Genomic DNA, 45,521 nt, shown 5'->3' with positions numbered 1-45,521 from the left:
ACCGCTTCGGCCTTGAACTCCTCGGGAAACCGGCGATGATACTTCGAGGTCGACACTCTTCACTCCTTGCAACCCGAACCCTACCGGCCCGGGAGATCAAGGTGTCAACGTCAAAGGGTTAAGCCCCCTGAGGGGCCCGGCCCCTGTTGGGGTTCGGGTGGCGCTGCGTGGTGTGTGCGGCGCTTCCCCCAGCAGTCGCCTGCTGGGGCAGCCTAAGAACGGCGGGTCCCCGTAGTCGTCGGTCGCTGACCCTGCAGCTGTCGCTGTCGCTGTCGATGCCGGTGGTGCGGGTGCCTGGACTGCTTCCTCGGCCCCCGGGGGTTGGCTGATGCTGAACTTGGCTCGGCATTGCGCTTTCGAGTCTCGCATGGCTTTGACCGCCCGGTCGCGGTCGATCATCTCGGCGATCCCGTCGAGGTCGGGCTTCAAGGTCTCGGACCATTCGGTGCGGTAGAGCCCGGTGGGGAACACATCCCAGTCCGAGCCTGCATGCTCGGCGTCCATGTCGGCATCGGTGCGCCAGTCGGCGCACCCGCACCCGCCCGAGGCACCGGCCGAGCCACCGGCGGTGCCGCCCTGGCCGTGGAGGCCGTGGAGGCCTTCGTGCCCTTCGTGGCCGTCGTGGTGGGTGATGAGCGCTTGGCCGGGCCCGGTCTTCTCCACCGACCAGCCCGGGGTGTGGATGCGGCCGTGGTGGAACCGGCACAGCAGGATCAGGTTCTCCGCGACGGTCGGGCCGCCGTCGGCCCAGTGGGTGATGTGGTGCGCCTCGGTCCAGGCGATGGGCCGGTCACAACCGTGCCAAACGCACCCGCCTGGCTGCTCAAGCTCCAGCTTCCGCCGCAGGGCCGCGTTCGGGAGGCGCAGCGCCCGACCGAGCTCGACCGCTTCACCCTTGGCGTAGTTGAACACCGAGGGGATGATGACGCCTTCACAGGCCAGGAGCCGGGCCCGCGCAAGGCTGATCGGTTGGCCTTCCAGGAGGGGGAGGCGCCCGGTGTCCTTGCCCTGCAACGTCTCGATGTCGACGGTGAGGTCGAGGGTGGCGGTGTGCCCGTGCCGGGTCGCCGCCTGCGGGGAGGACCCGTACCCGGCCAGGAGCTGATGGAGAGCCTCGGCATGCCGGTTCGCCTGCGGCGGCAACAGACCCTCATCGTCGGGGTCGGCCCCTCGGTCGTCTTGGCGGGGTGGCGGGCAGGCGGTCTGCAGGTACTTGTCGAGCATCCGCCCGGTCGCATTCGAGAGGTGCCCTTCCAGCGCCCACATGCCGTTGCCGCACTCGATCAACTCCAGGCGCTGCATCGACTGCTCGCCGAGCCCATCAAGAAGCTCGGTCTCTCCGGCGATCGCGGCCCACAGCCCCTCAAGGTGACGACGCAGGTCCTTGAAGGAAGCATGAGCGCAGTACTCGACCACCATCGCCTCCGGCGTCGCGCAGAGGGTCTCGGGGTCGAAGGGGGAGACGACCGGGGCGGTGAAAGGAGTGCGGGCGAACACGCGCATCGCCGGGGTCTGGTCAAGCTGGCGGACAGCGTAAGCGACCTGGTCAATCCGAGCCCTCCCCGACACCGCCGCCGAAGCAAGAAGACGGAACTTCCCCGACAGCCGCGCGATGGCGGCGATGGCGCTGGCGGTGTTGAAGGTGAAGTCGAACTGGGACAGGAGCAGGTCGCGGAGGGCGGAGAACCCGAACTCGGAGCGGTGCAGGTTCGCCTCCTTCATCGCGATCACCGCAGACAGGACCCGGGCGTGAAAGGCGTTGATCCCAGCGGCGGCCTCATTGAGAGTCGAGCGGATCGCCGCAGCCTGGGAGCGGCGGTCAGAGGAAGCGGAGAGGAGCGAGGCGGCGGGAAGGACCGGAGCGACCGGGATGGTGGGGCTGTGACTGGTGCTGGTGCAGTGGCTCATGGTTCCTTCGCCTCCCTTCCCTGTTCTCGAATGTCCTGCCTGTTTTCGGTTCCTTGTTCGTAGTTCAATGATGACAGAATGCCGTGCCGGTGTCATCACCCAACCGGGTGAACATTCCATGAGGGACACTCACGCCTCACACTCGCTCCTCTTGGGGCGCAAAGCAAACCAGGGGCCAAATGGGCCTCCGCCGCCCCGGCCACGGCGCTGCCTGGCAGCCGCACCGCACACCCCACCACCATGCGACCCTTTTGTCGCCGCCCGCTTGAACCTCAACCGAGACGGCGCTTAATGCCGGACAGCACGGCCAGGTTGTGCAGTCCGCTTCGTCGCCATCGCTGGCTCTATCGTCGAACACTCAATGGACCTGCCGTCGTTCACGTCGGGTAGGAGCCGCTGGAGAGATAGCGGGTCGTGCCGGTTCGCTTCGCTTCGAGAGCGGTCGGCATTCGACGGCGGCCATTGGACGAGAGCAGCGGCAGGGCCTCTTCAACTGGGAGAAAACGGAACTCGGAGAGTTCGTCACTGTCGAGGCGGAGGCGAGCGGGGTCGATGGTGCCACCGTCGAAGATGAAGACGATCAGGGGGAGTGGTCGGCTGGGAATCGGCTGCGTCCAGTCGATCACCAGGAGCCCGCCGAGTTCGACGTCGAGGCCGATCTCCTCCTTGACTTCGCGGCGACAAGCCTGTTCGGGCGTCTCGCCTTCATCGAGCTGGCCGCCGACGAAGAGCCAGTGGTCGCGGTAGTTCGGCTTGACCACCAGGACTCGGCCCTCGGTGTCGGTGAACAGGGCACCGGCCGCGGCGAGGTGCTTCGGGAGTCCCTCGAGCCATTCGCTCGGCGTCACTTGATCCTGGTGCGGCATGGCATCGACCCTAGCGGGACGGTGAGAAGCCCTGCGGCACATATGAGGTGCGACCGGAACGAAGAGCCTCTGCGGCCAGATTGAAGCGCGGGCCGTTGGCGGGGTGGAATCTGGACGCGGCCTCGTCGACGGGGAGGAACGCGAAGGCCTCGAGTTCGTCCTCTTGCAGTCGGATCTGGGCGGGGTCGCCGACCGTGCCGCAGTCGAAGATGTAGATCGCCATAGGGGCCGAGACGAACGGGTGGTTCGTGACGTAGTCGAGCGCCAGCAGGTCGCCGACCGGGAGGTCGATGCCGATCTCCTCTTTGACCTCCCGCGCGCACGCCTCGTGCGGTGCCTCGCCCCGGTCGACCATGCCGCCCACGAACTGCCAGTCTTCGCTGTACGTCGGCTTGACGATGAGCGCCCGGCCTTCGGGATCGGTCACGAAGGCGCACGCCACGGCGTAGGAACTCGCGAAACCGTCGAGGACCGCTTGGGGGAGTTGGGCCATGGGAAGACGCTACCCGGTTCGGCCGACCATTTGGGAACGCGTTTGCCCAGTTTCGGTGCGGTCCGTAGCATCCCGGGCATGACGCTCATCATGATCGACCTGGACAACACGCTCATCGACCGCGACGCGGCCTTCCGCCTCGGCGTGACCGAATTCCTGGCCGCACACGAGCTCCCCGCATCGGACGTCGACTGGATCATGACCGTCGACGCCTCCGGGTACGCCCCGCGTTCCGTTGTCGCGCAGGCGATCATCGAGCGGCACCCGGTCGGCCTCGTCGAAGCGGAGATCGTCGACTTCCTGCGCCGCGGGGCGCGCGAGCACGCCCGCGTCACCCACGACACCGCCGATGCGCTGCGGGAGGTCCGCGAAGCCGGGCACCGGGTCGTGATCGTCACCAACGGCGTCGAGTGGCAGCAGCTGGGGAAGGTCACCGCCTCAGGCCTCGACCGCCTCGTCGACGCGACCGTGGTGAGCGAAGGCGCGGGTTCGCGCAAGCCCGAACCCGGGATCTTCCACGCCGCAGCCGAAGCCGCCGGCGAACCCCTCGAGGGCGCCTGGATGATCGGCGACCGTGACGACGCGGACATCCTCGGAGCCCACCGGCTCGGCCTGCGCAGCGTATGGCTCCATCTCGGACGCGAATGGGCCCAGTCCGAATACGCTCCGACGCACACCGCCGATGCCGTCGTCGAGGCCATCAAATACGCCGCTCAGTGATCCCGCAACGCCGCGAGCAGGTCGATGGCGGCCCTTGACGGATCGTCGCCATACGCCGACGCGAACGCCTCCTCGATCCGCCAGCCCGCCCGCCGCAGCGCACGATGGCGGGCGACATGCGCGCTCGGTCCGTCCGGATGGACCTGGGCGATCACGCCGATCGCCCGCTCGGCATCGCCCACCACCAGGTCCACCGCCCAATGACCGACCGGATACGCCTGGCGCACCGGCACTTCCGCGCCCTCGAGCGCATCGGCGAGTTTCGCCGTCCACTTCCCGACCGCATCACCGTCCCCCGGTGAACGCGGCGGCCGATCCGCGTACCGCAGGAACTCGCCGATCGGGCCGTCCGTCTCACCGACCGCGGTGACGACGTGCAAGTGCTCGCGCGCCCTCGTCACCATCACGTTGAAGAGGTTCGCCCCGGCCGCGAAGCGCCTGCGGCCCGCCGTATCGCCCTCGGCCACACCCAAAGCGATGACCACCGTGTCCGCCTCGCTGCCCTGGAACGCGTGCACCGTCCCGGTCCGCATCCGATGCCGGCGAATGGTCTCCAGATCGAAGCGCCGCAGGATCGCCGCCTCGATCGCATCCGCCTGCGCCCGGAACGGCGAGATCACGGCCAGACCGGTCTTCCCCGCGTCCACGAGTTCGGCGAGCAGATCGAGCGACCGCGCGACCTCAGCCTCCACCACGCCGTCCCTAGAGGACTTCGCATCGACGCGATGGACCACGATGACGTCCGCCTCGTGATTGCGCGGATGCGTGGTGATCGGTTTGACCCGGCCGTGATAGAACTTCGCGGCCGAGAATCCGATCAAATGCGGCACGCTGCGATGATGCTCGGTCAACTCGACCACCGGCCCGGCCCCGCACGCGAGGTCGTAGGCACTCACCTTGCCGATGTCCAACTGCCCCGAGCGATCCGACAGCCCATGCTTCGCCAGCACGTCCTCTGTCCTCGCCGCGCTGGCGAACGAGACGAACCGCAGCTGCCGCGGGTCGCCCGCGACGACCGCCCGGCGGGCCCGGGCGAGCACCGGAGCGGCCCGCAACTGGTTGATGTGGGAGGCCTCGTCGAGGATCGCCAGGTCGAACATGCCGACGCGGGCCGGGAGCACGTCCTCCACATCCGCCACGGTGCCGATCCACAGCGGCATGGCCCGCAGGAGGGCCGCGGCGCTGACGCGCTGCAGCCGCGCGCGGCGCTGCGGGCGGTTGCCGCTGCGCAGAGCGGTGCCCAGCTCGGTCAAAGCCTTGCGTGCGGCGGCGTCCCGCCGGTCGGTCGAGCCGGTCTCGATGCGCAGCGAACGGCCGATCGCTTGGGCCGCTTCGGTCTCTGCGCTTTCCAGGCTCTTCCAAAGCGGCGCGAGGCGCAGCCCTCCGGCGGCGGTGAGGCGGGCGGCGTCGCGTTGGTCGCGAGCGGCGCGGAGGGCGCGGGCGATCGCAGTGGCGCTGCCGTCGGCGCCCGCGAGCCGGCGCAGTCGTTTGGCGGCGCGGCGGGCCCGCAGCCGTTGCAGCCATCCGCCGTCGCGGCGGGAGCGGTCGAGGAGCCGTTCGGCCTCGTCGAGGTCGGCGTCGCGGAGCCCGGGGAAGTCGTCGAGGAGGAACAACGGCAGGTCCTGGACGCGCCCGCGTCGGGATTCGAGGTCGAGCCAGGTCGCGATCTCCGCCTCGATGCGGGCGGCGTACTCGACCGCTTCGGCGGCGGCCTCCTGCTCCCGTTCGACTTCGCGACGTTTGCGGCCCTTGCCGGTTCCGGTGCCGAGCCTGGTCAGGAACCGGTCGCGGCGTTCGGAGTCGCCGAAGTGGACCGGCAGCGGCCCGGGGTGGCGGTCGAGGAGTTCGGCGAGGACGTCGGCGGCGTGCACGGATTGGGTGGCGATCAGCACGGACTGCCCGTTCGCTATGGCGTCCAAGGCGATCGCGGCGAGGGTGTGGCTCTTGCCGCAGCCGGGCGCGCCGGCGATCACGGTGACCGGGGCGGTGCGGGCCTGGCTGACGGCCGCGCTCTGCTCGCGGCTGAGCGGCAGCGGGGAGCGCGGCGGCTGCGGGTCGTCCTCGGGTTCGGCGTCGGCGGGGTCGTACATCGCGGCGAACGCCGTGGCGTCGAGCCCCGGTCGCTCGGCCCAAGCGTGCAGTCCGGAGGCCAGCGGTGTCGGCGCCTGGTCGGGGGCGATGTAGATCACCGCTTCGACGACGACGAGGAGTCGGTCCCGATCGCGTTGCGGCGGAATGTGCCAGACCGCGGCATCGGGGAACCCGGCGGCTTCGGCCGCCAGCGGGAGCCAGGCGAGGTCCTCCAGGACCGCCGCGCTGCGCCCCGGATCGAACACGGCTTCGAGCTGCACGGCGAAGTCGGTCCCGGCCAGCGCCTCGTGGACCGCGATGTCGCCGGCCGCGATCACTTCCTGGATGTCGGAGCCCGCCGCGGCCGCCCGGAGTCGCACCGGCCGGTTGACGAGCGGGATGCGCACGCGCCGCTGCTTGCCGTCAATGTCGGTGCGGCCCACGACGATGCCCCAGCCTTGGCGGAGCAGCCGCTCGTCGCTGTGCAGCTCGTCATATTTCGCCAGCTCGGCCGCGCCCCTGACGGTTCCGAGGTCGGGGCTCCACACGTGCTGCTTGCCGAGGTGGTCGCCCAGCTGGTCCTGCTTGGTCTGCGGCGAGGCGGGCGCGAGGTCGGCGAGGGCGCGGAGGAGCCGGGCGGTGCTCATGTGACCCGAGTCTAACGGTCTGGCACTCGTTCCCACTGGTCACGCACTGGTCGGCGAGGAGCCGGACTGTGGCGGCCAGGGCAACCGGGTCGCCGGCGGCGCAGGGCTCGATGAGCCGCCCGAGGACGGTGAGCGCCCGGGCTCCGCGCCGCTCATGCGTCGGTCGGCTTCTCCTCGCCCGCTTCGGATTCGGCCTCGGCTGATGCGGGTCCTTCGGCGACCGCAGGCGCTTCGGCGGCTTCCGGGGTCGAGGTCTCGTCGGGGACTTCGGGGATCGGTTCTCCGGCGTCCGCCGGAGTTTCGGGTTCCGGCTCGGGTTCTTCCTTGGCGGGCATCGGGAGCGCCTGTGAGAGGCGCAGGCTCGTCTGGAGGAGGTCCCAGCCGAGGGGGAGGGCCGCGGCGTCGGGGAGGTCGAGTTCGAAGCCGAGGTCGTCGGCGAGGCCGCCCTGCTTGGCGAGTTTGACGACGACCGGGTGGGCGGAGCGGTTCGGGGCGTAGCACCACTTGGGGGCGGCGAGGCCGAAGTCGCGGGCGATCATCATGGCGGCCATGGCGGCCGGGCCGTCGATGAGCATCGCCGTGGAGCGGGTGGCGGCAGTGAAGATGGCGCCGGCCATCGCGCCGAGTTCGGCGCCGCCGAGGCGCGAGACGAGCGCTTCGGGGCTGCGCTTGAATCCGCGGTTGAACGCGAGGTGGTCGCGCAGGGCGGCGATGCGGCCCATCCAGGCGGCGTCGTGGACCGTACCGCCCGGGGCGCGCAGCTGCGGCTGGTACGTGGTGATGTCTTCTTTGGCGATGAAGGAGCAGACCGCGACCGAAGCGGTCGCGGCGCCGGCGCCGAGCCCGGCGATGAGGAGGAGGTCCGCGCCGGCGTCGATCGCGCGGTCGGCGGTCTCGCGGCCCAGGCGCAGGGCCTCGTTCAGCTCGGTCTCGTCGAGGAGCGGGCCCTCGACGCCTTCGCTGGCGGGTGTGCGGACGACGGTGACGGGCAGCCCGGCGCGGGCGGCCTCCTCGGCGAGCGGCCCCTCGCCCTTCTCCAGGGCGTCGGCCTGCGCTTCGACGGGCGCGTAGTCGCCGGAGTCCCAGCCGTCGGGGTACTCGCCGGCGAACAGGAGCATCTGCGGCGTAGCGAACGGCACGGGCGCGTCGGTGGCCTGCATGCGCGCGGCCCACCCCACCGCGGGCTGGAGGCGGCCGAGTCCGGCGCCTTCGATGAGGGCGTCTTGCAGCCGCGCGTTGGCGCGGGTGGTCCACACCCCGTTGGGGAACTTCGCTTTCAGGTCGGCGAGGGGCCCGTCGGTCGTCTCAGTCACGGCATAAGGCTAGCGCGGGAGCCGTGGGGCACAATTGCCTAGTGACCACCATCGACTTCGCCAAGGGACACGGCACCGGGAACGACTTCGTGATCGTGCCCGACCTCCAGGACGCGCTGGCGCTGAAAGACGCCCAGGTGGCGCTGCTGTGCGACCGCCGGTTCGGGATCGGCGGCGACGGGCTGCTGCGCGTCGCGCCCTCGGACGACCCGGCGGCCGAGTGGTTCATGGACTACCGCAACGCGGACGGCTCGATCGCCGAGATGTGCGGCAACGGCGTGCGCGTCTTCGTCCGCTACCTGCTCGAGAAGGGCCTCGCGGCGGGCCCGGAGATCCCCGTGGCGACGCGCGCCGGGATCAAGACCGTCCGCGTCGAAGGCGACGAGCTGCGCGTCGACATGGGCGCGGCCGCGTTCGGGCCGACCTCGCAGGCCTCCGTGGAGGGCTTCACCTGGCCCGGCCAGGCCGTGTCGATGGGGAACCCGCACCTGGTCTGCCACCTCGGCGACGAATCGGAGCTCGAGGCGCTGGAGCTCTTCCACCAGCCGCGCTACGACGCGGGCGTGTTCCCGAACGGCGTGAACGTCGAGTTCGTGGTGGGTGCGGCCCCGCACGTGCGGATGCGCGTCCACGAGCGGGGCGTCGGCGAGACGGCCTCCTGCGGCACCGGCGCGTGCGCGGTCGGCGCGGTCGCCCTGAGGCACGCCGGGCTCGACACCGGCGAGTGCAAAGTGGACGTCCCCGGCGGCACGCTCACCGTGACCGTCACCGACGAGACCCTCTACCTGACCGGCCCCGCCGTGATCGTCGCCGAAGGCGTCTTCCGGATCTGACGCCGACGCACCTCGATGGCGCGAACATCCATGTGAGGCGCGTCGGCACCAGGCCGTCCACAACCCCCACCCTCCCAAGTAGGGACCGTGCCCCCCGGCATTGCCGAACCGACGGAAAACCCCGGGAACCAGCGGTCCCCGGGGCGTTCATCCCGTCACTCGCCTGGCGCGGACCTAACGCATGACCCGCTTGACCGCCGCCGCCACCGCCGGGGCCACATTCGGGTCGAACACGCTCGGCACGATGTACGTCGCGTTCACCTTCTCCGCGCCCACGCAGTCGGCGATCGCCGTCGCCGCGGCCAGCGCCGCATCGTCGTTCCAATCCCGAGCCTGCGCATCCAGCAGACCCCGGAACACGCCCGGGAACGCCAGCACGTTGTTGATCTGGTTCGGCTGGTCCGAACGTCCGGTCGCCACGATCGCCGCGTAGCGCGCCGCCTCCGTCGGGCTGATCTCCGGGTCCGGGTTCGCCAGCGCGAACACGATCGGGTCCTTCGCCATCTTCGCCACGTCCGAACCCTTGAGGATGTTCGGCGCGCTCACGCCGATGAACACGTCAGAGCCCTCGACCGCCCCCGACAGGTCCCCCGAGTAGTCGCCCTTGTTGAAATGCGTGCCGAGCCACTGATGCGTCTCGTTCTCAGTGTCCATGCCGCTGTGCAGCGCCCCGTCGCGGTCCACCGGGATGATGTCGCCGATCCCGGCCTTCTCCAGCAACCGCATGATCGCGGTCCCCGCCGCGCCGCAGCCGACGACGGTCGCCCGGACGTCCTTGAACTCCTTGCCCACCACGCGCAGCGCGTTCGTCAGCGCCGCCAGCACCACGATCGCGGTCCCGTGCTGGTCGTCGTGGAACACCGGAATGTCGAGCCGCTCCCGCAACCGCGCCTCGATCTCGAAGCAGCGGGGCGCCGCGATGTCCTCCAGGTTGATCCCGCCGTAGGTGGGCGCCAGCGCCGCCACGATGTTCACGATCTCGTCCGTGTCCTGCGTGTCCAGGCACACCGGCCACGCGTCCACGTCTCCGAACTTCTTGAACAGCGCCGCCTTGCCCTCCATCACCGGCATCGCCGCGGCGGGCCCGATGTTGCCCAAGCCCAGCACCGCCGAGCCGTCGGTCACGACCGCCACCGTGTTGCGCTTGATGGTGAGCCGCCGCGCATCGTCCGGGTTCTCCGCGATCGCCATGCACACCCGGGCCACACCCGGCGTGTACGCCATCGACAGGTCATTGCGGTTACGAAGCGGCACTTTGGGAGTGACCTCGATCTTCCCGCCGAGGTGCACGAGGAAGGTCCGGTCCGAGACCTTCTTCACGTCGAAGTCCGGCATGGCCTCGAGGATGTTCGTGACCTGCTCGGCGTGCGCGGCGTCGGAGGTGTCGCAGGTGAGGTCGACGGTCATGCGCTTGTTGTCCGAGTCGACGACGTCGAGCGCGGTGACGATCGCACCGGCCTGCCCGACGACGGTGGCGAGGCGCCCCGCCGCGCCCGGGTCGGCCGAGAGGGCCAGCCGGACCGTGATGGAGAACCCGGCGCTGGGAAGACGGGCTGCAGTCATGCCGCTCCTTATGTGGTGCACTTCGTTGTGGACGCCCGGCTCGGCGCTGCTCATCTACGGCTCGCAAGCTTCGCCGTGGCCGCTCATCTACGGCTCGCAAGCTTCGCCAAGGCCGCTCATGGTTCGCGAGCTTCGCCAAGGCCGCTCATGGTTCGCGAGCTTCGCCGAGACCGCTCACCTGCGACCCGCAAACTTCGCCAAGATCGCTTGCGAGCCGCAGACGCGCCGCCTCGGCGAGCTTGCGAGCCGTAAATCGGCCGAGCCTGATGCCTTGAATGATGCCACTGCCGCGCGCAAGCCCGCCTCAGCCCCGTATCCGCCATCGGCCCCGCCACTCCCCGCCCGACCCGCCGACGACTACGCTCTGCGCGATATTCGCTCGCCGCCGTCACACGCTCGTGTCAAGCTTGTGGTGATGCACGAAGAGCACATGAACTCCCAAGAAGACTTCCCGTCCACCGCCGCCCCCTCCACGGGCGAACTGGACCTGGAAGCCCGCCAAGCGTTGCGACGCGTCGCCGGGCTCGCCTCGACCGAACTCGAAGACGTCACCGACGCCGAATACCGCCGGCTCCGCCTCGAACGGGTCGTCCTCGTCGGCGTCTGGACCGAAGGCACCATCGACGACGCCGAGAACTCCCTCGCGGAACTCGCCCAACTCGCCGAAACCGCCGGATCCGAAGTCGCCGACGGCCTCATCCAGCGCCGCTCCAAGCCCGACGCCGGCACCTTCATCGGCTCCGGCAAGGTCCGAGAGGTCAAGGACACCGTCGAAGCCCTCGGGGCCGACACGGTGATCGCCGACGGCGAGCTGTCCCCGGGCCAGCTCATCGCCCTCGAAAAGGCCATCAACGTCAAGGTCATCGACCGCACCGCCCTCATCCTCGACATCTTCGCCCAGCACGCGAAGAGCGCCGAAGGCAAGGCCCAGGTCGAACTCGCCCAGCTCCAGTACCTCCTGCCGCGCCTCCGCGGCTGGGGCGACGCCATGAGCCGCCAGGGCGGCTCCAACGGCGGCGTCGGCCTCCGCGGCCCCGGCGAGACCAAACTCGAGACCGACCGCCGCCGCATCCGCGCCAAGGTCGCCAAACTCCGCCGCGAACTCGCCAAACTCACCGTCACCCGCGAGACCAAGCGCGACTCCCGCACCCGCAACCGCGTACCCGGCGTCGCCATCGCCGGCTACACCAACGCCGGCAAGTCGAGCCTGCTCAACGCCCTCACCGGCGCCGGCATCCTCGTCCAAGACGCCCTGTTCGCCACCCTCGACACCTCCACGCGGCGCTCCCGCACCGCCGAAGGCCGCGAGTACACCGTCACCGACACCGTCGGATTCGTGCGGCACCTGCCCCACCAGCTCGTCGAGGCCTTCCGCTCCACCCTCGAGGAAGTCGCCGAAGCCGACCTCATCGTCCACGTCATCGACGGCTCGCACCCCGACCCCCTCGGCCAGGCCGAAGCGGTCCGCGAAGTCCTCGCCGAAGTCGGCGCCGAAGAGGTCCCGGAACTCGTGGTCGTCAACAAGCTCGACCTGGTCGCGCCCGACGACGTCCTCCAACTCCGCTCCGACTGGCCCGACGCCGTCTTCGTCTCCGCCCACACCGGCGAAGGCGTCGACAAGCTCCGCGCCGCCATCGAACAGGCCCTCCCGCAACCGCACACCACGCTCACCGTGTGCGTCCCCTACGTACGCGGCGACCTCGTCTCCCGCATGCGTTCCCGCGGCGAGGTCCTCTCGACCGAGCACCGCGGCGACGGCTCCGTCATCACCGCCCGCGTCGACGACGCGCTGGCCGGTGAATTGCGGCCGTTCGTCCTGGAAACCGACTGAATAGCAGTGGTCCTGAACATGTCCCTCGGGGGGCCTGGCCGGTACACCCCGTGTTCTGGAACACTTGCCTGATGCGAGAGCGCCGTGTGGGCCGTGGGGCCCTGCCTGCGCGGATCGTCGCCGGGGCAGCCGGAGCGGCTGTCCTGGTGGTGGCCGCGCCCCCCGTGTACGCCCAGGACGAGGGCGGCGGGGAAGTGGTGTGCGAGATCCACGACCCGCGTGTCGCCACTGCGACCGGAGTCGTGGAGGCCTCGGACGGCGACGGCTGGTGGGTCCTGCCCGACGGCGAGGGCCAGACCGACGGCATGTTGACGATCCGCCGCGTCGGTTCGGACTGCGCGGTGCGCGACACCGAGGCCGGGAGCCTCGCGATCAACTGGCTGCCGAAGGACCCGGAGGACATCGCGATCGAGCCCGACAAGGGCTTCCTCTGGGTCGCCGACATCGGCGACACCGGCGACCGCGAGAGCGTTTCGCTCACTCAGGTAGCGGTCGACGACGCGAGCAACTTCGACATGACCCGCTACGTCTACCCCGACGGCATGAAGGACGCCGAGGCGTACTTCCTGCTCCCTGACCGCAGCCCGGTCTTCATCCCCTCCACCGAGGGCACCGCGGAGCTGTACACGTCCGACGGCCCCGGCCAGGAGGAGGGCACCCCGCTGGACCTCGCGGGCACCGTCACCCTCCCCGACGGCGCCGGCGCGGTCACCGGCGCGGCGCTCAACGCCGATGCGACGAAGGTCGTGTTGCGCACCAGCGATTCCGCTTACGAATGGGACGTCGCCGACGGCGACCCGGTGGCCTCCATGACGGCCGCCGAACCGCGCGTGACCGCGCTCGACGACGGCGGCAACGACATCGCCTACGACGCCGAGGGCAACTTCCTCACCGTCGCGCAGACCGGCGACGAGGCGTCACCGGCGGCGATCTACCGCTTCACCCCGGCCGCCGCGGCCCCGGAAGAGCCCGCCGCCAGCGAGGACGCCGCGGGCGGCGCGGCGGAGGAAGCGGGCCCGAGCCTCCTCGACCGCGTCCTCGACCTGGGCTTCGGCACGATCGTGAAGATCCTGGCCGCCATCGCCATCCTCGGCATGGCGACGATGGTCTTCGGCATCATCATCATCCGCAGGTACCGCAAGCAGGCCGAGGGCGCCGGCGAGGACGACGGGACCGAGATGGGCTTCGCCCGCGAGGAACCGGTATTCGGCGAGGACCGCGGCGGCGCATATGAGGACGACCCGATCGACCTCGGCCTCGACTCCGGCCAGCCCGATCCCGACCTCGGCCAGATCGCCCGCGGCGGCGTGTACGGCGGCGCCGCGTCCGAGCCTTCGGGCAGCGTCTACGGCGGCGCCGCGTCCGAGCCTTCGGGCAGCGTCTACGGCGGCGCCGCGTCCGAGCCTTCGGGCAGCGTCTACGGCGGCGCCCGGCCGGAGCCCTCCGGCAACGTGTACGGCGCGAGCCCGGCCCGGCCCGAGTCCACCGGTTCGGTCTACGGCGGTGCGCGCCAAGAGCCTTCGGGGAACGTCTACGGCGCCCGCGCCGCCGCCGCGCCCACCGGCGCCCGCCCCGCCGCCGCGCCCACCGGCGCCCGCCCCGCGACCCCGCCCGCCGGTCAGGGCGCCGTCTACGGCGGCGCCCGAGAGGAACCGCAGTACGGCGCGTTCGAACGCGGCGGCCACGGCAGCGTCTACGACAACGCCGGTCCGGGCCAGGACTTCGGGGCCCGTCCCGAGCCCTCAGGGAACGTCTACGGCGCCCGCGCCGCCGCCCCGCCCGCCGGGAAGGGGAACACGTACGGAGCCTCGCAGGGGAGCGTCTACGGGGCCGGAAACGACGAACGGACCCCGGAGCCGGAGGACGGCTTCTGGGGCCCGTCTGAAGGTGGCACGTACGGCCGGGGGCGTTGAAGGGCCCTGAGACGCTGCGGCGCCCGGAGCAGCGCATGTCGCACTGCTCCCGAGCGCAGCGGTGAACACCGCGGCCCGCAGGCCGGGTGCTAGATCTTCCGGAGGACGGCGACGACGCGCCCGAGGATCTCGGCCTCGGTGGCGTCGATCGGGTCGTACAGGGAGTTCGCCGGGAGCAGCCACGGCTTGCCGTTCTTGCGCTTCCAGGTCTTCACCGTGGCCTCGCCGTCGATCATGGCGGCCACGATCTCGCCGTTCAGCGCGTCGGGCTGCTGACGCACCACGACCCAGTCGCCGTCGGTGATGGCCGCTTCGACCATCGAATCGCCCTTGACGCGCAGGAGGAAGTGCACGCCTTCGCCGACGAACTCGGCCGGCAGGGGCATGACGTCGTAGTCGCGCTCCTCGGCCAGGATCGGCTGCCCGGCGGCGATCTCGCCGACCATCGGCACGTACCGCGGCCGAGGGTGCTGCGAGCAGGTCTGGACGCCGCCCGGAGTGGACTGGCGGACCCCGACCGCGCGCGGCCGGCCGGCCAGGCGGTTGAGGTAGCCCTTCCGTTCGAGCTGCTTCATCTGGTACGCGACGGACGAGGCCGAGGCGAGCCCGACTTCGGCGCCGATCTCCCGGACGCTGGGCGGGTAGCCCTTGTTGTTGATGAACTCCTCGATGTACTCGAGGACTTGCTGCTGCCGACGCGTGAGCTTGCGCGTTTTCGGTCGGGCTGTTGTGGTCTCGCTAGCCACAGAAGGCTCCCGTTAGACAAATGGGACGGTATGTCTGATTCCGACAATGTAACTCAGGTGCGGTGTCAAGTCAAACATTCGTGCGACTCCGGCGTGTCGCCGCGCTGCTGGGAATGTGTTTTGACCAAGGTTCACCCGTACGGGTGAACGATACTTCGCCGTCCGTCGGTGCACTGGAGCCCGTCCCCGAACTCCGTGCTGATCCGGCAGCCCGCTCTGCGCTATCCTTGACACAAGATCTTGTGGTTTGTTGTATCGTTTCTCACTAGGTGTTGGGGTTTCCGCACCTACCGGAGCGGCGAGGGGCAGACTGTCCCTCCCCGCGCACCGCCATCGCGCGATGGAACCCCTCAAGGCATGTCGGCCCGTGACAATCTACGGCTCGCAGGCGTCGCCGAGGCCAGCGAGACGATGGCTTACGTAAGGAGACTATCGATGCGTTGCCCGTACTGTCGCCATCCCGACAGCCGCGTAGTCGATTCCCGCGAGGCCGAGGACGGGAAGATCATCCGCCGCCGCCGGGTCTGCCAGCAGTGCGAGAAGCGCTTCACCACCGTCGAGGAGTCCATCCTCGCAGTCGTCAAACGGAGCGGTGCGACCGAACCCTTCAGCCGCGGGAAGGTCGCCTCCGGCGTCCTCAAGGCCTGCCAGGGCCGCCCGGTTGACGCCGACGACGTGGCCAAGCTGGCGCAGGCCGTCGAGGACGAGATCCGCTCCAAGGGTGTGGCCGAGGTCCCCGCCCACGAAGTGGGCCTGGCGATCCTCAAGCCGCTGCGCCAGCTCGACGAGGTCGCGTACCTCCGATTCGCCAGCGTCTACCAGGACTTCGAGTCCCTCGAGGACTTCGAGGCCGCCATCGCGCAACTCCGCGAGGAGCACGCCGCCAGGAACAGCGGCTAGTCCCCGGGCACCACCAGCACCGATCCGATTCCCATGACCAGGCATGAGCAGACAGGGGCGAGGAACATGCCGAAGACCACCAAGGCCGCCGAAGGCACCGCCAGGACCACCGCGAAGCAGACGACCGCCAAGGCTCCCGGCGGGGGCCTCAAGGTCGAGCGCGTCTTCACCACGCCCGGAGTGCACCCTTACGACGAGGTCAAGTGGGAGTCCCGCGACGTCGTCATGACCAACTGGCGCGACGGCTCGATCAACTTCGAGCAGCGCGGCGTCGAGTTCCCGGAGTTCTGGAGCCAGAACGCCACCCAGATCGTCACTTCGAAGTACTTCCGCGGCGCCGTCGGCACCCCGCAGCGCGAGAGCAGCCTCAAGCAGGTCATCGACCGCGTCGTGACCGAATACCACAAGGCAGGGGAGAAGCACGGCTACTTCGCCACCGCCGAAGACGCCCGGATCTTCGCCGACGAGCTCACCTGGCTCCTCCTCCACCAGTACTTCAGCTTCAACTCCCCGGTCTGGTTCAACGTCGGAACCGCTGCGCCGCAACAGGTCAGCGCGTGCTTCTTGCTCAGTGTCGACGACACCATGGACTCGATCCTCAACTGGTACCGCGAGGAAGGCCTGATCTTCAAGGGAGGCTCCGGCGCCGGGGTCAACCTCTCCAAGATCCGCGCCTCCTCCGAGCTGCTCTCCAGCGGCGGCAACGCCTCTGGCCCGGTGAGCTTCATGCGCGGCGCCGACGCCTCCGCCGGAACCATCAAGTCCGGAGGCGCGACCCGACGCGCCGCGAAGATGGTCATCCTCGACGTCGACCACCCCGACATCGAAGAGTTCATTGAGACGAAAGCCCGCGAAGAGGACAAGATCCGCGCCCTGCGTGACGCCGGTTTCGACGTCGACCTCGGCGGCAAGGACATCGTCTCCGTCCAGTACCAGAACGCCAACAACTCGGTCCGAGTCTCCGACGAGTTCATGAAGGCCTTCGAGAACGGCGGCGACTACGCCGTGACCGGACGACTCGACGGCAAGGAGATGGCCCGCAAGGACGCCCGGAAGATCTTCCGGAAGCTCGCCGAGGCCGCCTGGGAATGTGCTGACCCGGGCATCCAGTACGACGACATCATCAACGACTGGCACACCAACCCCAATACGGACCGGATTCGCACCTCGAACCCGTGCTTCCCGGCTGACCAGCGCGTCGTGACCGACAAGGGCCTCATCAAGATCGGCGACCTGGTGCGCCGCTCCGCCGAGGGCGAGACGTTCGCGGTCTTCACCAACGACGTCACCGCCGAGAGCGACGCCGCTGATCGCGTCGTAGCGACCAACCCGGTCCGCTACATGGTCACCGGCACTAACGAGATCATCGAGCTCCGATTCTCGGACGGCTCCCGCCTGCGCTGCACCCCGAACCACCGGGTCTGGACGAAGAACCGAGGCTGGGTCCACGCCGAGCAGTTGCAGCCCGAAGACCAAGTCGTCCGCTCCAACCAGTACGCGCCGCGCTCCGCCGCGAACACCCGAGTTCCGCTCGCCGCGCTGGCGGCCGCGGAAGCGACCGGCTCGACATTGCGGCTGCCGCACAAGTGGGACGAGGACCCCGACCTCGCGCACTTCATGGGCTGGCTCGTCGGCGACGGCTGCGTGACCGAGAACCGGGTCGTTACCGTTTATGGCACTGAGGCAGAACAGCAGGAACTCTTGCCTCGCCATCAGCGTCTATTGGAGCGCCTCACTGGGAAAGCGGGCAAGCCGAGCGTGCAGGCGAACGGCACGCAGCAGCTGCGTGCCGGACATGCAGGTCTGATCGAGTTCTTCAAAGCGCTCGGCTTCTCGATAGGCCGCGCCGCCGAAAAGGTGCTCCCCGAAGCGCTCTTCGAGGCCGACGAGGAAACCCTCGTGGAATTTCTGCAGGGCCTCTTCGATGCCGACGGCTGCGTTGTCGAGCAGGACAACGGGACCCGCTACATCGGTCTCGGCAGCAAGTCCGAGGAGCTGCTGATCGGCGTGCAGGAGACCCTGTCGTCGCTCGGGATCAGCGCCCGGATCTACCGCACCGAGTCCAAGGACGCCAAGTTCCAGTACACGAAGAAGGACGGCACCGAGGTCGAGTACGAGTCCGAAGGCCCGTTCTTCGACCTGCGGATCTCGGGACCGTCGATGGTCGAGTTCGCCGCGCTCATCAGCTTCAGCCTGCCCGCGAAACGCGACAAGCTGGCCTCGATGCTCGACTACAAGACCCGGTACAACACCGACCGGACCGTGCGGATGACCAGCCGGAAGAGCGTCGGGTTCGAGACCACCTACAACCTCACCGAGCCGCGCAACCACTCGTACATCGTCGGCGGCGTCGTCGTCGCGAACTGCTCGGAGTACATGAGCATCGACGATTCCTCGTGCAACCTGGCGAGCCTCAACCTCATGAAGTTCCTCGGTGACGACGGCTCGTTCGATGTCGAGATGTTCACCAAGACCGTCGAGTTCGTCTTCACCGCCATGGAGATCTCGATCTCCTTCGCGGACTTCCCGACCGAGGCGATCGGCCGCAACACCCGCGACTTCCGCCAGCTCGGCATCGGCTATTCGAACCTGGGCGCACTGCTCATGGCCTCAGGCCACGCCTACGACTCCGACGATGGCCGTGCTCTGGCCGCCGCGATCACCGCGTTGATGACCGCGGTTTCGTACCGGCGCTCCGCTGAGATCGCCGGTGTCGTCGGCCCCTACGCCGGTTACGAGGTCAATGCCGAACCACACCAGCGGGTCATGTGGAAACACGCCGCAGCGGCGGAGACCGTCCAGACCTTTGGCGATGTCGATGCCACTGTCATCGAGGCAGCCAAGACAGAGTGGAGCCGCGGCAACGAGCTCGGCGAGGTCAACGGCTGGCGCAACGCGCAGGCGAGCCTGCTCGCGCCGACTGGCACTATCTCGTTCGCACTTGACTGCGACACCACTGGCATCGAGCCGGACCTTGCACTTGTCAAGCACAAGAAGCTTGTCGGCGGCGGCTCTATGGAGATCGTCAACCAGACGGTGCCGCGCGCCCTGACCTGCCTCGGCTACAACGATGCCGACCGTGACGCGATCGTGGCGTACATCGCCGAACACGGCCATGTCATCGGTGCTCCGGCACTGCGGGAGGAGCACTACTCGGTGTTCGACTGCGCCATGGGTGAGCGGTCGATTGCGCCAATGGGCCACGTGCACATGATGGCGGCCGTCCAACCGTTCCTTTCGGGTGCGATCTCGAAGACCGTCAACCTGCCTGAGTCCGCCACGGTCGAGGATGTCGAAGAGGTCTACTACCAGGGATGGAAGCTCGGTCTCAAGGCGCTCGCGGTCTACCGCGACAACTGCAAGGTCGGGCAGCCGTTGTCCGTCAAGAAGAAGGAAGTCGAGCAGGCGGTCGAGGAGGCGGTGGAGAAGGCCATTGAAACTGTCGCGGCCCACGGGCCGGTCCGCCGGAAGCTGCCGAAGAAGCGTCCCTCGCAGACCATCTCGTTCAGCGTCGGCGGCGCGGAGGGGTACATGACCTCCTCGTCCTACCCGGACGACGGCCTGGGCGAGGTCTTCCTCAAGATGTCGAAGCAGGGCTCGACCCTGGCGGGCGTCATGGACGCGCTCTCGGTGTCGATCTCGATCGCGCTGCAGTACGGTGTGCCGCTTGAGAAGTACGTCGAGAAGTTCACCAACATGCGGTTCGAGCCGGCGGGGATGACCGACGACCCGGACATCCGGATGGCCTCGTCGCTGGTGGACTACATCTTCCGGCGCCTCGCGCTGGACTACCTGCCGTACGAGGAGCGCGCCGCGCTGGGCATCCTGACGACCGCTGAGCGCACGGCCGAAGTCAACGGCGAAGACCCCGCGAAGGTCCACGAGGTCGACCTGGACGCGCTGCGGACGTCGGCGCCGATCGAGGAGGCCGCCACCGAGCGGGTGCAGATCGAGACGAGGCGGTCGCGCAAGGACCTCCTCGATTCGGTCCAGGCCCGCAGCGCCGATGCGCCGCTGTGCATGAACTGCGGCACGCCGATGCGCCCCGCAGGCTCCTGTTACGCCTGCGAAGGCTGCGGTGCGACCAGCGGTTGCAGTTAGCGGGCAAGCGATCGTGCAGCGGGGCCGGGCGAACGTCCGGCCCCGTTTGCAGTCGCGTTCTGTAAGCGCTTCAAAACAAGACAAGACGGTTGGAAAGCGTTCCGCTCCATAGTCATAGACTCGCCTCTATGCACAACGTCCCCCCGGCCGCATCGGTCCGGATCGACCCCGGGGCCGCCGCGGCAAGTCTCATCAGTTCGACCGGAGGCTCCCTCGCCCCCGGCGCCGCCTTCGCGGTCTACCGGCTCGGCCGGTCCTCGTTCCACGCCGCCGTCGTCCGCCGCGTCGAGGGCCGGCATGTCGTCGTCGCCGAGCGCATGGAGCCGATCGGCGGTGCCGAGTTCGACGGTCTGCTGCTGGCGTACCTGTCGGGCCGCCATCCCGACGCCGGCGTCCGCCTCTGGTCCCGCATCGCCGACCCGTCCGAGGCCGCCGACCGGCAGTTGCGCGCCCTGCTGATGGAGAAGATCACGCAGGCGCGGGAGCAGCTGTCCGAGCGGGACTTCACGGTCGTCAACGTGCCCGCGGCCGACATCAAGATGCCGTTGACGCGGGAGGAGTTCGAGTCCCGCGTACAGGAGCTGGTCGAGTCGACCGCCGACATCCTGGAGGAAGTGCTCGCCGAGGCGGGGGTCCATCCGGCGGAGCTGGCGGGCCTGCTGATGGCGGGCGGCGCGTCGCGCACGCCGCTGACGGGGACGACGCTGCGCCGCCGGTTCGGCGTCGAACCGGTGCTGGCCGCGCCGCACGCGAAGGTCCTTGCGGCCGAAGCGGCTCCGGTGGCGACGCGGGAGCTGCCGCTGGTCGACGAGGAGGAGGAGCCGCCGCGCCGCAAGGGCCAGAGGCGAACGGTCGTGCTCGCCGCGGCGCTGCTGGTCGTGGTGGGCGCGGGCGCCGCGTTCGGGTCGCAGCTCGGCGACGGTGACTCCACCGGGGACGAGGTGCGCGCCGACGAGAGCGCTTCGTCCGCGACGGCCTCGGAGACGGCCGCGTCGTCCTCGCCCACGGCCGGTGAAAGCCCTGTCGAGGAGACCAGTGCGAGTCCGTCGGAGTCGCCGACGCCGGATGCGGGCGAGCAGGGTCCTGAGGAGCCGGCGGAGAACGAGGTGTCGCCGGAGGAGGGCCCGACGACGGAGAGTGCGCCGACGGGTTCGGTGCCGAACCTGGTGGGGTTGTCGACGGTGGACGCGCATCAGGCGGTGGAGGACGCGGGTTTCGCGGGCATGGAGCAGTCGGGGGAGGAGCGGGGTGTCTTCGACTGGTCGCATGAGGACTGCGAGGTGATCGAGCAGTCGCCGCCGGCGGGGTCGACGCGGGCGCTGTCGGAGTCGGTCTCGGTGACGTTCTCGTATTCGGGTGACGCGAGCCAGTGCGACACGTAGCGCTCGCCGTGGAATTTCCAGCACGATCGTGCTATTTTTAGGTCGTGCGCAAAGGCGAGATGACGAGGCAGGCGATCCTCGATGAAGCGGTCCGGATGGCCCGCTACTCGGGGCTGTCCGGGCTGACCATCGGATCGCTGGCCGCGGCCGCCGACATGTCGAAGTCGGGCCTGTACGCCCACTTCAAGTCGAAGGAGGCGCTCCAGCTGGCCTGCATGGAGCGCAACGGGGAGCAGTTCATCGACGAGGTGATCCGGCCCGCGCTGGCGAAGCCGCGCGGGATCACGCGTCTGCAGGCCATCGTCGAGTACTGGATGCAGTGGTATTCGCATCCGGGCGGTTGCCTGTTCCTGGCGGCCGCCGCCGAGTTCGACGACCTGCCGGGGCCGCTGCACGACTTCATGGCCTCGGAGCAGCGCGAGCTGCTCGAGACGCTCGCCCGGATCGCCTCCACGGCGGTGGCTCAGGGCGAGTTCCCCGAAGACACCGATGTCTTCCAGGTGGCGCAGGAGGTGTTCGGCATTCTGTTGTCCTACAACTGGATGAGTCGCATCCTGTCCTATCCCGACGCCGCCGACCGCGCGTGGACGGCGTTCAACCGACTGATCGACAGTCTCCAGAGTTAACCAGGAAGGCCTGCTCATGGCGTCCACTGCCTCGACCCCCGTGGTCAAAAAGAAAAGCACGACCGTTCGTGCTCCTTGGTATGTGCGCTCCGGCTTCGCCGCCGCCGAGCGCGTCGCCCCCGACCGGGCCGCGAAGGTCCTGTGCGAGTTGTGGTTCCGCCTCCCGGCCGGTCCGGAGAAGCGCCTGCGCGGCGAGGCCCCGGCCGGTTCGCACGTGTTCGAGCTGGAGTGCCTCGGCACCAGCGTGTGGGGCTTCGACTGGGCTCCTGAAGCCACCGGCGAGGCCCCGCTCGTCTACCTCGTGCACGGCTGGGGCGGTTCGACGGGCGACTTCAAGTTCATCGCGGCGAACCTGGTCGCCTCCGGCTACCGCGTCGTCGCCTTCGACGCGCCGAGCCACGGCAACTCCGGTCCCGGCCCGTGGGGCGAGCGACACGCGAACGGCCTCCACCTGATCGAGGCGATGAACGTGGTCCTGGAGAAGTTCGGCACCCCCCATGGCGTTGTGGCCCATTCGATGGGCGCGCTCAGCTCGGTCCACGGGCTGCTCCAGGGCGACGTCGACGTCACCGGGGTGCGCTTTGCGATGCTCGCGCCGTTCATCGGCGGCCAGGAGGGCTTCAAGGACACGATCGGCGCGATCGTCCCGGTCGGCCCCCGAATCTTCGAGCGGCTGGTGCCCTTGGGCGAGGCCAAGTCCGGGGTGAGGCTCGACGACTTCTCGCTGCGCGGCGTCGAACTCGACGCCCCGGTGCTCATCGTCCACGACAAGGGCGACCGGCCCAACCCGTTCCGCCACGGCCGGGCGCTCGCCGAGGCCTGGCCGAACGCCGAGCTCATGGCGACCACGGGCCTGGGCCACCGAAAGGTCCTGATGAACCCGGCCGTCAGCTCCCGGGTCAGGAACTTCTTGGCCGAGTGAGGGAGACGAGTAAGGGCCCGGTCCTCGGACCGGGCCCTTACTCGTGCGTCTTAACCCTCGTAGTGCACCGTCAGGCGCGTCCACGCCCCGATGTTGATGTAGGTCCCGTCGCCCACCGGGAACTCCACGTTCGGTGCCAGCGGCTCGTCGGAGCCGTTGAGGAACGTGCCGTTCGAGGAGCCGACGTCCATGATCGTCCAGGAGCCGTCGGGCTTGGAGAACAGCTTCGCGTGCTGCGCGCTCACGCCCGGGTCGGCCACGTCGCCCGACAGGTCGATGTCCGGGGTGACGCCGCGCTTGGCGCTGTAGCGGCCGATCGTGAGGTCCGGCTTGTCGAGCGGGAAGCGGCGCGGCTTCGCGAACGACGGGTACTGCAGCTGCGAGGCCCCGTCGGAGGCCGCGACCTTGTTGAAGTAGCCCTGGTCGGCAGTGACGGCGACACCCCAGCGGGTGGCCGCCTGGCCGGGCGGGGCGTAGTTCGAGGCGAGGTCGCTCGGCTGCGCGTCGGGCATCGAGAACCCGCCGGTCCCCGTCGCGGGCGGCGCGGAGGTCGGGGCGCCGAACGGCGCGGCCGGGACGCCCGGGGGCGGTCCGGGCGGGGCCGAGGTCGGCGCGGCGCCGTACGCCTGCTGGGCGTACGGGTCCTGGCCGTAGCCCTGCTGCGGCTGCCCGTACGGGTCCTGCTGGCCGTAGCCGGGCTGCTGCCCGTACGGGTCCTGCTGCGGCTGGCCGTAGGGGTCCTGCTGCCCGTAGCCCTGCTGCGGCTGCCCGTAAGGGTCCTGCTGGGGCTGGGACGGCTGCCCGTACGGGTCCTGCCCGTAGCCCTGCTGCGGCTGGCCGTAGGGGTCCTGCTGCCCGTAGCCCTGCTGCGGCTGCCCGTAAGGGTCCTGCTGGGGCTGGGACGGCTGCCCGTACGGGTCCTGGCCATAGCCCTGCTGCGGCTGCGCATAAGGGTCCTGCTGCTGCGGCTGGCCGTACGGGTCCTGCCCGTAGCCCTGCTGCGGCTGCGGCTGCGCATAAGGATCCTGAGGCTGCTGCCCGTAAGGGTCGTTCGGCGCGTAGCCCTGGCCGAAGGCCGGCGACTGCGGGGGCTGGCCTTGCTGCCACGCCGGGTTGGGCGTTCCGCACTGCTCGCAGAACTGGGCTTGCGGGAAAGCCCCGCAGGCGCACTGGTACCCGCCCGGCTGTGGGGCACCGCCGTAGGTCGGCTGGTAGGTCAAGGTCGTCCCCCTCCAAGCATTTGGGTGTACTCGGCCTCGGTGACGACACCAGGCAGCGAGGCGGACCCGTCACCCTGATCCTGGACGCCCTGGCCGGCATGCTCCTGCGCATGCCCTTCAGCCTGGACCGAACCGGGGGATTCGAGTTCCACCACCGCGACACTGATGTTGTCGTGCCCGCCGTTGGCGAGCGCTTGTCGTGTCAACGCTACCGCCTTGTCGCCAACGCTGCCGTCCGGCAGTGGCAGAAGGTCGTGATCGTCATTGAAATAGCGCGACAGACCATCGCTGCACACTACGACATGCCCGCCGCCCAATTCCACCCGGAGGAGGTTCGGGTTGAGCGCCGGAGCGTCCGCGCCGAGCCACGCGAGCAGGGCTTTGGCGTACGGGTTCTTGTACCGCTCGTCGGCCGGATCCACGCCCTGGTACTCCAGCCTGGCCTGGATCGTGTCGTCCACCGTGAGGCACTTCGCCTCCTTCTCGCCGGCCCAGTACGCTCGGGAATCGCCCACCCAGCACAGGACCGCCTGGTTCCCCTCGACCACGGCCGAGACGTACGTCGAGGACGGCGGCGAGTTCGGGTACTGCTTCCCGACCGCGGCCACCGCCGAGTGCGCCGCGCCCACGCCGCGACGCGACGCGTCCTCCGCGGTGAGGCCCTCGCCGAGCGCCGCCCGGATCTCCGTCACCGCCGCTTCCACCCCTGCGAGTGAGGCGCGCTCGGAATCCGAGGCCCCCGAGACCCCGTCGCAGACCACGGCGATCTTCCGCCCGTCGTCGGCGACCGCGATCGCGATCGAGTCCTGGTTGTAGTGGTGCCGGTGGCCCACATCGGTGGCCGCGCCGATACCGGGCAGCTGGAACGACGTGTGGTCGTCGGACCCGCCCGGGTGGTCGGTGTTCTCCTCCGCGGCGACGGAGGAGCGCCAGGGGGCCTCCTCGGCCGGGACCGCGAACTCCTCCAGGTCGCCGCCGCAAGCCTCGCAGTAGCGGCCGACGTCGGCGGGGAGACCGCAAGCGGTGCAACGCTTCGCGGCGCCCAAGGTGGATGAGGGCTGCATAGGGCTCCTTCGCTACAGCATCGTGCGGGGGCGGTGGGCGTTCGCCAGGTCGAAGTAGTACACCTGGTCCTCCCTGCGGGTGCAGGCGTGGGCGAGGTCACGGTACGTCCGCTCCAGCGCCAGTCGCAGCTCCCGCTCCTCGGGCTGCGCGCCGAACACGCGCGGCTCGTGCGCGGGCCCGGTGCGCAGCACCGTGTCCAGCGCCAGATGCAGGATGCGGGTCGACACCAGGTGCCGGCGCCGCGGCTCGAGCTTCAGCTCGTCGAGCCGCCCTGCCATGTGGTGCAGGTCGAGCAGCGACGGCGGCGACGTCCGCGAATGCAGCGCCGTCTGGATCGCGGCGGTCTGCGCGATCCCGTACTGCGCCGAGGTCTTCGGGACCTGGTGCAGCGTCGAGATCGCCTCCGTCGAATTGCCCTCCAAGTCCAGCAGCCGCGCCCGACCGTACGCGGCCGAGACGAACCGGTGGTCGCAGGTCCAGATCCGCGTGTAGTGCGGCAGCGCCAGGTCCCGGCGCCCCGCCATCTCCGCGCACGCCGCCAGCGCCAGGCGCGGGGCCAGCTCTCCGGGGAGGTGCGAGTAGACGGCGTCGAAATGTGCCGCGGCCGTGTGGAAGTCGGCCGCCAGCAGCGAGATCGTGCCGCGCAGCCATGTGACCTGCCAGGTGTTGCCCTCGCGCTGCGCGAACTGGTCGAGCGCCGCGTTGGCCTGGTGCAGGTCCCCGGCGTTGACGAGGGTGCGCACGCGGCGCAGCTGCACCTCGGGGCTCTGCACCGGCGCGGCGTTGAGCTCCGCGAGGATGCCGGCGGCGTCGGTGGCCTGGAGCGTCGCCATGAACGCGGCCATCGGGTCGGCGAGGTCGACCATCGGCGCGGGCAGCGCGTGCGCGACGTCGAACGGGTCGCCGACGGCGTGGATGTCGTACTCCACGTCGGGTTCGCCGAACACGGCCTGCTCGCCGCTGAACAAGGTGGACGGTTCGAAGCGCGGCTCGCCCTTCTGCACCGACTGCACCTCGTGCAGGACGCCGCGCACCTGGGTGCGCATCTCGTCGGCGTCCTGGAACCGCGAGCGCGGGTCGGCGTTCGTGGCCCGCAGCAGCAGCCGGTGGAAGGACCCGAACTCGTTGAACACGGGCGCTTCCGAAGCGGGCGGCAGCTTGTCGCGGTACGTGCTCGTGAAGCCCTTGAAGTCGAGCGCGAGCACGGCCATCGAGCGGCCGATCGTGTACAGGTCGGAGGTCACCGAGGGCCCGACGGAGAGGATCTCGTCGTTCGGCACCGAGTAGCCGGGGGTGCCGTAGATCGCCGACTCCATGTCGTCGACGTGGCGCACCGCGCCGAGGTCGATGAGCTTGAGCCAGGTCTCGACGTGGATCATGTTGTCCGGCTTGAAGTCGCAGAACAGCAGGCCCCGGTCGTGCAGATAGCTGAACGCGGGCAGCAGCTCGGCGGTGTAGGTGAGCACCTGCTCCAGCGGCAGCGGGTGGCGCTCGCCGTTTTCGTCGACCGCGTCCCTGATGTCCCGCAAGGACTTCCCGGCCAGGTACTCCATGACGATGTACGACTGGAGCTGGCCCGAGCGCGGGTCGGCGGCGGTGACGAAGTCGTGGATGTCGACCACGTTCGGGTGGTCGATGCCGACGAGGAAGCGCCGCTCGTTGATCGCGGCCTCGATCGCGTCCTCGTCGGAGGTGTTGATGAGGCCCTTGATGACGACCCAGCGCTGCGTCAGGTCGTCGGCGAAGTTCTTGTCGTTGGCGAGGTAGATCCAGCCGAGGCCGCCGTGGGCGATCGCGCCGAGCACCTCGTAGCGCTCGGAGAGCACGTCGCCGGGGCTGAGCGCGGGCGTGAACCAGTAGCGGGTGCGGCAGTGCGCGCAGTAGCCCTCGACGCGGCCCGCGCGGCCGGCCTGGGGCCGTCCCACGGGTTTGCCGCACGCGGAGCAGAACCGCTTGTGCTCGGGCACCTGCGGGTGCTCCATGACCGCTTCGGCGGGGTCGCGGGGCGGCACCGGCGGCATGTCGGAGAGGCCGCCGCGCTGGCGGGCGCTGGTGGTCGTGGAGCGCGTGACGGGGCCGGTGATCGGCTGCGGCAGCGGCGCGGCAGGGGCCCGGTAGGGGGCTGGAGGCGGCGACTGGACGACGCCCGCGGGGACCATGCCCTGCGTCCCGGGCTGCGGCAGCGGCGGGGCGATCGGCGGCGCTGCGGGCGAGGGCATCGGCGGGGCCGAGTTCGGGGCGATACCGGGCGGCGCGGGCGGTGCCGACGGCATCGAGTTGGTCCCTGGCGGGCCGGGCGGCGGAGGCGCGAAGCCCGGCTGCGGCGGCACGGCGGGCGGCGTGTTGAGGCGCTTGCGGATGCTGACGGTGTCGGTGGCCTCGGCCTCGGGCTGGTACGCGCCCGGGACGTACCGCTGGGTGTGCTCTGGAGGCGGCTGCTGGTCGCTCATGGCGCTCCCTTAATCCCGGTACTGGGGGCTCGGCGGGGCGCCCGCGACGCCCAGCGGTCCTTTGAGCCACTTGTCGTAGGCGGTCTGCCAGGTGCCGTTCGCGATGATCTCGGCGAGGGCCTTGTTGACGTAGCGGGCGAGGTCGGTGTTGCCCTTCTGGAACGCGATCCCATAGGGCTCCTGGGAGAACGCCTCGCCGACGACGCGGAGGGTCGGGTCCTGGGCGGCCATGCCCGCCAGGATCGTGTCGTCGCTGGTGATGGCGTCGACGGTGCCCTGTTGGAGCAGGACCAGGCAGTCGTTGAAGTCGGGCACGGTGACGGCCTGGGCCGCGGACTGCTCGGCGATGGTGCGCACCGAGGTCGAGCCTTCGCCGGTGCAGACGAGGTGGTCCGCCGCGAGGTCGGCGAGGCCTTCGATGCCGGAGGCGGCGGGCACGAGGAGGCGCTGCCCGGCGTGGTAGTACTCGGCTGAGAACTCGACGTTGGCCCAGCGGTCGCAGTTCATGGTCATGGTGCGCACGACCATGTCGACGCGGTCGGTGTTGACGGCGTCCTCGCGCTGCTTGGAGGTCATGGGGACCCAGCGGATGGTCGCGTCGGGCCCGAGGATCGAGTGGGCGATCGCCGTGGCGATGTCGATGTCGAAGCCGGCCGGCGTGTTGGTCTCGGGGTCGATGTAGCCCATGAGGTTCGTGGACTGGCTGACGCCGATGTTGATCTGGTCCTGGCTGTCGAGCTGCGCCTTGGCGGCGTCGACGGTGACGGCCCCGGGGTTGTAGGACGCGAGCGGCTGGCAGCTCTCGTCCACCGGATCGGTCGCGATCTCGGGGGAGAAGTCGATCCCGGCGGGAAGCGGCGTGGGGACGTCGACCTGCGGCGGGCCCATGTCGGCCGGCTGCGAGCAGGCGGCGAGGACGAGGCAGGCGGCGGCCGCGGCCGCGAGTCGGATCTGGTGTCGAATCATGCGTAGTACTCCGCCACTCGCATCTGGATGCCGACCGCGGCGCTGATGAGCGCGCCGAGCGCCAGGGCCGCGAGCCCGGCCGCCGCGCCCGAGAGCGACCGCTGGGCGTCGTTGGTCGCCTCGGCGAAGCGGTCGGCGCTGACGTCGGTCGCCTCGGTCAAGGCGTCGTTGAGGGTCGTGAAGGAAGCCCACAGGCTGGTGTCGCTCTCGCCGACGACGAGCGCGACGGCGTCGGTGTACTGGCCGCCCTGAGCGAGTTTGACGACCTCGTCGTGCCCGGCCCGCCAGGTGTCGGCGGCCTCGCGGGCGGTGTCGATGTTCGCGGAGAGCTCGGGGTCGTCCGCGAACGCCTCGTCGAGCCGGTCGAGCAGCTCGCCGGGGTCGGCGAGCGCCTTGAAGTGCTCGTCGAAGCGTTCGGCGGCGTCCGGGTCCTCGCCTCGGGCGATGAGCAGGAGCGATTCCTCGGCGCGGGCCTGCTGGGCGGTGATCTCGGCTTCGGCGAGCAGTTCGAGCGGCGCCGAACCGTCCTCATGGGACCGGTTGGTGTGGCTCGCGGACGCCAGCGAGGCCATCGCCAGCCATCCGGCGAAGACCACGAGCAGCACGGTGCTGCCCACGAGCCCCAGGTTGAACACGCGGTTCGTCTTGCGCGAGAGCCACATCTGGGCCCACACGAGGGTGCCGAGCGCCGCCGCGCTCAACGCGGCGGCCGCCCACGGGAACGCCGCGGCGTCCGCGCGCGACTCGTTGAGCTGCGCGAGCGAGTTCTCCTGGAGGTCGTGCGCCTTCGGCAGCATCTCCTCGCGCATGAGCGTGGAGGCCTGTTCCTGGTAGGTCGCGCCGACCGGCTCGCCGAGGCGGTTGAACGTGCGGGCGGTCTCCACCAGACCGGTGTAGACCGGCAGGCGCGCGTTGAGCTCGGCCACCAGCTCGGCGTTCGCCTGGGTCTTGACTTCCCCTGCGGCCGTTGCGAGTGCCACGGTCGCATCGCGCATGGCCTCGCGGTAGGTCTGGTTCATCTCATCGGAGGGCGTACCGGCCGTCAGGTATGAGGACGCGGCGGTCGCGTCGGCCTGTGAGAGCGCCTGGTACAGCGAGAGGGCGGCCACGGAGAGCCGCCCGGACTGGCTGGTGGTCTCCTCGATGACGGCCGACTTCGCGAGGATCGCGGTCATGCCGGTGATCCCGGCGCCGAGGATGAGCGCGCCGACGACGGCGAGCACGCCGCGCAGCTGCCCGGGCGTGAACCGCAGCGCGGCCAGCACGCGGTCGAACCGTCGCTGCCCGGTTGCAGCAGGTGCGCTGGGCGCCTGTGTCGGAGCGGGAGGGGACTGGACGGACAACTACTGCACCTCACTTGATCGGCGACCCGCGGGCCTCTGGACTCGTTCGCCGCGCGCACGTCTGACGTGGCTGGAGTGTCGGGGGACTCCCACATGGTATCGGCCCCCGGCAACGACCGGTGACTACCGCCTCGTGGCGTCGGAGTGGCGCCCTTCGGCGGTACGGTGGGACCGTGTCGAACGCCGAAGACTATTCCACAGAGGACGATGTGCGCTGGATGGCGCGCGCCGTCGAACTGGCCGAACGCTGCCCGCCCTCCACGACCGCCTTCAGCGTCGGCGCCGTGATCGTGGCGGACGGCCGCGTCGTCGGCGAAGGCTGGTCCCGCGCCGAAGACCCGAACGACCACGCCGAAGAAGTCGCCCTCCGCGAAGCGGGCGACGCCGCGCGCGGCGCGACCGCCTACTCCTCCATGGAACCCTGCGGCCACCGCGCCTCCCGGCCCGACCCGTGCGCCCGGCTGCTCATCGCCGCCGGCGTCGCCAGGGTCGTGTACGCCCTCGGCGAGCCGCTCAATTTCGTCGACGCGCCCGGCGGCGACGCGATCCTGCGGGAGAACCGCGTGGTTGTCGCCGTGATGCCCGAATTCGCGGACGCGGCCGAACGCCCCAATGCGCATCTCCGTTAATCTGAGACCATGAGCCCATTGATCGGCGCCGAGGCGGCCGCCGAACTGCACCAATCGGTCCGGCTCGACGTCCGCTGGACGCTCGGGGGACCGTCGCGGGACGCCGACTTCGCCGAAGGGCACCTGCCCGGCGCCGTCCGGCTCGACTTCGACCGGGACGTGTGCGGCCCCGTCGAAGCGGTCGGCGGACGCCATCCGCTGCCCGAACCCCTAGCGCTGCAAGCGGTCCTGCGCGCCGCGGGCATCCACGACGACTCCCATGTACTCGTCTACGACGACGGCGACGGGATGGCGGCGGCCCGCACCTGGTGGACGCTCCGCTGGGCCGGGATCGACAACGTCCAGGTCCTCCAGGGCGGCATCAAGGCCTGGACCGGTGCCGGACTCCCGCTCGAGACGCGGACACCAGAGCCGAAACCCGGCACCGTGACCGTCCGCCCCGGACACCTCCCGGTGCTCGACGCCGAATCCGCCGCCGACTGGGCCGCGACCCGCGAACTGGTCGACGTGCGCGCCCCCGAGCGCTACCGCGGCGAGAGCGAACCGGTCGACCCCGTCGCAGGCCACGTGCCCGGCGCGATCAACCTCTTCCTCGGCGAAGACGACCTCACCGACACCGACAAACTGCGCGAACGCTATGCGCCGCATACCGAAGCGGCCTACTACTGCGGCTCCGGCGTGGGTGCGGCGCGCACCGCGCTCGCCGTCACCGCCGCGGGCCTGCCGACACCGCCGGTGTACATCGGCTCATGGAGCGACTGGGTCTCGCGAGGTCGCGACGTCGCCACCTCGGCGACGCCGCTCGACGGTCCGCAAGCTTCGCCGAGGTCGCCCGCGGGCCGCGCATCGGCACAGGGGGAGGAACGATGAAACGCGCACTGATCGCGGTCCCGGCCGCATTCCTGCTGGCGCTGGCCGCCTGCAGCGACGACCGCGCGCCCTCGGGCGAGGAGCCCGTCGACACCGCCGCGCAGGAGACGAGCGAGGAGTCGTCCCCGCCCGAACCGGTCGAACTCGACCTGGCCGACGCCGCGGGCGCCTGCCCGCTCATCGACTCCGCGACCCTGAACTCCGTCACCGGCGAGGACTTCCGCTTCGCCTCCGGCGGGCCCGGCGAGGCCGCCGACGGCGAGGACGCCCCGGCCCAGCTCACCTGCGCCGTCCAGACCGGCGAGGCCGCCTACCCCGACCTCACCCTCTTCGTCATCGGCACCGAGGCGACCGTCGAGATCTATGAAGAGGAGCTCGCCGACGGCACCGAGGCGATCGACGGCCTCGGCGAAGCCGCCTACTGGATCGTCCACACCGAGGACACCGGCGCGGGCCCGGCCATGGAGATGGGCTGGTACGACAGCGGCACCATCTTCGAGATGCGTTACACCACACCGGTGGACACCGATCCGGCCGTCGTGAACGGCCTCGTGGCGGGCTTCACCGACCTCGCCAAGGGCATCGCCGCCGCCCACGGAGCTGAATTATGGCTCGCACGCTTCGCCATGGCTGAGTAGGCCGGCTGACCGCGGACATGAAGTAGGCCGCCAGGCTGATGCCCGGCGGCCTTTCATCTGGTTTGTACGAAGGCGTTCAGGCCTCGATCACGGTCACATGGCCGGGCTCGTTCCTCCAGCGCTTGTCAGCCGTGAGCACCTCGGCATCGAGAACCTCCCCCGTGGCCAGCACCAGTGCGTCCGGCAGCCGGATCTCTTTGCGCCGCGCGCGAATTCCTGCGGTCGCCCAGGCGACTTCCCGATCGATCGGGTAGATCTCGGTGACGAGGTCGTCGATCGTCTCTTCAAGCCGCTTCGCGGTTCTGTCACCGAGTTTCCGCGCACCGACCATGACCTCCGCGAACACGCTCGCGGGAATGACGAATTCCGCCTTCGCTCGTTGCTCCAGCGCTCCGCTCGAGGCATGGTGCAGAGCGTCCTCGGCGTCGAGGTGTCCGAGCAGCACGCTGCTGTCCAGCACTACCTTTCCCATTCGTCGCGCAGCCCTTCCAGGTCGGTGGCCGCGGAGAGTCCAGGGAAGGCCCCAGCTGACCTGGTGATCCTGTCGCGTTCCCGAACCAGCACGACCCGGCCCTCACTGTCCGCCCGTACCAGCAACTCGTCGCCGACCTCGAACCCCGCTTCGCGCATCACCGCGACCGGGATGGTGATCTGATGCTTGGAGGACACCTTTGTCACGCCGCTCCTCCGTCTCTGCTTCTTTACCTCCTCGACCATAAAGTAAAGATAGGCGAATCTGAGGGAACCTGTCGAGGGTTTCGCGTTCGTGTCGCGAAAAAGAGCGCCCTCCTCGCCGGGGGTGCGAGGAGGGCGCTCAGGTGCGGAGTGCGGTCATGGGGCACAGACGTCTCCCGCGGTCAGTCCTATGTGGGATGAATGGAAACGTTTGCAGCACTTTGCTCAGACTACTCCCCGGTAAGGCCGGGGTCAAGTCGTGAGAAGCACGGACTCCCCAAGGCGCGCAAGACGCCTCGGGAGTCGAGCTATTCGACCGGAGCGGCGAAGATCTTCGCCGCGTCGTCGATCGAGAGCCGGATCGTGGCCGCACCCGAGGCCACCGCGATCGCACCGTCGAGCCGGTCGATAGCGACCTCGGCGCCCGGGTCCACGCCCGCCTCGTGCAGTGAGGCCAGCAGCTCCGGGTGCGTCTGAGCCGATTCGCACAGGCGCGTCACGCGCACCTTCGAACCGGGGGAGACCACGCTCAAAGGCCGCTCGTCGGCATCGCGGCCGTCGGCCTCCGCCGAGGCGTCCAACTCCTCGAGCCCGGGGATCGAGTTGCCGTACGGCGAACGGGTGGGGTGCTCCAGCAGCTCGTACACGCGCTTCTCCACCGAGTCGCTCATGACGTGCTCCCACTTGCAGGCCTCGTCATGGGCCTCCACGTAGGACATGCCGATGACGTCCACCAGCAGCCGCTCCGCGAGCCGGTGCTTGCGCATCACCGCGACCGCCTGCCTGCGGCCCTCCTCGGTGAGCTCCAAGTGCCGGTCGCTCTTGACATTGAGCAGCCCGTGGCGCTGCATCCGGCCCACGGTCTGCGAGACCGTCGGCCCGCTCTGCTCCAGCCGTTCGGCGATCCGGGCGCGCAGCGCGGGAACGCCCTCCTCCTCGAGTTCGAGGATCGTGCGCAGGTACATCTCGGTGGTATCGACGAGGTCCGTGGTCACAGCTTCGTTCCTTCACTTAGTCCGCCCGCAGGGCACCGAGCGGGGTGGGTCGAGTAGCCGCCAGACCCCCTGTCACCACCAATGATATACGGCCGAACCGCCGCGGCCTCAATCAGCCATCCGGACGTACAGCGCGCCCGCACCCCAAAGCGACCCGGTGAACCGGGCCGTCAGGGACGGTCACGCCACATACTCGGCGAGGCGCCCGGCGTAGTCGGGCTGGCGCAGGCGGTGCAGCGCGTTCTTCTCGATCTGGCGGACCCGCTCGCGCGAGAGGCCGAAGTCCGCGGAGACCTCTTCGAGGGTGCGCTGGCGCCCGTCGTCAATGCCGAAACGCAGCCGCAGCACGGTTTGTTCCCGCTCCGGCAGCGAGGCCAGCACGTTCGCGATGTGGCGGCGCAGCAGCGCGTACGACACCGCGTCGTCGCCGCCGTGCTCGCGCGGCAGGTGCGCCACGAGGTCGCCCAGCGCGGTGGAGTCGTCCTCGCCCACGGTCTGGTCGAGGCTCACCGGCTCGCGGTCGTAGGACATGAGCTCGAGGACCTTGCCCGGGGTGACGTCGAGTTCCGCGGCGATCTCCTCGTAGCGCGGCTCGCGGCCCAGTTCGACCATGAGGTCCTGGCGCGCCCGGTTCATCCGCTTGATCTGGTCCACGGTGTGCGCGGGGACGCGGATCGTGCGGGACTGGTCGGTGACGGCCCGGTTGATCGCCTGCCGGATCCACCAGGTGGCGTACGTGGAGAACTTGTAGCCCTTCTGGTAGTCGAACTTCTCGACGGCGCGGATGAGGCCGAGGTTGCCCTCCTGGATGAGGTCGAGCAGGCTGAGCCCCGCACCGGAGTAGCGCTTCGCCACGGAGACGACGAGGCGCAGGTTCGATTCGAGCATGCGCTGCTTGGCCGCGCGGCCCTCGGCCGCGATGCGGGCCAGGTCGCTGCGGAAGTCGGGGTCGGTGACTTCGCTGATGCGGCACTCGGCCATGAGACCGGCCTCGATGGCCTTGGCGCACTCGACCTCCTCGGAGGCGGTGAGCAGCCGGTGCTTGCCGATGCCGTTCAGATAGGCGCGAACGGGGTCGCCGGAGTATTCGGTCGTGCGCTGCGCCGGTCGCCTCGCCGGACGCTGGCGGATGCTGTCGACAGGTGCCATCGAATTCGCCTTTCGCTGCGGACCCTCGGCGCGTGGGTTGAGTCGCGCCTGACCCGGTGGGCACCGGGCGTCGGGATACCAGCTTGCAGGTGATTTCGCGGTTTCTGATCCCCCAGATCGAAGGGTGGCACGAACCCGGGAGACACGATCAGAAATTCGGTTTCGGGGCCTCCCACCGAAACCTGATGGCAAGCAGCCGTACGACAAAGATGGTCGCGATGGCGGTCAGCGCGAGCGTCCAGTGCCCGATGATCGACTCCCATCGGGCCCCGACCGCCACGATGACCGCGCCGATCGCCGCCGCCATCGCGTAGAAGTCCTCGCGGAGCACCGCCGGGATCTCCTGGACCAGGACGTCGCGCAGGATGCCCCCGCCGATTCCGGAGAGTACTCCGACGATGCAAGCCGCGTAGACCGCGAGACCGAAATCGAGGCCCTTCTCGGTCCCGACCACGGTGAACAGCGCCAGCCCCGCGGCGTCGAGCACCAGCATCGTGGGGCGCATCCGCGAGAGCGCGGGGTGGAACCAGAACACGATCATGGAGGCCACGAGCGCCACGAGCGGATAGCGCCAGTCGGTGAGCAGCAGCAGATCGGAACCGATGAGCAGGTCGCGGGTGGCGCCGCCGCCCAACGCGCAGAGCACCCCGATGACGACCACGCCGAACAGGTCCAGGCGCTTGCCGACCGCGGCGCTCGCGCCGGAGGCGGCGAACACCGCGGTGCCGACGAGCTCGGCGACGAGCATCAGCGAGCTCGGGTCGAATTCACTAGGGTCCACTCGTGCGTTATAGCAGGCAGTGCTGGATCACACCGCTGTTCGTCGCAACGATGAGAGCCGCGCGGCAGCGTCAGCCCTTCATCTTCTCGTAGATGTCCTTGCAGTTCGGGCAGATCGGGAAGCGGTCGGGGTCCCGCGTGGGCACCCACATCTTCCCGCACAGGGCCTTCACCGGGATGCCGTCGACCATGGCGGCCATGAGCTTGTCCTTCGGCACGTAGTGCGAGAAGCGCTCCTCGTCGCCGTCCTCGAACACGTAGTTCGGGTTGGTCTGGGTCTGCTCTTCCAGAAGGGTCGAACCAGAACCGCCGGCCCCGTCGGAGCCTCCGGTGGTGGGAAGTTCGCTCACGGCAACTCACTCCTCATTAGCGCGCAAGATCCCGTCAATCTTGCCACGTCTTCGCGAAATCGCGACCCGCGAGCGGCCCGAGCCGCTCATTCCGAGTCGATCATGGGGTGCTCGGGCGCTTCGAGGGTCTTCGCCCGGCGCTCGTGCCTGGTGAACACGCCCGGTCTGCGCGCCAGTCGGTCGTTCGCGAGCATGACCGCGAGCCACGGCAGCAGCGCCATCCCGATCACGCCGAGCAGCAGCCACAGCCACAGGAGCGGCGCCTCGGCCATCACCAGGATGCCGAGCACGATCACCAGCATGGCGCGAATCGACATCATCACGACATACCGGATCGTCCGGTACCGCCGCTCCTCTTCGAGGGACATCGTCGCATCGGTGATGCTGGTCGCCTTCTCACGCCTCGCCACCCTTCGAGCCTACGCCTGGCCGGTGCGGCAGGATCTGTGGCATGAAAGCAGTCGTGCAGACCGTCAGCGAAGCGGAAGTCACCGTTCCTCGTCGAAGCTCGCGAGATGTGGATTCAGTGGAGCCGGGTGAGAGCGTCGGCAAGATCGGCGAAGGACTCCTGGTCCTCCTCGGCGTCACCCACACGGATGGACCCGCCGAAGTCGCCTGGATCGCCGAGAAGATCTGGTCGCTGAGGATCATGCGGGACGAGCTCTCGGCGTCCGATCTGGACGCCCCGATCCTGCTGGTCAGCCAGTTCACCCTGTACGCCGACACGCGCAAGGGCCGCCGCCCGTCGTGGAACAGCGCCGCGCCCGGGCCGGTGGCCGAACCACTGGTCGAGGCGGTCGCCGCCCACCTCCGCGGCCTCGGCGCGCGCGTCGAGACCGGCAGGTTCGGCGCCATGATGCTCGTCCGCAGCGTCAACGTCGGCCCCAACACGATCCTCCTGGAGCGGTGAACGTGGCCGCTCTGACTCACGGCCGGCAAGCGGACACCGCGACGTTCCCCGCGGCCTAAAATCAACCCGGTCCGCCACCGTCCGAGAGGAGCCCGCATGATCCCGGCCGCCCCACCCGAAACGCTTCCGTCGCTTCGGGTCTGGCAGCGCAAGGCCATGGTCGCCTACCACCGGGGTCAATCGCGAGACTTCCTCGCCGTAGCCACGCCCGGCGCCGGCAAGACCACGTTCGCACTGCGCATCGCCTACGACCTGCTCGCCGACGGCACGGTCGACACCGTCACCGTCGTCGCCCCCACCGAGCACCTCAAGACCCAGTGGGCCGGCGCGGCCGCCCGCTTCGGCATCCAGCTCGACCCGTCCTTCCGCAACGCCTCCGTCCACAGTGCCGCCGACTTCCACGGCGTGGTCGTCACCTACGCCCAGATCGGCGCCGACCCGGCCGTGCACCGCCGCCGCACGCTCTCACGCCGCACCCTCGTCATCCTCGACGAGATCCACCACGCCGGCGACGCCCGCACCTGGGGCGAGGGCGTCCAGACCGCCTTCGACGAGGCCGAGCGACGCCTGTGCCTCACCGGCACCCCGTTCCGCAGCGACGACAACCCGATCCCCTTCGTGGAGTATGAGGAAGACCCGGACGGCACCAAGCGCTCGCGCGCCGACGCGCTCTACGGCTACCGGGACGCCCTCGCCGACGGCGTCGTGCGACCGGTCATGTTCATGGCCTACTCCGGCCAGGCCAAGTGGCGCACGAGCGCGGGGGACGAGCTGGCCGTGCGACTCGGCCAACCGCTCACCAAGGACCTCACGAGCCAGGCGTGGCGCACCGCGCTCGACCCCGAGGGCGAATGGATCAAGCAGGTCATCAGGGCCGCCGACCGGCGCCTCGCCTCGCTGCGCGCGGCGGGCATCCCCGACGCCGGCGGGCTCATCATCGCCTCCGACCAGAACAGCGCCCGCTCCTACGCCGGGATCCTCAAGCGCGTCACCGGGAAGAGCGCCGCGATCGTCCTCTCGGACGACGCCGGCTCCTCCGACAAGATCGCCAAGTTCGCCGAGTCCGATGAGGAATGGCTCGTGGCCGTCCGCATGGTCTCCGAGGGCGTCGACATCCCGCGCCTCGCGGTCGGCGTCTACGCCACGAACGCGCACACCCCGCTGTACTTCGCGCAGGCCATCGGCCGATTCGTGCGGTCGCGGCGGCCCGGCGAGACCGCCTCGGTGTTCCTGCCGAGCGTCATCCCGCTGCTGAGCCTCGCCGAGAACCTCGAGGCCGACCGCGACCACGTCATCAAACCCAAGTCCCAGGACGAGGACCCCGAGCTGCTCCTGGAGCAGGCACAGCGGGTCCTCAACGAGGGCACCGAACTCGGCGGCCAGCGCGAGACCCTCGAGTCGAACGCGGAGCTCGACCAGGTGATCTTCGACGGCGGCTCGTTCGGCCTGCCCGTGGAGGCCGGGAGCGCCGAGGAGCAGGAGTACCTGGGCCTGCCGGGCCTGCTGACCCAGGAGCAGGTGCATCTGCTGCTGCAGAAGCGCCAGCGCGAGCAGATGGCGAAGCAGAAGTCCGGCGCCCGCACCGAGACCGTGGAGCGACCGCCGGCCGAACCCGCGATGACGAACGCGCAGAAGCGGTTGAAGCTCCGCAAGCAGTTGAACGCGCTGGTGGGTGCGCGTTCGTTCGCCACGAACGAGCCGCACGGGAAGATCCATGCGATGCTCCGGTCCAAGTGCGGCGGTCCGCCGAGCGCGCAGGCGACCATCGAGCAGTTGGAGGAGCGGATCGCGGTGATCCGCTCCTTGTGACGGCGTCGAACGCATGACGGTGGGCGGTCCGAATGGACCGCCCACCGTTGTCGAATTGCAACGTCGTGGAATCGAATCAGGGCCCGAGCGGATATCCGCTCGGGCCCTTGCTCAAGCCTGTGGGCGCTAGTTCTCCGACGCCATGAGGTCGGTGCCGCGCCACTCGAATTCGGGGTCGGCGGTGAAGTCGATGGCGATCGGCACGAGCTTCTCGGCGAACTGGTTCGCGTGGTGGCCGCAGAAGACGAGGTCGCCGCCTTCGGCCAGGGTCACGCGAAGCTTTGCCGCGGCGCTACACCGATCGCAGCGCTCGCCCGCGATGGGACGTTCCTCCGTCTGGGGCGGGGGCGTCAGGGTGGATGTCATACCAGGTCCTCCGCTGCGTTCGGTCCACTGTGCGTCTGCACAGCAATGAATCTCTATGGTCGGCCTGTTGACCGGCTCGTTCCGTTCAACGCCTGCACTGTACTACCTCTTCCCGACAGTTCCCGACTGAGACTGGTCTCACTCGGTACGCCGGTGCGATGGTTGTTCCACACCGTAGCCCACGGAACGCCGATCGACAAGCCGGCACAAGTGGTAAGTACCCACCCGTTCGGGTGATACACCGCTGCTTACAGCCGTGCTGGGCCTTCGGGTTCCATTACGCCGGGAGCGAAACGGACTAATCGAGGTAGTCGCGCAGGACCTGCGAGCGCGACGGGTGCCGCAGCTTCGACATGGTCTTCGACTCGATCTGGCGGATGCGTTCACGGGTGACCCCGTAGACCTGGCCGATCTCGTCGAGGGTGCGCGGCTGGCCGTCGGTGAGGCCGAACCGGAGCCGGACGACGCCCGCTTCGCGCTCGGAGAGCGTCTGCAGCACCTGCTGGAGCTGGCCCTGGAGGAGCGAGAAGGAGACCGCGTCGACGGCCACGATGGCCTCGGAGTCCTCGATGAAGTCGCCGAGCTGGCTGTCGCCCTCGTCGCCGATGGTCTGGTCGAGGCTGATCGGCTCGCGCGCGTACTGCTGGATCTCGAGGACCTTCTCCGGGGAGATGTCCATCTCCTTGGCGAGTTCGTCCGGGCTGGGCTCGCGGCCCAGGTCCTGCAGCAGTTCACGCTGTATGCGGCCGAGCTTGTTGATGACCTCGACCATGTGGACCGGTATGCGGATGGTCCGCGCCTGGTCGGCCATCGCGCGGGTGATGGCCTGCCGGATCCACCAGGTGGCGTAGGTGGAGAACTTGTAGCCCTTGGTGTAGTCGAACTTCTCGACGGCGCGGATGAGGCCGAGGTTGCCTTCCTGGATGAGGTCCAGGAACGCCATGCCGCGGCCGGTGTAGCGCTTGGCGAGCGATACGACGAGGCGGAGGTTGGCTTCGAGCAGGTGGTCCTTGGCGCGGTCGCCGTCGCGGACGATCCACTCGAGGTCCCGGCGCATCTGCGTGGGGATCTCCTCGCCGGCCTCGCGGAGCAGCTTGAGGCGCTCCACGGCGTACAGGCCGGCCTCGATGCGCTTGGCGAGCTCGACCTCCTGGGCCGCGTTGAGGAGCGGCACCTTGCCGATCTGCTTGAGGTAGGCGCGGACGGAGTCGGCCGAGGCGGTCATCTCGGCGTCCTTGCGGGCCTGCTTGAGCGCCTCCGAGTCCTCCTCGTCCCACTCGAAGTCGTCGCCCTCTTCGTCGTCGTCGCCGTCCTTCTTGGACTTGCCGCGGCCGGCGGCCTTCTTGGCGGCCTTCTTGCGGGTCGCCTTCTTGGCGGGCGCGGCGGCGGCGGCTTCGGCGAGCGCGTCGTCGTCGACCGCCGCGAGGTCGGCCTCGTCGGGCTCTTCGCTCTCGGGCTTCTTCGCGGCGGCCTTCTTCACGGCCTTCTTGGCGGCGGCCTTCTTCGCGGTCTTCTTGGCGGCCTTCTTGACCGGGGCCTCTTCGCCGGCTTCTTCAGCGGCGGGAGCGGCGGCCTTCTTGGCGGCGGTCTTCTTCACCGCGGTCTTCTTGGCGGCCTTCGCGGTGGTGGTCCGGGAGGAGGTGGCGGTGCGGGCGGCGGGAACACGCTTGCGCGTGGAGGCGGAGCCGTCCACGACCACGGTGACCTCGGCCTCGGCCAAGGCGCGGAGCACCTTCTTGCCTTCGGCGGGGGAAGCCTGCACCGACTCCAGAACCTGGGCGACCGTCGCGGACGTCAGCTGCCCGTTGCTCTCTCGGGCCAGAGCGAGCAGCGAGTCGGTCAGGGAATTGACGTCTGTGCCGGTGGGACGTGCGTCAGTCACGAGCAACCTTCCGAGGCAATGGCGGGCACGGCGCAGCCGGGCTCCATAGCGGGTGAGCATTGGATATTGGGTCGGCAGCCCAGGTCGGCACAACGACCGGGCAGGCGTGAATTGTAGCGCCGAAAATCGCCTGCGGCCCGTCCGTGGTGCCGATTCGAGCTGTGTTTCCGCATTTTCAGTGTCAATGTGTCGCAGCACGTGGGGTGTGACGGCGCTCTATTCTACCGTGCAGGTGCCTTCGGGCGCCGGTCCGATGCCGCCCTGTGCGAACGACTGGCGCGCGTCGGATGCCGAGCGTACCTCCGCGAAGTCGTCGCCGAGCACGATCGTGATCGGCTTGTCCCAGTCGAGGTCGAAGGCCTGGGTGCCTTGGTAGAAGTACGCGTGGGTGTGGATGCCGGCCGCATACAGGTCGGGACCGAAGTACACGAGCGCGGTGCCGTCGTAGGCCTCGTCGGCGTCCCCCGTCTCGGTGACGATGAACCCGCGGTCCTCGAGCTGCGCGGCGGCCTGCTCTGCCAGTCCGTCCTGATCGGTGCCGTTGAGGACGACCAGTTCGATCTCCTCCGGCTTGGGGATCGGGGCGGTCTTGATCTCGACCGCGCCGGGCGGGCAGGATTCGTTCGCGGAGGTCTGCGAGTCGTTCCGGATCGCCCAGAGCGTTATCAAGCCAGCTACCAGTGCCAATACGCACAGAACCGTCAAAGCGCGGATACGAGCGATACGCACGGCTGCCTCCCCGAGTCTCCAAAAAGCGCAAACGGATGTCTGCACTTAGACGAGCCGACGGCCCGCAAACGTTGCCATGCGAAAGGCTATCGTGCGCGGGTCGTCTCCGTGGGCGAGAGGCGGTACACTCGCTGCCTTCGACACAGAAGTGTTTCTCGCCACAATGGGGATGAAAAACCCGGTGGCATCGTGTATAGGAATGGACTGCACGCGGTAAGGTACGCCGCCTGCAGGAACGGAACCCGCCAGGAACCCGAGCCGGGCCGCTGTGTCACCCGAACACTCCAGCGGCAACCCGCCGCGCTCGGTTCCGGAGCCGCAAAAGCAACCAATGGGAGTGGAAAACGATGGCAACCGACTACGACGCCCCGCGCCGCGACAAGGAAGAGAACGCCGGCACCGACGGCATTGACGCCCTTGCGAAGGGCCGCACCGATCAATCGGGGTCGGTCGACGTCGACGAGGCCGAGGTCGCCGAGAACTTCGAGCTGCCCGGCGCCGACCTCGGTGACGAGGAGCTCTCGGTGAAGGTCCTGCCGATGCAGCAGGACGAGTTCCGATGCTCCAGCTGCTTCCTGGTCCACCACCGCAGCCAGTTCGCGAAGGAGAAGAACGGGCAGCCGATCTGCAAGGACTGCGCGTAGCCATCGAGCCGCCTCCCGGCTCGGCGAGCAGTTCCGAACGTCGCCCCTCGGATAGCGCACGGCTCGCAGGATGCCTCCTGCGGGCCGTCTCGCTTGTCCGGGGTCTAAGCCTCCACCGGCTCCCGTGCGCCCGTCAGAGCCGCCTTGAGCCGCTCGGGACGCCGTGATGCGACGATCCAGTAGGGGGTCGGGTCGTCGGGATCGTCGAGGACGATCCGCAGCCCGCGGTTGATCCACGGCCGCTGCACCGCGAAGGCCAGCGGATGCTGGGCCACGCCCAGCGCGTCCGCGTACGCGATCGGCTCCAGGATCTGCACTTCGGCCACGGCCGACATCGGCAGCTTCGCGTCGTCGACGTGGAGCCACACCTCGTCCACGGCCGCTTCGACGCTCACCCGCAGGCGGCCCAGCCACCAGGCGCCCGCGAACACCGCGACCATGAGCGTGACGCTCGCGGCCACGCGCCACCAGCGCATGTCGCCGAAGTTCGACAGCGCGCCGGCGAGCACCGCCACCGCGGTCACGGCGAGCCAACCCGCCACCGGCAGACCCATGCGCTCGGCGTACCGTTCCCCACTCCTCATGTCTGAGACCATATCCCCGTCACGGCGACGCGAACTCGGCCGCATGCCGAGGCTCACGGTGGAAGCCGGGGCTGAACCGTAGATTTGCTGAGCGACTCGCGGCGTCTTCGCGCCGTGCTTCCGCGAGTGAGAGGAACCCGACGACGATGACCGCCGAAGTCCCGGTCGCCATCCGGCGGCTCGACCCCGACCTGCCGCTGCCCGCCTACGCGCACCCCGGTGACGCGGGCGCGGACCTGTACGCCGCCGAGGGCGTCACGCTCGCCCCCGGGCAGCGGGCGCTCGTCGGCACCGGCGTCGCCGTCGCGATCCCCGACGGGCACGTCGGCTACACGAATCCGCGCTCCGGGCTCGCCCACCGCCTCGGCGTCACCATCGTCAACGCGCCGGGCACGATCGACTCCGGATACCGCGGTGAGATCAAGATCAACCTCGTGAACCTCGACCCCGAGCGGACCGCCGTCATCGAACGCGGCGACCGTGTCGCACAATTGGTAGTCCAACCGGTTGTGCGAGCCCGTTTCACCGAGGTCGACGACTTCGCGCCGACGCAGCGCGGCGCGAGCGGCCACGGTTCCACCGGCGGGCACCGCCGACTTGCAGAGGAGAGCGAACGTGTTTAAGCGGCGAAAGTCGAAGAAGCAGCGCCCCGCCGAGGGCGCCGTCCTCGACTCCCTGGCCGAGAGCGGCGAGACCTTCGAGCACGAGGCCACCGAAGGACCCTTCGACGTCACCGACGCCCCCGACGACGACGTCCGCCGCATCGACCTGGGAGCGATCCGACTCCCCGTCCCCAAGGGCGTGGGCTTCCAGGCGCAGACCGACGCCAAGGGCAACATCAGCCAGGTCCTGCTCACCACCGGCGCCTCCGCGCTGCAGCTGCTCGTGCGCGCCGCGCCGCGCAGCGAGGGCATCTGGGACGAGTTCCGCGGCGAGCTCACCGCGCAGGTCACCGGCCAGGGCGGCCAGGTCGAGGAGGTCGAGGGCCGCTGGGGCACCGAGCTCCTCGCCAAGGTCGCCTCCAAGAAGGGCACCAACTCGGTGCGCTTCTGCGGCATCGACGGCCCCCGCTGGTTCGTGCAGGCCACCTTCCAGGGGCAGCGGGCGCTCGACGAGAACGCCGCCCCCGAGCTCGACGAGGCCCTGCGCCTCCTCGTGATCGACCGAGGCAGCGTGGCCATGCCGGTGCGCGAGCCGCTGCCGCTCAGACTCCCGCCGAAGATGGCCGAGGAGGCCGCCGCGCGCATCGCGCAGCGCAAGGCCGAAGGCGGCGACGGCAACCGCGCCATCATCGCGGCCGGGGACACCCCTCGTCCCCAGGTCCGCCGCAAGCCCTCGCCGCGCCCCAAGCGGTAGGGACCGGGACGATCGACGCCTCACGAGCGAACCCCGGCAAACGCGGGAAGGTGAAGGGCTGGCTCAAGCGCGTCGCAGCGCCCTCGCAGGAGCTGTTCGCCGACGAGATCCGCCGCGAATCCGACCCCGACACGACGCCGATCGAGCTGCTCCGACCCCGGCAGCTCGCGGTGGTCGCCGGCCGGCTCCGCACCGTGGTGCTGCGCACCGACGGCCGTTCCCCTTCCGTGGAGGCGGAACTGTTCGACGGCACCGGTCAGGTCGGATTGGTCTGGATGGGCCGACGGCGTATCGTGGGCCTTGAGGCCGGGACCAGGCTCGTCGCCCGCGGCCGCGTGGCCCAGCTGGGCGACGGCCGACTCGTCGTCTACAACCCGAACTACGAACTGCGCCCCTGAGCGCGGACCAGCCACACGACCTGGAAGGCCCGCATTGAGCACCGAGACGCCGGCCCACGACCACGAGATCGCGCCGGAACAGGCCGAGGCCCGCAAGACCCCCGAATCCCGCGAATCCGCCGAGCTTCGCGAGCCGGAGGCGCAGTCCGACGAGCTCCCGCCGTTCACCGAGCAGCTCTCGCAGCAACTGGGCGGCGTCAAGGGCGTCGTGGAGGCCGCGGTCCCGATCACCCTGTTCGTGGTGCTCAACCCGCTCCTGCCCGACCGGATGGGGCCGCTCAGCGGGCTCCAGTGGGCCATTCTCATCTCGGCCGCGAGCGCGCTCGCGATCGCCGGCTGGCGCGCCGCGCGCAGGGAGTCGATCCGCCACGCGCTCAACGGCCTCTTCGGCATCGCCCTCGGCGCGTTCCTCGCCTGGCGGTCGACGGACGCCCGCAACTTCTACCTGCCGGGGATCATCCAGGGCTCGGTCTACGGCGTGCTGCTCATCGTCTCGGCGCTGGTGCGCCATCCGATCATCGGTTGGATCTACGCCGTGGTCGCCCAGGGCGGCAAGAAGGAATGGCGTGAGAACAAGCCGCTCGTGGACATCCTGAGCCGGATCACGATCCTGTGGGGCGTCGTCTTCATCGTCAAGAACGCCGCCCGCATCTGGCTGTACTACCTGGACTACGACAACGCGCTGGGCCTGCTGACCCTCTTCGGCGGCTGGCCCGTCACGATCGCGTTGACGGCCTTCACGATCTGGGCGGTGCGCCGCCGGATGAAGGAAGTCGAGGCGGCCGCTCCGAGCGCGACCTGACGGCGACTCCGGTGAGGGCGCGGCGCATCGTGCGCCGCGCCCACCGCGCAAACACGGGAACCACACGAACCGCGGCG

42 protein-coding genes are annotated in these 45,521 nt (G+C 69.6%); 19 read left to right on the top strand and 23 right to left on the bottom strand.

Features of this window, described 5'->3' with window-relative positions; genetic code table 11:
* Nucleotides 1-96: 96 nt before the first annotated feature.
* The 3 genes from JHY01_RS06975 to JHY01_RS06965 form a co-directional block, all read right to left on the bottom strand.
* Entirely contained in the window at nucleotides 97-1,908 is a 1,812-nt protein-coding gene (locus JHY01_RS06975) for an HNH endonuclease signature motif containing protein (protein WP_205324886.1), read from the bottom strand.
* Nucleotides 1,909-2,285: 377 nt separating this feature from the next.
* On the bottom strand, nucleotides 2,286-2,774 hold the full coding sequence (locus tag JHY01_RS06970; RefSeq protein WP_240192466.1) for an NUDIX hydrolase: 489 nt from the start codon (nucleotides 2,772-2,774) through the stop codon (nucleotides 2,286-2,288).
* Nucleotides 2,775-2,784: 10 nt separating this feature from the next.
* The gene (locus tag JHY01_RS06965) at nucleotides 2,785-3,267 is read right to left on the bottom strand and encodes an NUDIX hydrolase (protein WP_205324884.1); all 483 of its coding nucleotides are present in this window, start codon (nucleotides 3,265-3,267) and stop codon (nucleotides 2,785-2,787) included.
* 78 nt (nucleotides 3,268-3,345) lie between these two features.
* Here JHY01_RS06965 and JHY01_RS06960 point away from each other — a divergent pair, with 78 nt between their 5' ends.
* Nucleotides 3,346-3,987, top strand: coding sequence for an HAD family hydrolase (locus JHY01_RS06960; RefSeq protein WP_205324883.1), 642 nt, complete (start codon nucleotides 3,346-3,348; stop codon nucleotides 3,985-3,987).
* Here JHY01_RS06960 and JHY01_RS06955 read toward each other — a convergent pair.
* Together JHY01_RS06955 and JHY01_RS06950 are read right to left on the bottom strand one after the other, a co-directional pair.
* Nucleotides 3,981-6,704, bottom strand: coding sequence for an AAA domain-containing protein (locus JHY01_RS06955; protein WP_205324882.1), 2,724 nt, complete (start codon nucleotides 6,702-6,704; stop codon nucleotides 3,981-3,983). The two genes, JHY01_RS06960 and JHY01_RS06955, sit on opposite strands and share 7 nt — an antisense overlap.
* Before the next feature lie 152 nt (nucleotides 6,705-6,856).
* On the bottom strand, nucleotides 6,857-8,017 hold the full coding sequence (locus tag JHY01_RS06950; RefSeq protein WP_205324881.1) for a nicotinate-nucleotide--dimethylbenzimidazole phosphoribosyltransferase: 1,161 nt from the start codon (nucleotides 8,015-8,017) through the stop codon (nucleotides 6,857-6,859).
* A gap of 50 nt (nucleotides 8,018-8,067) precedes the next feature.
* On the opposite strand from JHY01_RS06950, the gene dapF reads away from it, so the two are divergent.
* Nucleotides 8,068-8,850: a diaminopimelate epimerase gene (gene dapF, locus JHY01_RS06945; RefSeq protein WP_374199506.1), complete on the top strand. Its 783-nt coding sequence runs from the start codon at nucleotides 8,068-8,070 to the stop codon at nucleotides 8,848-8,850.
* 174 nt (nucleotides 8,851-9,024) lie between these two features.
* Here the strand turns inward: dapF and JHY01_RS06940 are convergent, their stop codons facing one another.
* Entirely contained in the window at nucleotides 9,025-10,413 is a 1,389-nt protein-coding gene (locus JHY01_RS06940; protein WP_205324879.1) for an NAD-dependent malic enzyme, read from the bottom strand.
* A gap of 430 nt (nucleotides 10,414-10,843) precedes the next feature.
* Here JHY01_RS06940 and hflX point away from each other — a divergent pair, with 430 nt between their 5' ends.
* Nucleotides 10,844-12,244 (top strand): GTPase HflX, encoded by a 1,401-nt coding sequence (gene hflX / locus JHY01_RS06935; protein ID WP_205324878.1) that lies wholly within the window; start codon nucleotides 10,844-10,846, stop codon nucleotides 12,242-12,244.
* A gap of 71 nt (nucleotides 12,245-12,315) precedes the next feature.
* A complete protein-coding gene (locus JHY01_RS06930) occupies nucleotides 12,316-14,157 on the top strand; it encodes a hypothetical protein (RefSeq protein ID WP_205324877.1) in 1,842 nt (613 codons plus the stop codon).
* A gap of 89 nt (nucleotides 14,158-14,246) precedes the next feature.
* On the opposite strand, the gene lexA is transcribed toward JHY01_RS06930, so the two are convergent.
* Nucleotides 14,247-14,903, bottom strand: a complete 657-nt coding sequence (gene lexA / locus JHY01_RS06925; RefSeq protein WP_205324876.1) for a transcriptional repressor LexA — start codon at nucleotides 14,901-14,903, stop codon at nucleotides 14,247-14,249.
* Nucleotides 14,904-15,338: 435 nt separating this feature from the next.
* Between lexA and nrdR the strand changes: the two genes are divergently transcribed.
* The 5 genes from nrdR to JHY01_RS06900 all read left to right on the top strand — a co-directional run bounded on the left by nrdR (nucleotide 15,339) and on the right by JHY01_RS06900 (nucleotide 22,834).
* Nucleotides 15,339-15,803 (top strand): transcriptional regulator NrdR, encoded by a 465-nt coding sequence (gene nrdR / locus JHY01_RS06920; protein ID WP_205324875.1) that lies wholly within the window; start codon nucleotides 15,339-15,341, stop codon nucleotides 15,801-15,803.
* Between the two features lie 66 nt (nucleotides 15,804-15,869).
* Nucleotides 15,870-19,904 carry a vitamin B12-dependent ribonucleotide reductase gene (locus tag JHY01_RS06915; RefSeq protein WP_205324874.1) on the top strand — a complete coding sequence of 1,345 codons (4,035 nt, stop codon included), beginning with the start codon at nucleotides 15,870-15,872 and terminating at the stop codon, nucleotides 19,902-19,904.
* 128 nt (nucleotides 19,905-20,032) lie between these two features.
* Nucleotides 20,033-21,286, top strand: a complete 1,254-nt coding sequence (locus JHY01_RS06910; RefSeq protein ID WP_205324873.1) for an Hsp70 family protein — start codon at nucleotides 20,033-20,035, stop codon at nucleotides 21,284-21,286.
* Between the two features lie 44 nt (nucleotides 21,287-21,330).
* Entirely contained in the window at nucleotides 21,331-21,912 is a 582-nt protein-coding gene (locus tag JHY01_RS06905) for a TetR/AcrR family transcriptional regulator (RefSeq protein ID WP_205324872.1), read from the top strand.
* An 82-nt stretch (nucleotides 21,913-21,994) separates the two neighbouring features.
* Nucleotides 21,995-22,834, top strand: a complete 840-nt coding sequence (locus JHY01_RS06900; RefSeq protein ID WP_205324871.1) for an alpha/beta fold hydrolase — start codon at nucleotides 21,995-21,997, stop codon at nucleotides 22,832-22,834.
* 50 nt (nucleotides 22,835-22,884) lie between these two features.
* Here JHY01_RS06900 and JHY01_RS06895 read toward each other — a convergent pair whose 3' ends face one another.
* The 5 genes from JHY01_RS06895 to JHY01_RS06875 are packed head-to-tail and all read right to left on the bottom strand — an operon-like array spanning nucleotide 22,885 to nucleotide 29,800.
* A complete protein-coding gene (locus JHY01_RS06895) occupies nucleotides 22,885-24,054 on the bottom strand; it encodes an FHA domain-containing protein (RefSeq protein ID WP_205324870.1) in 1,170 nt (389 codons plus the stop codon).
* Nucleotides 24,051-25,118: a PP2C family serine/threonine-protein phosphatase gene (locus tag JHY01_RS06890; protein WP_205324869.1), complete on the bottom strand. Its 1,068-nt coding sequence runs from the start codon at nucleotides 25,116-25,118 to the stop codon at nucleotides 24,051-24,053. The genes JHY01_RS06895 and JHY01_RS06890 overlap by 4 nt, the downstream gene beginning before the upstream one ends.
* A 12-nt stretch (nucleotides 25,119-25,130) precedes the next feature.
* On the bottom strand, nucleotides 25,131-27,569 hold the full coding sequence (locus JHY01_RS06885; protein WP_205324868.1) for a serine/threonine-protein kinase: 2,439 nt from the start codon (nucleotides 27,567-27,569) through the stop codon (nucleotides 25,131-25,133).
* A gap of 9 nt (nucleotides 27,570-27,578) precedes the next feature.
* On the bottom strand, nucleotides 27,579-28,535 hold the full coding sequence (locus JHY01_RS06880; protein WP_205324867.1) for a glutamate ABC transporter substrate-binding protein: 957 nt from the start codon (nucleotides 28,533-28,535) through the stop codon (nucleotides 27,579-27,581).
* Nucleotides 28,532-29,800, bottom strand: coding sequence for a CHASE3 domain-containing protein (locus JHY01_RS06875; protein ID WP_205324866.1), 1,269 nt, complete (start codon nucleotides 29,798-29,800; stop codon nucleotides 28,532-28,534). The genes JHY01_RS06880 and JHY01_RS06875 overlap by 4 nt, the downstream gene beginning before the upstream one ends.
* Nucleotides 29,801-30,051: 251 nt before the next feature.
* On the opposite strand from JHY01_RS06875, the gene JHY01_RS06870 reads away from it, so the two are divergent.
* The 3 genes from JHY01_RS06870 to JHY01_RS06860 are packed head-to-tail and all read left to right on the top strand — an operon-like array spanning nucleotide 30,052 to nucleotide 32,015.
* Entirely contained in the window at nucleotides 30,052-30,507 is a 456-nt protein-coding gene (locus JHY01_RS06870) for a bifunctional diaminohydroxyphosphoribosylaminopyrimidine deaminase/5-amino-6-(5-phosphoribosylamino)uracil reductase RibD (RefSeq protein ID WP_205324865.1), read from the top strand.
* A 9-nt stretch (nucleotides 30,508-30,516) separates the two neighbouring features.
* Nucleotides 30,517-31,377 (top strand): sulfurtransferase, encoded by an 861-nt coding sequence (locus tag JHY01_RS06865; RefSeq protein ID WP_205324864.1) that lies wholly within the window; start codon nucleotides 30,517-30,519, stop codon nucleotides 31,375-31,377.
* Entirely contained in the window at nucleotides 31,374-32,015 is a 642-nt protein-coding gene (locus tag JHY01_RS06860; RefSeq protein WP_205324863.1) for a hypothetical protein, read from the top strand. The genes JHY01_RS06865 and JHY01_RS06860 overlap by 4 nt, the downstream gene beginning before the upstream one ends.
* Nucleotides 32,016-32,091: 76 nt before the next feature.
* On the opposite strand, the gene JHY01_RS06855 is transcribed toward JHY01_RS06860, so the two are convergent.
* From JHY01_RS06855 to JHY01_RS06825, 7 genes are all read right to left on the bottom strand, one after another.
* Nucleotides 32,092-32,475 (bottom strand): PIN domain-containing protein, encoded by a 384-nt coding sequence (locus tag JHY01_RS06855; protein WP_205324862.1) that lies wholly within the window; start codon nucleotides 32,473-32,475, stop codon nucleotides 32,092-32,094.
* Nucleotides 32,475-32,732, bottom strand: a complete 258-nt coding sequence (locus JHY01_RS06850) for an AbrB/MazE/SpoVT family DNA-binding domain-containing protein (protein WP_205324861.1) — start codon at nucleotides 32,730-32,732, stop codon at nucleotides 32,475-32,477. Before JHY01_RS06850 ends, JHY01_RS06855 begins: the two co-directional genes overlap by 1 nt.
* Nucleotides 32,733-32,998: 266 nt before the next feature.
* Complete coding sequence (locus JHY01_RS27645; RefSeq protein ID WP_205324860.1) at nucleotides 32,999-33,685, bottom strand: metal-dependent transcriptional regulator; 687 nt, start codon at nucleotides 33,683-33,685, stop codon at nucleotides 32,999-33,001.
* Between the two features lie 180 nt (nucleotides 33,686-33,865).
* Nucleotides 33,866-34,834 carry a sigma-70 family RNA polymerase sigma factor gene (locus tag JHY01_RS06840; protein WP_205324859.1) on the bottom strand — a complete coding sequence of 323 codons (969 nt, stop codon included), beginning with the start codon at nucleotides 34,832-34,834 and terminating at the stop codon, nucleotides 33,866-33,868.
* Between the two features lie 148 nt (nucleotides 34,835-34,982).
* The gene (locus tag JHY01_RS06835) at nucleotides 34,983-35,615 is read right to left on the bottom strand and encodes a TRIC cation channel family protein (RefSeq protein WP_307814292.1); all 633 of its coding nucleotides are present in this window, start codon (nucleotides 35,613-35,615) and stop codon (nucleotides 34,983-34,985) included.
* A gap of 70 nt (nucleotides 35,616-35,685) precedes the next feature.
* Nucleotides 35,686-35,964, bottom strand: coding sequence for a DUF3039 domain-containing protein (locus tag JHY01_RS06830; RefSeq protein WP_205324858.1), 279 nt, complete (start codon nucleotides 35,962-35,964; stop codon nucleotides 35,686-35,688).
* A gap of 86 nt (nucleotides 35,965-36,050) precedes the next feature.
* Nucleotides 36,051-36,374: a DUF3099 domain-containing protein gene (locus JHY01_RS06825; RefSeq protein WP_307814291.1), complete on the bottom strand. Its 324-nt coding sequence runs from the start codon at nucleotides 36,372-36,374 to the stop codon at nucleotides 36,051-36,053.
* 41 nt (nucleotides 36,375-36,415) lie between these two features.
* Between JHY01_RS06825 and dtd the strand changes: the two genes are divergently transcribed.
* Together dtd and JHY01_RS06815 are read left to right on the top strand one after the other, a co-directional pair.
* A complete protein-coding gene (gene dtd / locus JHY01_RS06820; RefSeq protein WP_205324857.1) occupies nucleotides 36,416-36,874 on the top strand; it encodes a D-aminoacyl-tRNA deacylase in 459 nt (152 codons plus the stop codon).
* A gap of 96 nt (nucleotides 36,875-36,970) precedes the next feature.
* Complete coding sequence (locus JHY01_RS06815) at nucleotides 36,971-38,683, top strand: DEAD/DEAH box helicase (RefSeq protein WP_205324856.1); 1,713 nt, start codon at nucleotides 36,971-36,973, stop codon at nucleotides 38,681-38,683.
* 126 nt (nucleotides 38,684-38,809) lie between these two features.
* On the opposite strand, the gene JHY01_RS28045 is transcribed toward JHY01_RS06815, so the two are convergent.
* The 3 genes from JHY01_RS28045 to JHY01_RS06800 form a co-directional block, all read right to left on the bottom strand.
* Nucleotides 38,810-39,049, bottom strand: a complete 240-nt coding sequence (locus JHY01_RS28045; protein ID WP_091053111.1) for a hypothetical protein — start codon at nucleotides 39,047-39,049, stop codon at nucleotides 38,810-38,812.
* Between the two features lie 298 nt (nucleotides 39,050-39,347).
* Entirely contained in the window at nucleotides 39,348-40,991 is a 1,644-nt protein-coding gene (locus JHY01_RS06805) for an RNA polymerase sigma factor (RefSeq protein ID WP_205324855.1), read from the bottom strand.
* 156 nt (nucleotides 40,992-41,147) lie between these two features.
* Entirely contained in the window at nucleotides 41,148-41,600 is a 453-nt protein-coding gene (locus JHY01_RS06800) for a LytR C-terminal domain-containing protein (RefSeq protein WP_205324854.1), read from the bottom strand.
* Between the two features lie 407 nt (nucleotides 41,601-42,007).
* Between JHY01_RS06800 and JHY01_RS06795 the strand changes: the two genes are divergently transcribed.
* Nucleotides 42,008-42,304 carry a DUF4193 domain-containing protein gene (locus JHY01_RS06795; protein WP_205324853.1) on the top strand — a complete coding sequence of 99 codons (297 nt, stop codon included), beginning with the start codon at nucleotides 42,008-42,010 and terminating at the stop codon, nucleotides 42,302-42,304.
* A 104-nt stretch (nucleotides 42,305-42,408) separates the two neighbouring features.
* On the opposite strand, the gene JHY01_RS06790 is transcribed toward JHY01_RS06795, so the two are convergent.
* Nucleotides 42,409-42,888, bottom strand: a complete 480-nt coding sequence (locus JHY01_RS06790) for a DUF3093 domain-containing protein (protein ID WP_205324852.1) — start codon at nucleotides 42,886-42,888, stop codon at nucleotides 42,409-42,411.
* 146 nt (nucleotides 42,889-43,034) lie between these two features.
* Between JHY01_RS06790 and dut the strand changes: the two genes are divergently transcribed.
* The 4 genes from dut to JHY01_RS06770 are packed head-to-tail and all read left to right on the top strand — an operon-like array spanning nucleotide 43,035 to nucleotide 45,444.
* Entirely contained in the window at nucleotides 43,035-43,511 is a 477-nt protein-coding gene (gene dut, locus JHY01_RS06785; RefSeq protein ID WP_205324851.1) for a dUTP diphosphatase, read from the top strand.
* Nucleotides 43,504-44,244 (top strand): DUF3710 domain-containing protein, encoded by a 741-nt coding sequence (locus JHY01_RS06780; protein WP_205324850.1) that lies wholly within the window; start codon nucleotides 43,504-43,506, stop codon nucleotides 44,242-44,244. The genes dut and JHY01_RS06780 overlap by 8 nt, the downstream gene beginning before the upstream one ends.
* 50 nt (nucleotides 44,245-44,294) lie before the next feature.
* Entirely contained in the window at nucleotides 44,295-44,642 is a 348-nt protein-coding gene (locus tag JHY01_RS06775) for an OB-fold nucleic acid binding domain-containing protein (RefSeq protein ID WP_205324849.1), read from the top strand.
* Between the two features lie 34 nt (nucleotides 44,643-44,676).
* Nucleotides 44,677-45,444 (top strand): DUF3159 domain-containing protein, encoded by a 768-nt coding sequence (locus tag JHY01_RS06770; RefSeq protein WP_205324848.1) that lies wholly within the window; start codon nucleotides 44,677-44,679, stop codon nucleotides 45,442-45,444.
* The last annotated feature ends 77 nt before the right edge of the window (nucleotides 45,445-45,521 follow it).

Origin of the sequence: Glycomyces sp. YM15 (genome assembly GCF_016918015.1) — a bacterium.
In the GTDB taxonomy this organism is placed as follows: Bacteria; Actinomycetota; Actinomycetes; order Mycobacteriales; family Micromonosporaceae; genus Glycomyces.
Note: the sequence above shows the minus strand (reverse complement) of the source record. Positions and strands in the feature narration are given on the sequence as shown.

What these genes read in the sequence shown, in the direction of transcription:
- JHY01_RS06975 (WP_205324886.1), bottom strand. Translation starts at nt 1,908, where the DNA reads ATGAGCCACTGCACCAGCACCAGTCACAGCCCCACCATCCCGGTCGCT.
- JHY01_RS06970 (WP_240192466.1), bottom strand. Translation starts at nt 2,774, where the DNA reads ATGCCGCACCAGGATCAAGTGACGCCGAGCGAATGGCTCGAGGGACTC.
- JHY01_RS06965 (WP_205324884.1), bottom strand. Translation starts at nt 3,267, where the DNA reads ATGGCCCAACTCCCCCAAGCGGTCCTCGACGGTTTCGCGAGTTCCTAC.
- JHY01_RS06960 (WP_205324883.1), top strand. Translation starts at nt 3,346, where the DNA reads ATGACGCTCATCATGATCGACCTGGACAACACGCTCATCGACCGCGAC.
- JHY01_RS06955 (WP_205324882.1), bottom strand. Translation starts at nt 6,704, where the DNA reads ATGAGCACCGCCCGGCTCCTCCGCGCCCTCGCCGACCTCGCGCCCGCC.
- JHY01_RS06940 (WP_205324879.1), bottom strand. Translation starts at nt 10,413, where the DNA reads ATGACTGCAGCCCGTCTTCCCAGCGCCGGGTTCTCCATCACGGTCCGG.
- hflX (WP_205324878.1), top strand. Translation starts at nt 10,844, where the DNA reads ATGAACTCCCAAGAAGACTTCCCGTCCACCGCCGCCCCCTCCACGGGC.
- JHY01_RS06930 (WP_205324877.1), top strand. Translation starts at nt 12,316, where the DNA reads ATGCGAGAGCGCCGTGTGGGCCGTGGGGCCCTGCCTGCGCGGATCGTC.
- nrdR (WP_205324875.1), top strand. Translation starts at nt 15,339, where the DNA reads ATGCGTTGCCCGTACTGTCGCCATCCCGACAGCCGCGTAGTCGATTCC.
- JHY01_RS06915 (WP_205324874.1), top strand. Translation starts at nt 15,870, where the DNA reads ATGCCGAAGACCACCAAGGCCGCCGAAGGCACCGCCAGGACCACCGCG.
- JHY01_RS06910 (WP_205324873.1), top strand. Translation starts at nt 20,033, where the DNA reads ATGCACAACGTCCCCCCGGCCGCATCGGTCCGGATCGACCCCGGGGCC.
- JHY01_RS06890 (WP_205324869.1), bottom strand. Translation starts at nt 25,118, where the DNA reads ATGCAGCCCTCATCCACCTTGGGCGCCGCGAAGCGTTGCACCGCTTGC.
- JHY01_RS06885 (WP_205324868.1), bottom strand. Translation starts at nt 27,569, where the DNA reads ATGAGCGACCAGCAGCCGCCTCCAGAGCACACCCAGCGGTACGTCCCG.
- JHY01_RS06880 (WP_205324867.1), bottom strand. Translation starts at nt 28,535, where the DNA reads ATGATTCGACACCAGATCCGACTCGCGGCCGCGGCCGCCGCCTGCCTC.
- JHY01_RS06865 (WP_205324864.1), top strand. Translation starts at nt 30,517, where the DNA reads ATGAGCCCATTGATCGGCGCCGAGGCGGCCGCCGAACTGCACCAATCG.
- JHY01_RS06860 (WP_205324863.1), top strand. Translation starts at nt 31,374, where the DNA reads ATGAAACGCGCACTGATCGCGGTCCCGGCCGCATTCCTGCTGGCGCTG.
- JHY01_RS06850 (WP_205324861.1), bottom strand. Translation starts at nt 32,732, where the DNA reads ATGGTCGAGGAGGTAAAGAAGCAGAGACGGAGGAGCGGCGTGACAAAG.
- JHY01_RS06840 (WP_205324859.1), bottom strand. Translation starts at nt 34,834, where the DNA reads ATGGCACCTGTCGACAGCATCCGCCAGCGTCCGGCGAGGCGACCGGCG.
- dtd (WP_205324857.1), top strand. Translation starts at nt 36,416, where the DNA reads ATGAAAGCAGTCGTGCAGACCGTCAGCGAAGCGGAAGTCACCGTTCCT.
- JHY01_RS06815 (WP_205324856.1), top strand. Translation starts at nt 36,971, where the DNA reads ATGATCCCGGCCGCCCCACCCGAAACGCTTCCGTCGCTTCGGGTCTGG.
- JHY01_RS28045 (WP_091053111.1), bottom strand. Translation starts at nt 39,049, where the DNA reads ATGACATCCACCCTGACGCCCCCGCCCCAGACGGAGGAACGTCCCATC.
- JHY01_RS06805 (WP_205324855.1), bottom strand. Translation starts at nt 40,991, where the DNA reads ATGCTCACCCGCTATGGAGCCCGGCTGCGCCGTGCCCGCCATTGCCTC.
- JHY01_RS06795 (WP_205324853.1), top strand. Translation starts at nt 42,008, where the DNA reads ATGGCAACCGACTACGACGCCCCGCGCCGCGACAAGGAAGAGAACGCC.
- JHY01_RS06790 (WP_205324852.1), bottom strand. Translation starts at nt 42,888, where the DNA reads ATGAGGAGTGGGGAACGGTACGCCGAGCGCATGGGTCTGCCGGTGGCG.
- dut (WP_205324851.1), top strand. Translation starts at nt 43,035, where the DNA reads ATGACCGCCGAAGTCCCGGTCGCCATCCGGCGGCTCGACCCCGACCTG.